Source organism: Psychrobacillus sp. NPDC096623 (assembly GCF_044762655.1).
In the GTDB taxonomy this organism is placed as follows: domain Bacteria; phylum Bacillota; class Bacilli; order Bacillales_A; family Planococcaceae; genus Psychrobacillus.
The window spans coordinates 230,687-288,357 of sequence record NZ_JBIWER010000001.1; the positions used below are offsets into that span (position 1 = coordinate 230,687).

General features: G+C 36.5%; 59 protein-coding genes (2 of these 59 running past the window's edge). 14 read left to right on the top strand and 45 right to left on the bottom strand.

Features of this window, described 5'->3' with window-relative positions:
* From ACIQX2_RS01165 to ACIQX2_RS01265, 21 genes are all read right to left on the bottom strand, one after another.
* On the bottom strand, positions 1 to 684 hold the 5' portion of the coding sequence (locus ACIQX2_RS01165) for a DUF881 domain-containing protein (RefSeq protein WP_402846090.1). 39 nt of this gene lie to the left of the window's left edge; only the first 684 of its 723 coding nucleotides appear in the window; the start codon lies at positions 682 to 684; its stop codon lies off the left edge, out of view.
* Positions 685 to 705: 21 nt separating this feature from the next.
* Positions 706 to 1,428 carry a DUF881 domain-containing protein gene (locus tag ACIQX2_RS01170; RefSeq protein ID WP_402846092.1) on the bottom strand — a complete coding sequence of 241 codons (723 nt, stop codon included), beginning with the start codon at positions 1,426 to 1,428 and terminating at the stop codon, positions 706 to 708.
* Positions 1,406 to 2,203, bottom strand: coding sequence for a cell division protein FtsQ/DivIB (locus tag ACIQX2_RS01175; protein WP_402846094.1), 798 nt, complete (start codon positions 2,201 to 2,203; stop codon positions 1,406 to 1,408). Before ACIQX2_RS01175 ends, ACIQX2_RS01170 begins: the two co-directional genes overlap by 23 nt.
* A gap of 1 nt (position 2,204) precedes the next feature.
* Positions 2,205 to 3,278: an FtsW/RodA/SpoVE family cell cycle protein gene (locus ACIQX2_RS01180; RefSeq protein ID WP_402847469.1), complete on the bottom strand. Its 1,074-nt coding sequence runs from the start codon at positions 3,276 to 3,278 to the stop codon at positions 2,205 to 2,207.
* Between the two features lie 37 nt (positions 3,279 to 3,315).
* The gene (gene murD, locus ACIQX2_RS01185; RefSeq protein WP_402846096.1) at positions 3,316 to 4,671 is read right to left on the bottom strand and encodes a UDP-N-acetylmuramoyl-L-alanine--D-glutamate ligase; all 1,356 of its coding nucleotides are present in this window, start codon (positions 4,669 to 4,671) and stop codon (positions 3,316 to 3,318) included.
* A gap of 1 nt (position 4,672) precedes the next feature.
* Positions 4,673 to 5,644, bottom strand: a complete 972-nt coding sequence (mraY, locus tag ACIQX2_RS01190) for a phospho-N-acetylmuramoyl-pentapeptide-transferase (protein ID WP_402846098.1) — start codon at positions 5,642 to 5,644, stop codon at positions 4,673 to 4,675.
* A 46-nt stretch (positions 5,645 to 5,690) separates the two neighbouring features.
* Positions 5,691 to 7,559: a penicillin-binding transpeptidase domain-containing protein gene (locus ACIQX2_RS01195; RefSeq protein ID WP_402847470.1), complete on the bottom strand. Its 1,869-nt coding sequence runs from the start codon at positions 7,557 to 7,559 to the stop codon at positions 5,691 to 5,693.
* Positions 7,560 to 7,659: 100 nt separating this feature from the next.
* Positions 7,660 to 9,864, bottom strand: coding sequence for a penicillin-binding transpeptidase domain-containing protein (locus ACIQX2_RS01200; protein WP_402846100.1), 2,205 nt, complete (start codon positions 9,862 to 9,864; stop codon positions 7,660 to 7,662).
* Positions 9,861 to 10,229: a cell division protein FtsL gene (gene ftsL / locus ACIQX2_RS01205; protein WP_402846102.1), complete on the bottom strand. Its 369-nt coding sequence runs from the start codon at positions 10,227 to 10,229 to the stop codon at positions 9,861 to 9,863. Before ftsL ends, ACIQX2_RS01200 begins: the two co-directional genes overlap by 4 nt.
* Positions 10,230 to 11,180 carry a 16S rRNA (cytosine(1402)-N(4))-methyltransferase RsmH gene (gene rsmH / locus ACIQX2_RS01210; RefSeq protein WP_402846104.1) on the bottom strand — a complete coding sequence of 317 codons (951 nt, stop codon included), beginning with the start codon at positions 11,178 to 11,180 and terminating at the stop codon, positions 10,230 to 10,232.
* Positions 11,181 to 11,326: 146 nt separating this feature from the next.
* Positions 11,327 to 11,758: a division/cell wall cluster transcriptional repressor MraZ gene (gene mraZ / locus ACIQX2_RS01215; RefSeq protein WP_402846106.1), complete on the bottom strand. Its 432-nt coding sequence runs from the start codon at positions 11,756 to 11,758 to the stop codon at positions 11,327 to 11,329.
* 622 nt (positions 11,759 to 12,380) lie between these two features.
* On the bottom strand, positions 12,381 to 13,997 hold the full coding sequence (gene bshC / locus ACIQX2_RS01220; protein WP_402846108.1) for a bacillithiol biosynthesis cysteine-adding enzyme BshC: 1,617 nt from the start codon (positions 13,995 to 13,997) through the stop codon (positions 12,381 to 12,383).
* 108 nt (positions 13,998 to 14,105) lie between these two features.
* A complete protein-coding gene (locus ACIQX2_RS01225) occupies positions 14,106 to 14,492 on the bottom strand; it encodes a DUF3397 domain-containing protein (protein WP_402846110.1) in 387 nt (128 codons plus the stop codon).
* Positions 14,476 to 15,366 (bottom strand): ketopantoate reductase family protein, encoded by an 891-nt coding sequence (locus ACIQX2_RS01230; protein WP_402846112.1) that lies wholly within the window; start codon positions 15,364 to 15,366, stop codon positions 14,476 to 14,478. Before ACIQX2_RS01230 ends, ACIQX2_RS01225 begins: the two co-directional genes overlap by 17 nt.
* Positions 15,367 to 16,049: 683 nt before the next feature.
* Positions 16,050 to 17,591 carry an acyl-CoA carboxylase subunit beta gene (locus tag ACIQX2_RS01235; RefSeq protein ID WP_402846114.1) on the bottom strand — a complete coding sequence of 514 codons (1,542 nt, stop codon included), beginning with the start codon at positions 17,589 to 17,591 and terminating at the stop codon, positions 16,050 to 16,052.
* Between the two features lie 15 nt (positions 17,592 to 17,606).
* Positions 17,607 to 17,819 (bottom strand): acetyl-CoA carboxylase biotin carboxyl carrier protein subunit, encoded by a 213-nt coding sequence (locus ACIQX2_RS01240; protein WP_093059917.1) that lies wholly within the window; start codon positions 17,817 to 17,819, stop codon positions 17,607 to 17,609.
* The gene (locus ACIQX2_RS01245; RefSeq protein WP_402846116.1) at positions 17,816 to 19,177 is read right to left on the bottom strand and encodes an acetyl-CoA carboxylase biotin carboxylase subunit; all 1,362 of its coding nucleotides are present in this window, start codon (positions 19,175 to 19,177) and stop codon (positions 17,816 to 17,818) included. Before ACIQX2_RS01245 ends, ACIQX2_RS01240 begins: the two co-directional genes overlap by 4 nt.
* Before the next feature lie 206 nt (positions 19,178 to 19,383).
* A complete protein-coding gene (locus ACIQX2_RS01250) occupies positions 19,384 to 19,782 on the bottom strand; it encodes a transcriptional regulator (RefSeq protein WP_402846117.1) in 399 nt (132 codons plus the stop codon).
* 60 nt (positions 19,783 to 19,842) lie between these two features.
* Positions 19,843 to 20,604 (bottom strand): enoyl-CoA hydratase/isomerase family protein, encoded by a 762-nt coding sequence (locus ACIQX2_RS01255; RefSeq protein ID WP_402846119.1) that lies wholly within the window; start codon positions 20,602 to 20,604, stop codon positions 19,843 to 19,845.
* A 91-nt stretch (positions 20,605 to 20,695) separates the two neighbouring features.
* Positions 20,696 to 20,869, bottom strand: a complete 174-nt coding sequence (gene rpmF / locus ACIQX2_RS01260; RefSeq protein ID WP_090562877.1) for a 50S ribosomal protein L32 — start codon at positions 20,867 to 20,869, stop codon at positions 20,696 to 20,698.
* A gap of 24 nt (positions 20,870 to 20,893) precedes the next feature.
* A complete protein-coding gene (locus ACIQX2_RS01265; RefSeq protein ID WP_402846122.1) occupies positions 20,894 to 21,433 on the bottom strand; it encodes a YceD family protein in 540 nt (179 codons plus the stop codon).
* A gap of 124 nt (positions 21,434 to 21,557) precedes the next feature.
* Here ACIQX2_RS01265 and ACIQX2_RS01270 point away from each other — a divergent pair, with 124 nt between their 5' ends.
* Positions 21,558 to 22,775 (top strand): nucleotidyltransferase, encoded by a 1,218-nt coding sequence (locus ACIQX2_RS01270; protein WP_402847471.1) that lies wholly within the window; start codon positions 21,558 to 21,560, stop codon positions 22,773 to 22,775.
* A 1-nt stretch (position 22,776) separates the two neighbouring features.
* Here the strand turns inward: ACIQX2_RS01270 and ACIQX2_RS01275 are convergent, their stop codons facing one another.
* A complete protein-coding gene (locus tag ACIQX2_RS01275) occupies positions 22,777 to 23,823 on the bottom strand; it encodes a SepM family pheromone-processing serine protease (protein WP_402846124.1) in 1,047 nt (348 codons plus the stop codon).
* A gap of 97 nt (positions 23,824 to 23,920) precedes the next feature.
* Here ACIQX2_RS01275 and ACIQX2_RS01280 point away from each other — a divergent pair, with 97 nt between their 5' ends.
* Positions 23,921 to 24,796: a hypothetical protein gene (locus ACIQX2_RS01280; protein ID WP_402846126.1), complete on the top strand. Its 876-nt coding sequence runs from the start codon at positions 23,921 to 23,923 to the stop codon at positions 24,794 to 24,796.
* A 295-nt stretch (positions 24,797 to 25,091) separates the two neighbouring features.
* On the opposite strand, the gene coaD is transcribed toward ACIQX2_RS01280, so the two are convergent.
* Genes coaD through ACIQX2_RS01295 form a run of 3 tightly spaced genes read right to left on the bottom strand, consistent with a single transcriptional unit; the run spans position 25,092 to position 27,579 of the window.
* Positions 25,092 to 25,577, bottom strand: coding sequence for a pantetheine-phosphate adenylyltransferase (gene coaD / locus ACIQX2_RS01285; protein WP_402846128.1), 486 nt, complete (start codon positions 25,575 to 25,577; stop codon positions 25,092 to 25,094).
* Position 25,578: 1 nt separating this feature from the next.
* Positions 25,579 to 26,145 carry a 16S rRNA (guanine(966)-N(2))-methyltransferase RsmD gene (gene rsmD / locus ACIQX2_RS01290; RefSeq protein ID WP_402846130.1) on the bottom strand — a complete coding sequence of 189 codons (567 nt, stop codon included), beginning with the start codon at positions 26,143 to 26,145 and terminating at the stop codon, positions 25,579 to 25,581.
* Positions 26,146 to 26,160: 15 nt separating this feature from the next.
* On the bottom strand, positions 26,161 to 27,579 hold the full coding sequence (locus tag ACIQX2_RS01295) for a hypothetical protein (protein ID WP_402846132.1): 1,419 nt from the start codon (positions 27,577 to 27,579) through the stop codon (positions 26,161 to 26,163).
* A 53-nt stretch (positions 27,580 to 27,632) separates the two neighbouring features.
* On the opposite strand from ACIQX2_RS01295, the gene ACIQX2_RS01300 reads away from it, so the two are divergent.
* Positions 27,633 to 28,019, top strand: coding sequence for a DUF7147 family protein (locus ACIQX2_RS01300; protein ID WP_093059895.1), 387 nt, complete (start codon positions 27,633 to 27,635; stop codon positions 28,017 to 28,019).
* A 6-nt stretch (positions 28,020 to 28,025) separates the two neighbouring features.
* Here ACIQX2_RS01300 and ACIQX2_RS01305 read toward each other — a convergent pair whose 3' ends face one another.
* On the bottom strand, positions 28,026 to 28,298 hold the full coding sequence (locus ACIQX2_RS01305; RefSeq protein ID WP_402846134.1) for a YlbG family protein: 273 nt from the start codon (positions 28,296 to 28,298) through the stop codon (positions 28,026 to 28,028).
* Between the two features lie 121 nt (positions 28,299 to 28,419).
* Here ACIQX2_RS01305 and ACIQX2_RS01310 point away from each other — a divergent pair, with 121 nt between their 5' ends.
* On the top strand, positions 28,420 to 29,322 hold the full coding sequence (locus tag ACIQX2_RS01310; RefSeq protein ID WP_402846136.1) for a glycerophosphodiester phosphodiesterase family protein: 903 nt from the start codon (positions 28,420 to 28,422) through the stop codon (positions 29,320 to 29,322).
* A gap of 362 nt (positions 29,323 to 29,684) precedes the next feature.
* Here ACIQX2_RS01310 and ACIQX2_RS01315 read toward each other — a convergent pair whose 3' ends face one another.
* On the bottom strand, positions 29,685 to 30,134 hold the full coding sequence (locus ACIQX2_RS01315; RefSeq protein WP_402846138.1) for a YlbF/YmcA family competence regulator: 450 nt from the start codon (positions 30,132 to 30,134) through the stop codon (positions 29,685 to 29,687).
* Positions 30,135 to 30,216: 82 nt separating this feature from the next.
* On the opposite strand from ACIQX2_RS01315, the gene ACIQX2_RS01320 reads away from it, so the two are divergent.
* On the top strand, positions 30,217 to 30,714 hold the full coding sequence (locus ACIQX2_RS01320) for a PaaI family thioesterase (RefSeq protein ID WP_402846140.1): 498 nt from the start codon (positions 30,217 to 30,219) through the stop codon (positions 30,712 to 30,714).
* Here the strand turns inward: ACIQX2_RS01320 and ACIQX2_RS01325 are convergent.
* Positions 30,663 to 32,054, bottom strand: coding sequence for a UDP-N-acetylmuramoyl-L-alanyl-D-glutamate--2,6-diaminopimelate ligase (locus ACIQX2_RS01325; RefSeq protein ID WP_402846142.1), 1,392 nt, complete (start codon positions 32,052 to 32,054; stop codon positions 30,663 to 30,665). The two genes, ACIQX2_RS01320 and ACIQX2_RS01325, sit on opposite strands and share 52 nt — an antisense overlap.
* A gap of 177 nt (positions 32,055 to 32,231) precedes the next feature.
* Between ACIQX2_RS01325 and ACIQX2_RS01330 the strand changes: the two genes are divergently transcribed.
* Positions 32,232 to 32,963, top strand: a complete 732-nt coding sequence (locus ACIQX2_RS01330; protein WP_402846144.1) for an amino acid kinase family protein — start codon at positions 32,232 to 32,234, stop codon at positions 32,961 to 32,963.
* Here the strand turns inward: ACIQX2_RS01330 and ACIQX2_RS01335 are convergent, their stop codons facing one another.
* The gene (locus ACIQX2_RS01335) at positions 32,964 to 34,052 is read right to left on the bottom strand and encodes a CAP domain-containing protein (RefSeq protein ID WP_402846146.1); all 1,089 of its coding nucleotides are present in this window, start codon (positions 34,050 to 34,052) and stop codon (positions 32,964 to 32,966) included.
* A 151-nt stretch (positions 34,053 to 34,203) separates the two neighbouring features.
* On the opposite strand from ACIQX2_RS01335, the gene ACIQX2_RS01340 reads away from it, so the two are divergent.
* Together ACIQX2_RS01340 and ytvI are read left to right on the top strand one after the other, a co-directional pair.
* Positions 34,204 to 34,569: a YugN family protein gene (locus ACIQX2_RS01340; RefSeq protein WP_402846148.1), complete on the top strand. Its 366-nt coding sequence runs from the start codon at positions 34,204 to 34,206 to the stop codon at positions 34,567 to 34,569.
* A 104-nt stretch (positions 34,570 to 34,673) separates the two neighbouring features.
* A complete protein-coding gene (gene ytvI / locus ACIQX2_RS01345; RefSeq protein ID WP_402846150.1) occupies positions 34,674 to 35,738 on the top strand; it encodes a sporulation integral membrane protein YtvI in 1,065 nt (354 codons plus the stop codon).
* 57 nt (positions 35,739 to 35,795) lie between these two features.
* On the opposite strand, the gene ACIQX2_RS01350 is transcribed toward ytvI, so the two are convergent.
* The 7 genes from ACIQX2_RS01350 to cyoE all read right to left on the bottom strand — a co-directional run bounded on the left by ACIQX2_RS01350 (position 35,796) and on the right by cyoE (position 42,837).
* Positions 35,796 to 36,257 (bottom strand): DUF420 domain-containing protein, encoded by a 462-nt coding sequence (locus ACIQX2_RS01350; RefSeq protein ID WP_093059875.1) that lies wholly within the window; start codon positions 36,255 to 36,257, stop codon positions 35,796 to 35,798.
* A gap of 31 nt (positions 36,258 to 36,288) precedes the next feature.
* Positions 36,289 to 37,200 (bottom strand): cytochrome c oxidase assembly factor CtaG, encoded by a 912-nt coding sequence (gene ctaG, locus ACIQX2_RS01355; protein ID WP_402846153.1) that lies wholly within the window; start codon positions 37,198 to 37,200, stop codon positions 36,289 to 36,291.
* 668 nt (positions 37,201 to 37,868) lie between these two features.
* Positions 37,869 to 38,204 (bottom strand): cytochrome C oxidase subunit IV family protein, encoded by a 336-nt coding sequence (locus ACIQX2_RS01360; RefSeq protein WP_402846155.1) that lies wholly within the window; start codon positions 38,202 to 38,204, stop codon positions 37,869 to 37,871.
* A 1-nt stretch (position 38,205) separates the two neighbouring features.
* The gene (locus ACIQX2_RS01365) at positions 38,206 to 38,832 is read right to left on the bottom strand and encodes a cytochrome (ubi)quinol oxidase subunit III (protein ID WP_402846157.1); all 627 of its coding nucleotides are present in this window, start codon (positions 38,830 to 38,832) and stop codon (positions 38,206 to 38,208) included.
* 2 nt (positions 38,833 to 38,834) lie between these two features.
* On the bottom strand, positions 38,835 to 40,697 hold the full coding sequence (locus ACIQX2_RS01370; protein WP_402846160.1) for a cytochrome c oxidase subunit I: 1,863 nt from the start codon (positions 40,695 to 40,697) through the stop codon (positions 38,835 to 38,837).
* Positions 40,698 to 40,731: 34 nt separating this feature from the next.
* A complete protein-coding gene (coxB, locus tag ACIQX2_RS01375; RefSeq protein ID WP_402846162.1) occupies positions 40,732 to 41,814 on the bottom strand; it encodes a cytochrome c oxidase subunit II in 1,083 nt (360 codons plus the stop codon).
* Between the two features lie 99 nt (positions 41,815 to 41,913).
* On the bottom strand, positions 41,914 to 42,837 hold the full coding sequence (gene cyoE, locus ACIQX2_RS01380; RefSeq protein ID WP_402846164.1) for a heme o synthase: 924 nt from the start codon (positions 42,835 to 42,837) through the stop codon (positions 41,914 to 41,916).
* A gap of 324 nt (positions 42,838 to 43,161) precedes the next feature.
* Between cyoE and ACIQX2_RS01385 the strand changes: the two genes are divergently transcribed.
* Entirely contained in the window at positions 43,162 to 44,073 is a 912-nt protein-coding gene (locus ACIQX2_RS01385; RefSeq protein ID WP_402846167.1) for a COX15/CtaA family protein, read from the top strand.
* 356 nt (positions 44,074 to 44,429) lie between these two features.
* Here ACIQX2_RS01385 and pyc read toward each other — a convergent pair whose 3' ends face one another.
* The 3 genes from pyc to ACIQX2_RS01400 form a co-directional block, all read right to left on the bottom strand.
* Positions 44,430 to 47,870, bottom strand: coding sequence for a pyruvate carboxylase (pyc, locus tag ACIQX2_RS01390; RefSeq protein ID WP_402846170.1), 3,441 nt, complete (start codon positions 47,868 to 47,870; stop codon positions 44,430 to 44,432).
* A gap of 12 nt (positions 47,871 to 47,882) precedes the next feature.
* Positions 47,883 to 49,046, bottom strand: coding sequence for an FtsW/RodA/SpoVE family cell cycle protein (locus ACIQX2_RS01395; protein WP_402846173.1), 1,164 nt, complete (start codon positions 49,044 to 49,046; stop codon positions 47,883 to 47,885).
* A gap of 66 nt (positions 49,047 to 49,112) precedes the next feature.
* Positions 49,113 to 49,394: an Fpa/YlaN family protein gene (locus ACIQX2_RS01400; RefSeq protein WP_093059855.1), complete on the bottom strand. Its 282-nt coding sequence runs from the start codon at positions 49,392 to 49,394 to the stop codon at positions 49,113 to 49,115.
* Positions 49,395 to 49,571: 177 nt separating this feature from the next.
* Between ACIQX2_RS01400 and ACIQX2_RS01405 the strand changes: the two genes are divergently transcribed.
* Both ACIQX2_RS01405 and ACIQX2_RS01410 read left to right on the top strand, forming a co-directional pair.
* Positions 49,572 to 50,069, top strand: a complete 498-nt coding sequence (locus ACIQX2_RS01405) for a peptidyl-prolyl cis-trans isomerase (RefSeq protein WP_402846176.1) — start codon at positions 49,572 to 49,574, stop codon at positions 50,067 to 50,069.
* Positions 50,070 to 50,080: 11 nt separating this feature from the next.
* Complete coding sequence (locus tag ACIQX2_RS01410) at positions 50,081 to 50,284, top strand: YlaI family protein (RefSeq protein ID WP_402846178.1); 204 nt, start codon at positions 50,081 to 50,083, stop codon at positions 50,282 to 50,284.
* Positions 50,285 to 50,890: 606 nt separating this feature from the next.
* Here ACIQX2_RS01410 and ACIQX2_RS01415 read toward each other — a convergent pair.
* The gene (locus ACIQX2_RS01415) at positions 50,891 to 51,217 is read right to left on the bottom strand and encodes a YlaH-like family protein (RefSeq protein WP_402846180.1); all 327 of its coding nucleotides are present in this window, start codon (positions 51,215 to 51,217) and stop codon (positions 50,891 to 50,893) included.
* A gap of 21 nt (positions 51,218 to 51,238) precedes the next feature.
* A complete protein-coding gene (gene typA, locus ACIQX2_RS01420) occupies positions 51,239 to 53,086 on the bottom strand; it encodes a translational GTPase TypA (protein ID WP_402846182.1) in 1,848 nt (615 codons plus the stop codon).
* Between the two features lie 104 nt (positions 53,087 to 53,190).
* On the opposite strand from typA, the gene ACIQX2_RS01425 reads away from it, so the two are divergent.
* Entirely contained in the window at positions 53,191 to 53,376 is a 186-nt protein-coding gene (locus tag ACIQX2_RS01425; RefSeq protein ID WP_402846184.1) for a YlaF family protein, read from the top strand.
* A gap of 31 nt (positions 53,377 to 53,407) precedes the next feature.
* Here the strand turns inward: ACIQX2_RS01425 and ACIQX2_RS01430 are convergent, their stop codons facing one another.
* Positions 53,408 to 54,199, bottom strand: coding sequence for an inositol monophosphatase family protein (locus ACIQX2_RS01430; RefSeq protein WP_402846186.1), 792 nt, complete (start codon positions 54,197 to 54,199; stop codon positions 53,408 to 53,410).
* 105 nt (positions 54,200 to 54,304) lie between these two features.
* On the bottom strand, positions 54,305 to 54,502 hold the full coding sequence (locus ACIQX2_RS01435; protein ID WP_093059843.1) for a hypothetical protein: 198 nt from the start codon (positions 54,500 to 54,502) through the stop codon (positions 54,305 to 54,307).
* A 157-nt stretch (positions 54,503 to 54,659) separates the two neighbouring features.
* Here ACIQX2_RS01435 and ACIQX2_RS01440 point away from each other — a divergent pair, with 157 nt between their 5' ends.
* Positions 54,660 to 55,289: a YktB family protein gene (locus ACIQX2_RS01440; RefSeq protein ID WP_402846189.1), complete on the top strand. Its 630-nt coding sequence runs from the start codon at positions 54,660 to 54,662 to the stop codon at positions 55,287 to 55,289.
* 44 nt (positions 55,290 to 55,333) lie between these two features.
* On the opposite strand, the gene ACIQX2_RS01445 is transcribed toward ACIQX2_RS01440, so the two are convergent.
* Together ACIQX2_RS01445 and ACIQX2_RS01450 are read right to left on the bottom strand one after the other, a co-directional pair.
* Complete coding sequence (locus ACIQX2_RS01445) at positions 55,334 to 55,603, bottom strand: UPF0223 family protein (protein WP_402846192.1); 270 nt, start codon at positions 55,601 to 55,603, stop codon at positions 55,334 to 55,336.
* A 16-nt stretch (positions 55,604 to 55,619) separates the two neighbouring features.
* Entirely contained in the window at positions 55,620 to 56,576 is a 957-nt protein-coding gene (locus tag ACIQX2_RS01450) for an NAD(P)H-dependent flavin oxidoreductase (RefSeq protein WP_402846195.1), read from the bottom strand.
* Positions 56,577 to 56,716: 140 nt separating this feature from the next.
* Here ACIQX2_RS01450 and ACIQX2_RS01455 point away from each other — a divergent pair, with 140 nt between their 5' ends.
* A protein-coding gene (locus tag ACIQX2_RS01455) for an aminotransferase class I/II-fold pyridoxal phosphate-dependent enzyme (protein WP_402846197.1) crosses the window boundary here: on the top strand, positions 56,717 to 57,671 show its 5' portion. The gene runs 515 nt beyond the window's last position; only the first 955 of its 1,470 coding nucleotides appear in the window; it begins with the start codon at positions 56,717 to 56,719; the stop codon falls past the right edge of the window.

Here is a 57,671-nt window from a genome sequence, read left to right on the forward strand (position 1 = left end):
GTTTACTGCTTGGTCATATGGTGAGATTGTGATTTTGCGCTTGGGTTCGCCAATCATAAGTTTCAAATTATCGATATAGAAGTCGTCACCTATTGTAGAAGCCTCTAATTGATTGTACATTTTTTGTGCATCTTCAAAAGTGGAGGTTCCAATGTTAATCGTAAATGGTGCATTTCTTACAGGAATATTATTCACTGTAGTTTTACCATTAACGTCTCTAATAGGCGAAGAATATATAATTCTTTTACCGTCCACCTCTAAATCCTTTGCTTTAAAACGATTGATTTCATTGATAAGCCGAATTAGTAAATCTGGTGAAATTCCTTCAACAGGTTGTCCTAATGCAATACTTTCTAGTGAAGGTTCTACATTAATAGTAAGCCCTGGACCAGTGTATTCAACAAGGCCAATATCTTTCTTTAGTTGCTCTACTGTATCCTTTAAAGCAAATTCAGCACTTTCATTTACCATGTTCCCATATTTTAGAATCGTCTGGTCTAACACATAAACCTCTGATAGTAACTCAGAGTGTGTTTCAGTTTCTTTTGAGAGCTCTTGACGAATTGCCCATATGTCTCGTGTATCTCTGGTTTCTGGATTTTGAACGGTGTTATATTGTACGGATAACATAAATCCAATTATTAGCAAAATTATGGTAAACCGAATATAGACGGTTTTTTTCATTATTCGGCCTCCTTTTAATCCTTAGCTATAGTCATCATCCCTTAGGGCAGGCATCGTTATTAAATCTTTTTCGCCAACAGTAACCACGATATTATCACTAGTAAGCTGATCTACAACTCCTCCTCCTAGATTAACGGAAGCGAGTAATACTTTTGGATCGCCCACAGCTTCAATCGTAAAAGGAGCAGGAAAAGTTTTACCATCAACGACAATTACGGGTCCTGTACATCGTATATACGAATTTGCATGAAGCCGTTGACCATTAATGGAAATTGCTTCTGCACCTGAGATTTTCAATTCATTAATCACTTTGAAAACATGACTCTCATGTACAATATAATCATTTGGGTTTTCCTGCGAAGGATCATATGCCCCATCTTCCAACGAAACAGTAATTCCCTTGCCTTGAGATGGAATATCCCCGATTAATAATCGAAGTAATTCCGCTTCTTCCACTAGATCTTCCACACTTTCTTCGCTCTCTACAAAGGATTGTTCATAATCGCGAACTTTTTGTTGCTTGACTATAATTTCTTCATTTAACTCTTTGTTTCGTTCTTTTTGTTCAACTAATTTTTCTCTATATTTTTCTAGCTCTTGGAACCCTGTGACATTTGCATTTTCATTCGTGTCATCTGAGGAGATACTATACGAATATGCAAGTATAAATCCTAACACTAAACTTACCATCGATATAGTAATAAGCCCTCTAGATGGTACTTTAAGGAGTTTCGACTTCTTCATTTTCCAGAACCTCCTCCTCTATTGGTACATTGTACACATCTACAAATGGTCGGAAAAATGTTCCAACTTCTAGATCCACAATCCCTTTTACTTCTGGGTTTAGCTGAGAAACAATAGATGGATAAAAATTCATTTTCTCGCCGAATGAGGGAATTATCGCCTTAACTTCATTGCCGTCATTCATATACACTTGGATAGAATAAGCATCATTTTCCGATGGTGTATATTTAATCTGTGAAATACCCTTTAACACTTCACTGTCTAAATTCTTTAATTCTTTAATCATTCTTAGACGGACCTTCTCCTCGTCAAATCCAGTAAATATGGGTCCGTCCTTTGGTATAACTTGTCCATCTGTTTTAATAATCTGTCCATTTTCTAAAATAATATGAAGAAAATCTCCATCCTCTAAATAGCCTATTTGTTTAAATTCGTTCACCTGTATATGAACGGATGTTAACCATTTACGTTGGACCTTTACTGACTCTACCCAAGCATTATGTGTTATTAGATTTTCAATTTTACTTTCATTGAAACTCCACATCGAATCACCAATCCTCAGGGTACTTTCCTCTATGTACAATTGTTTTGGAACTAACTTTTCACCTTCTAATGTGATTTTTTGAATTTGACTATAAGTAGATTGAAAATATAAAACTATTAATAGCGTCGTAACAAAGAGAAAAAGTAGAATGGAAAATTTTTTGTTTGTTCTACGTCTTCTGCGCTCTTTTAGTGTAGGTATACGATCTTCAATATCAATGATTTTTTCCATTCTACCGCCTCCCTTCTTTGTCAGTTTCTTTTGCTAGATTTAATATAATTCCAATAATCCCCCATGTCATCACTAATGAAGATCCCCCATAACTAATGAATGGCAATGTTACTCCCGTCACTGGCAATAATCCAGTAACTACCCCCATATTTAGAAATGTTTGTACTGCTAATAGGGAGGTAAATCCAATAATCATCAACTGACGTTCTCGTGTGTTTGCACGAGCAGCCATGGTGAAGCTAGTTGTAAAAAAAGTTACAAAGGCAAGTACAATGATAAAACCACCGATGAAACCTGACTCTTCTAACAGGATAGAAAAGATGAAATCGTTTTGAGGTTCCGGCAAATATAAAAACTTCTGACGGCTATTTCCATAACCAAAACCGAATAATCCAGCTGGTCCTATTGCAAGCAATGACTGTATAGCCTGAAACCCAGAACCAAGTGGATCATTCCAAGGATCTAAAAAAGCTTGAATTCGTACAAGTCTATACGGCGCTGAAATGATTAATAACACAAAGGCAACAATTCCACTCAAGCCTATCCAAAGGAAGAACTTAAATGGCAGACCTGCTGCGAACAATAAAAAGAATACAGCAACAACCAATACAAAGGCAGAACCAAAATCTGGTTGTACCATAATAAAGCCAATTGGCAATAATAACAGGACTGCACTTTGAATATACATTTTCATTCTAGAATTTTTTTCATTTGCTAGAGAGCTAGCTAAAACTCCTAAAACAGCTATTTTAGCTAACTCAGCTGGCTGAAAATTCATAAATCCAAGTGATATCCAACTTTGAGACCCATTTCGAACTACCCCAATACCTGGAATTAATACTCCGATTAGCATAAGGATTGCCACTATATATAAACCTCTCCAAAAACCATTCGACCGTATAAAGCTAGCTTGTTGAATAATATAAGCTCCAACAATCCCTATAACCAAGTATGCTGCTTGCTTCAAAGCAAAAGGCATTTGTCCTTTATAATGGACTTCGCTCCAATAGGAACCTGCTGAATGGACAAAAAATATACCAATAATAGATAAAAATAGGACAGCAGATAGGAAAATAAATTTTCGTGTATCTTTCGTTTAGGTCATCCTTTCATTACTCTTCTAAAGAAATAACTCTGTCGATAAATTCATCTCCACGAATCTCAAAGCTTTCGTATTGGTCCCAGCTTGCACACGCAGGTGATAGTAATACGATATCACCTTCCGAGGATAGAGCTATTGCCTGTTCAAATGCTTCACCCAATGTTTGGAAGCTAGCTACGGAGGCTATGCCTTGTGCTTCCCCAAATTTCTGTAATCGATCCGCAGTCTCCCCAAAATGGACCAACGCTTTCACACGATTTAAGTAAGGTATTAGTTCATCAAACGAATGTCCGCGGTCCACACCGCCTGCTATTAATATAACAGGCTCTATAAATCCTTCTAAAGCACTTTTAGTAGCAAGGGCATTTGTTGCTTTGGAATCATTATAAAACTTGCGCCCCTTCCAGTCCCTGATAAATTGTGTACGGTGCTTAACCCCATGGAATGTCGATAACACTTGCTTAATAGCTTCTACAGAACAATTCATCATTAATGCTGTAGCTGTTGCAGCTAATACATTTTCTAAATTATGCTTACCTCGCAAGGCAATAATCGATCGTTCAAACAATGGTTCGCCATTCCAGTAAACATATAAATCATCCGCACTAATACCATCGTTTGTTTTGCTGCTCACATAGAAAGGTATTTTAGAGGCCATACTCTGTTGGGCATAATCCTTTACAATTTGCTGCTCCCCATTAAAAACTAGCCAATCGGTAGCATCTTGGTTTTGTGTAATTTTAAATTTAGCATCTGTGTATTCTTTAAAATCCTTATGATAATCTAAATGCGCTTCATACAAGTTAAGTAGTACAGAAACTTTTGGCTTTAACATCTCTGTACCCATCAGCTGAAATGAAGATAATTCAGTTACGATAATATTGTCTGCTGTAGCTTCTTTTGCAACACTCGTTGCCACGGTCCCAATATTTCCAGCTATTTTTGGATTTTTATTTGCTGCAGCTATCATTTCAAATATTAATGTAGTCGTTGTCGTTTTGCCGTTTGATCCTGTAATTCCAATCATTGGAGCGTCGCTAATACGATAGGCTAGTTCAACTTCCGTCCAAACAGGTATCCCTCTTTTTTTTGCCTCTGAAATGACTGGATTTGTATATGGTATTCCAGGATTCTTGACGATTAGACTAAATCCTTCGTCTAAGAGGTCCTCAGGATGACTTCCACAAATAACAGTCAGTCCTTTAGATAACAAATACTGTGCATTCTCATTTTGCTCGAACGGTTTAGAATCATTTACAGTAACAAAAGCTCCTAAATCATGTAGGGTTTCTGCAGCTGCAGTTCCACTTTTAGCTAATCCTAAAACGAGTATTTTTTTATGAAATACGATCGGTAACTTTTTCATCTTATAAAACCTCCAAGCAGACTACAATCATGGCAGCTACAAAACCTATTGCCCAAAAAACCGTAACTATTTTACGCTCATTCCACCCTGATAATTCGAAATGATGGTGGATTGGGCTCATTCTAAATATGCGTTTGCCGGTTGTTTTAAAGCTAATGACCTGCAATATTACCGATAACGTTTCAATTACAAAAATAATCCCTACCAGCAGTAATAACAATTCCTGTTTAACTAGAATAGATACCATTGCAAGGGCTCCTCCTAATGCTAGAGAGCCCGTATCTCCCATAAACACCTTAGCTGGATTTTTGTTGAACAATAAAAACCCTAAAAGTGCACCAGACACACTAAATGTAAAAATAGCGATATCTGTTTGTTCATAAGCAAGTGCTAGAACTCCGAATGTCGCAAAGGCAACCGTTGCAGTTCCAGCAACTAAACCATCTAAGCCATCTGTTAAATTGACTGCATTGGAAAAACCAACTAACCAAAATATTAGAAATGCGATATACAATTGCCCCAAAGGCAAATCCAATTGTGTAAAAGGTATTTCAATATTTGTATCAAATGGACCTTGCTTTAGTAAGAAGTAAGCAAGTACAGCAATAAGAATTTGACCAATAAGTTTCTGAATGGAAGTTAAACCTAAGTTTCTTTTCATTACGACTTTTATGAAATCATCTAAAAACCCAATAACACCGAAACCTACAAGAATAACTAATAATACGATTGACTGAGTTGTTAACTGATCAAAATAAAAAGAAAGAGCAAGTGTAGAAATAATGATAGAAACAAGGAAGATTAATCCTCCCATTGTAGGAGTACCCGCCTTTTTCTGGTGTGACTCAGGTCCTTCCTCTCTTATACTTTGACCAAATTTCATTCTTCTCAAATACGGTATAACGATTGGAGCAAGAATAACTGTCAATAAAAAACTAACAATAAGTGTAATAACCGTTGTAGATAATGTCATGAAAAAATCTCCTTAAATACGATCAACTATAAATGAATGTACTATATTATTTATTTGTGTAGACATGAATCGTTCCGTTTAATGGGATGAGCCCATTTTCTTTTGGTAGCTGAGATATAATCTCGTCTCCATCACCATGCCAAACTATATTGAATGGATACATATAAGACGTGATTTCTTTTCTTTTCGTTCCCACTAAATTTGGTGTCCTTACTTGTTCTACGTCTCCCCACCTGTACTCTTTTTCCAATTGGGTTCCACTACCTTTTGTTTTCAGAGAATCCTCTAAAATTTGCCCGACAATAGGTGCAGCAATGACGCCCCCAAATTGAGTGCTATGCTTTGGGTTATCAATAGCAACATATACGATAAGCTCTGGATTGTCGGCAGGTGCAAAACCGATAAAGGAAACAATGTATTCCCCATCCATATACCTGCCGTTTTGTACTTTTTGGGCAGTACCAGTTTTACCTCCAATTCGAAGCTGGTCACGATAGGCGTTTCTTCCTGATCCTTTCGCAACGACATGCTCCAAGGCGTCTCGTACGATAGCAGAGGTTTTCTCACTAATAACTTGACGTTTCATCTCCGGCTCTGCACTAGTCAATATTTCGTTTGTTTCACCATCTATTGTGTTTTTTACAATATATGGTTTATATAGATACCCACCATTAATGGCTGCAGCTACAGCTTGCACTTGCTGTATAGGAGTTACAGAAATACCTTGGCCGAAAGAGGTTGTGGCATGTTCTACTGGTCCAAAGTTTTCTTTACTAAATAGAATACCCGTGGATTCCCCAGCCATTCCTGACCCTGTAGATTCACCAAATCCAAAGTTACGTATGTATTCTAATAACTTCTTTGAACCAACTCTATTTCCTAGCTCAATAAAACCCGGGTTACAAGAATTTTGAACAACCTCTAAAAAAGTTTGATTTCCATGTCCAGCTCGTTTCCAACAACGGAGTCTAGAACCCTCTACCATGGTATACCCTATATCATGAAAATGATCCTTCTCTAAGTCTACTACATTCTCTTCTAATGCAGCACTTAAAGTAATAATCTTAAAGGTTGATCCAGGCTCAAAAGTCATCCAAACTGGTAGGTTCCGGTTATAAACTGTTGAATCCACCTCCTGGTATGAAGATGGTTCGAAATTGGGAGCTGAAGCAAGGGCTAATATTTCACCGTTTTTGGGATTCATCACAATGGCAATTGCTTGGGTTGCCTCATACTTTTGCATAGCCTGAGAAAGCTCTCGTTCAACTACTTTTTGAATATCTAAATCTACAGTAAGTTGAACATGATTACCTTTTACTCCATTTTTCCAGCCATCGTCCACATGTGGAAGTGGTACTCCCTTTGCATCCGTAAACATTCGAACAGCTGAGGATTTACCCTTTAAAATAGAATCATATTGATATTCAATTCCAGCAAGCCCTTGTGCATCATAACCTGTGAAACCTACTAATCTAGATAACATATTACCATAAGGATAGTCTCTTATATAATCGACTCCTGCATATAATCCTTTAATATTTTTATCCTGTATTTCCATTGCCAGTTCACTTGATATATTTTTTCCTTTTGGCGCAATTTTTATCAAATAATCACGTTTGTTTATTTGCTCCAAGAGATCCTTGTCTTCCATACCAATTAAAGATCCAATTTCTCTTGCTACCTGTTCAGGATCATCATTTTGCGAGGGCATATAAAATAAAGTCGGTGCCAGCTTATTTCCAACGATAATTTCGCCATTACGATCCAAAATATTACCACGTAGAGATGCGTATGGCAATTCCCTATCCCAGCTTTCCTTTGCTTTAGTCGTAAGCTCATCAAACTGAAAAAATTGTAGCTGAACTAATTTGAAAAGTACTAAAAAAAATAAAAAAATAACCATAATCCATATCATTCGTAGCCGTAAAATTTGTTTTGTTTTAGAAATTGCCAATTCCCCTTTAGTCCGTTTTAGATAACTTATGAGAAACTGGCTCTAACTATTCTCTTCCTCTTTAGTCCTGCGGCAGATCCGTTGTTATTATTTCCTCTTCAGTTTCCATATTGGTAACTTCATCTGGAGTAGAGAGTTTTACGACTATTGGCGTATCAGCTGTTACAATCGAGTCTCCTGTCAAGCTTTGTTCTGTTACAAATCCTTCCCCAACAATTTCAATCGGTAAATTGGATAATGATTTATAAATCATCACATTTCTCTTGGACCATCCCTTAAAGTTAGGTAATTGTATATCTCCCTGCCCCTTTATGAAGACGGTGCTATTGGAAATAGCTGATGAACTAGCCTCTGGGTATTGTTCATTAACGTTACCGGAATTACCAATAACGATTGTTTTTAACCCTAGAGCTTCCAGTTTACTTTGACTTTCTATTAAATTTCCACCGATTACTTTAGGCATTTCAATCGGATTCGCAAGCTCCAGATTCTCTGGCTCGATATTTAAATATTTTAAACTTCTTTCTGTGACCGTATTGAAAATGTCTGATGTGGTATCAGAACCAAATTCTGTTAACTCCAACTTAGGTCGGTGTACCATGATATACACGATTAACTGCGGATCCTCAACTGGAGCCATTCCTATGAAAGAATATAAGAAATCATTTTTGCCCCAATAGTAACCTCCACCTGGTTTTGGTATTTGGGCAGTACCTGTTTTACCTGCTGATGTATAACCATTTAACTTAAATTTCTGGGCAGTACCTTTTTCTGACGTTACGGTGCTTGCCAGTATTTCTTTTACCCGTTGTGCGGTTTCTGCAGAAATAGGAGATTTTTTTTCAATCGGTTTATGATTCTGTACTACTTCATTTGTATTTGGATTGACAATTTTATCAATAATGTAAGGCTGCATCATTTTACCTTCGTTAGCTATAGCAGTCATACCTTGCACCATTTGTATCGGTGTAACAGTTGTACCCTGTCCGTAGGTTGTAGTAATACGTTCAACTGGACCAGAATCTGCGATAATTCCTGTTGCTTCATGTGGAAGGTCTATGCCCGTCTTCTGACCAAATCCAAATAGTTTGATATACTCATTGAATGTTTTCTCTCCAATTTGATGGAGTAAGTATGCCATTGAGACGTTGGACGATCGTTGAAAGCCTTCTAAGTACGAGATATTACCCCACCCTACTACATTATGATCACGAATAGTTGTATCATAAACCGTATAGGAACCAGATTTAAATGTAGCATTAGGTGCCCATACCCCCTCTTCTATAGCAGAAGCTAGTGTGAATATTTTAAAGGTAGATCCCGGCTCAATTGTCTGCTCTGTCACTTCATTTAACCAGTTAGTGGAAAGACCCTCTCTCGTATTCGGTTCAAAGGTTGGGCGCTGGGACATTGCTAAGATTTCACCAGTTTTAGGATCTGCCACTACAGCAGTTAACTTTTCTGGTTCGTATTTTTCTTGCACTTGATTCAAAGCATCCTCAAGAAAGTTTTGGATGGTTTTATCTAGGGTAAGCTGGATATTCAAGCCATCCTGTGCCTCTGTCACCATTTTTTCAGCATTCGGTAGTAGAAAGCCTTTTGTGTCACTTTGGAATTCTACTTTTCCTGGAGTACCCGTTAACTCCTCATCATAAATATATTCAAGTCCCATTTTCCCTACTGCCTTAAATGTCCCATCTTCTTTTTCTTCTTTTAGTGCAAAGCCTATTAAATGCGAAGCAAATTGACCATTTGGATATAATCTTTTCAGATCCTCAATGAATATAATTCCAGGTAGCTTGTTACTTTTAATATCTTCCATAAGTTGGTTACTAATATCCCTACCTGCTTTTCCAAATTCTACTTGGTATTTCTTCGCTTCAACATTTTTATCTAGTAAAATTTTAATCTCTTCTTCAGACATATTAATATAATTGGATAATACTTTAGCGGTCATTGCTGTATCACTTACATGTCGTTGTATGCCGCTATTTCTTGAAGCCTTTGGGCTAATGACAGCTATCATTTTGTAACTAAGCGTATCCTGCGCAATAACTTCACCATTACGATCGACTATTTTGCCTCTACTCGCTTGAAGAATCTGTTCTCTACTATACTTGTTCTCTGCCTTCGTTGTTAATTCCTGGCCTTCTGCTGTGCCTGTGTACTGTATAAACACAAAACGACTAAGTAATAAGAAAAAGAGCCCTCCATATAGTAAAAACATTAGAAAGGCTCCCCATTGAAAACGAAATTTCTTATTCATTGTCCTGGCACTACCTTTACGTTTTGCTCATTCAGTTTCAAACCGAGCTCTTCCGCCTTTTTCCAAATGCGTTCATAGGTAGATAATTCACTTACTTGTACAGACAAGTCGTTATTCTTTTTTACTGCAGAGTCAATTTCCTTTTCCATCAGAGAAATATCGGTAGAAGTAGCTCGCACAGCAGTTTCTGATTGAATAATCATTAAAGACAGAACAGTGACTACTAATAACAATCCCATTAATAGAATTTTCTCTCCTCGAGAAATTAGATTATTACGTTGTTTTGCCGACTTCTTTACATGTGGTTGTTCCGTGTAAGAAGGGCGTGTTATGTATGTTTGTGACTGTTGTTTACGTAAAGCCATTTAGACACTTCCCTTTTCGATTAATTTTTCCACAATACGTAACTTAGCTGAACGGGAACGATTATTTACCGCTAATTCTTCCTCCGACGGGACAATCGGTTTCCTTGTAATCAGTTTTAACATTGGCTCCATACCTGCAGGAATCATTGGTATATTTGGTGGTAAATCTGGTAAAGTGGATGCTTCTTTAAAAATCGTTTTCGTTAGTCTATCTTCTAGAGAATGGAAGGTAATAACACTCACCCTTCCCCCTACTTTTATAAGCTTAATTGCATCTTCAAGTGAGTCCTCTGCTGCTCCTAACTCATCGTTCACAGCAATACGTATTGCCTGAAAAATACGTTTAGCAGGATGTCCACCAGTTCTTCTAGCGGCTGCTGGAATTCCCTCTTTTATAAGTTCTACAAGCTGGAAAGTAGTAGATATTGGTTCTATTTCTCTAGCTTTTTCAATTTTACGGGCAATTTGTTTGGAAAACTTCTCTTCCCCGTATCGGAAAAATATTTTGAGTAGCTTTTCATACGACCATTCATTGACAACATGGTAAGCAGTCAACTCACTAGTTTGATCCATCCGCATATCTAAAGGAGCATCATAGTTATAGCTAAACCCACGCTCTGGCGTATCCAATTGTGGCGATGACACACCTAAGTCATACAAAATTCCATCCACTTTTTCAATACCGATTTGGTAAAGCTCATCTTTTAAATAACGAAAATTAGCATGTACAAAGGTTACTTTATCTAAATATGGTGCTAGTTTTAGCTTGGCATTTTCAATAGCAGTCATATCTTGATCAAAGCAAATAAGTCTACCTTTTTCATTTAATTGTTTTACTAAATATTCACTGTGGCCCGCGCCTCCTAGTGTGCAATCCACATAGACACCATCTGGACGAATAGCTAGTCCATCTACTGTTTCTTTTAATAGTACGGTTGTGTGATGAAACAAGCCTTTCCCTCCTCTAATCTAATTTGCCTCGACATATTGGTGTCTAGATCTTTATCGAGCTCGCTCGATACATTCCTTTAAAAAATCTGTGACATCCGCCTAAGGCATTAACATAATTCAGTATGGTTTGCTCTAGCTGAATTAAGTCAAATATCAAAACCAATCATATTTTCTGCAATATCATTGAAAGAATCCTCTGATTCCTCATAATAATTATCCCAAGCATCTTTTGCCCAAATTTCTAGACGATTCGATACTCCAAGTACGATACATTCCTTATCCATTTTTGCGTAGCTACGGAGGTTATTTGGAATGTTGATACGACCTTGTTTGTCTATTTCTACTTCGGTTGCACCGGAGAAGAAAAAACGAGTAAATGCACGAGCGTCTTTCTTTGTTACGGGAAGTTCTTTAAGTTTTTCCTCGAGTTTTCGCCATTCATCCATAGGATAACCAAATAAGCAATTATCAAGACCACGTGTCAGAACAAAACTGTCCTCTAAGTGCTCTCGGAATTTGGAAGGAATAATTAAACGTCCCTTCGCATCAACATTATGTTGATATTCGCCCATGAACATGCTACTCACCCCACTTTATGTCATTAACATACCACATCGCCCCACTTTCCTCCACCGTTTTTTTAAAAAACGGCCAATATTTCTTTAAAATGTGTAAATAGTACTTGTTGAGACAGTTTTTCTATCAATTTCAACAAAGTAATCATAGAACTTTTAGACTTGATTGAATGGTATTTGATAGGGTTGGTCAAAAAGTGGGGGGCAGCTGCCACGTTTTTGGGGTTATCTGAAATATTTTTGGGGGGTGTTTGGAATTTCGCAGGCGTTAGTTGGAATTCCGGGAGTGCTAGTTGGAATAATTGAGGTTCAAGTTGGAAAAGGATTTTTTCCCAGACCCCTTTTAAAATTCTATTTTGCATATTTCCATAAGAAATACCGGGCAATAAAACGCCCAGTCTTTTAAGAACTAATACAAGATATGCAGTTGATTGCCGCTCCGGTCGGACGTTTTCCGTGGGTTAGCGAGGTGACAGCTCATCCCTAACCTGCAAAACGCGTCCACCTGTAACGGAAATCAGATGTTTATTTTTTTCATTCTAACAAGTCCTTCAACTAAATGTTCAGAGGACATTTTTACATGTTCCCATAAAAAAATCCCCACTATGAAAGTGGGGACGTTGAATTATAAGAAAATCACATGATGTTTACCGTTAAATTCATATGGAACCTCTAATAATTTTTCAATTAGAGAGGGACCATATTCGTTTAACAATTGTATCGGAGTAAAAGTTCGTTCCTGCAGACCGCCATTTGGTACCAGACTCCTACTTATATAATCGTAACGATTAATTGTCGCATCTAATTTACTTAAGAACGTATCCTCAATGGCATTATCGATAAATTTCAACTGTTTTTCATGATTGGTTAAATTCTTTTGCAGTAAAGGAGAAAGCTTCAACCCATCGTCCAATAATAATTTCTCCAGCTGGTCATACTTCTCTATAAGATCTTTTTTGATTTCTTTGATCAAATAAGGAATTTCTTCATTACGATTATTATTAATATAATCTAACTTAGCAGCTTGAAGAGTTCCATCCCATACGTCGTCAATTGTAAAGGACAGCTTTTCAAGTAATGATTGTGTTTTTGCATTGACTATCGAAATACTAATACGTGGCATTAGTACTGGCATCTTCATATCAAAAAGCTCAAATGCTGTTTTTAATGTACCCCAATAAGCAATTTCTCCAGGTCCTGCGATGAAGCTTAATACTGGAAAGACCATTTCTTGCATAATCGGCCTAGTCACAACATTATTACTTAACTTTTCAGGGTTTTCTCGAGCAATCTCCATCAGCTCATCTAATGTAAACGATAGTCCCTTTGCCTCATTGATGAATAAATTATTCACTCTTTCCAATAGGAAACGCTCACCCTCTACGATGTAAAACAAATGAGCAGCAGATTCCTTCGCTTGTATTGGCGTTCCAAATCCTTGCTGATCCATTTTCCCTTCATGTTCAAATACAGCGTTAGCTATTTCTGAAGCATGAAGTATTTGCAATTGAAAATAATCACTTTCCAATTTCCTTAATGGCTTATAGGCAGCGTCGATTAATAGTAACCCTTCCTCTTGAAAAAGTTCGTTCATCATGGCAGTAAAAAAGCTTGTATACGTTAAGTTATTTTCTAAAAGCCCCATCACTTTTGATTGAAGTTTTTTGGTATATAAGGTTTCCGGTAGGCTTTTGAATATTTCATTTAAATAGCCATCCATTAACTGCTGATCAAAAGAAGATTCGGAAGCAATTTTCTTCGTTCTAGATTTTTCGGGATAAACTAGCTTTTGAAGTGTTCTGCTTCTTTCTATGTATACATGATTAATCTCATCAATATCATGATCCTCTCCTGCAATCCAAAAAACAGGGATAACGGGTACTCCAAGTATCTCTCTTTGTTGTTTTGCCAATGCAATAACGGAAATTGCTTTATGAATCGAATACAATGGACCTGAAAGAATCCCTGCTTGCTGTCCACCTATAACTACAACCCCATTATTTCTAAGTTCATCTATATGTTGGCTACTCTTTACTGAAATACCATATTTACTCATAAACGAAGTAATCACTTCAGCGAGTTCAGTTCTTTTATGTTTGCTAAAATCAGCTTCTTGGAGCCTTTTGTTAAGTGCCGTTTGATTCCATTCATAATGAAAGAAAGAAGATAAGTTGGCTGTATCTTCCAAATATTTCTTATAAAATGAGGAAGCGAATGGTTGTGTGTACTGCTCTAATCGCACGTTTTTTCCACCTCTGTTATTATCAAATTCATTTGGTGAAAATTCACCAAAGCTATCATTTTTAAATACTTTAAGAGTATATCATTTACTATTTAAGTGTGAAAATTATTAGCTTATATAACTAAAAACATATCTGATAACTCCGAATAACCATAAAACAGCATATACGAAGCATAATAGCAGAAATAATAATCTCCAAATTTTCCTTAACAGTGGGATTACTTCAATCTCTTTTTTAGAGCGCCATTCTAAAATAGTCATAATTGTCGCTAAAACAATGGAGCAAATAACGAGATACCAACCAATCTGTTTTAAGAAAATGAAAGTAAACAAATTAGCAATAGAAAAATATAAAAAGAAAGTGGTTATATCGGATGCTATTCCAATGGACTTTTTTCTTTTATGTAGAACAGATTTACTAAAAAGAAATACTGCTAAGAAAACGACTATTGGATATATAATGAGAACCGAAAGAACATTATCGATTATAATCACCTGCTTTATTTAATTCGTTTAATAATAAATAAAAGGCATGTAAAATAGGCAACTTATGCTTTCTTTGAGCTGCCATTTCTAATATAGCGCCAACTATCGTATCTAACTCCATTATTCGACCATTCTCATAGTCCTTAAGCATAGAAGATCGATTTAATCGAGTATTCTCACATAGGGCTACAACTTCTTCCCATGCAAGTCTATCTTTCCATTCTTCAAATGCTTCCATCATTTCGTCGTATATATCTCTCAATATAACTTTATATGAATCATTTTCAACAAGCTCACCATTTGTTACTCGTGCAATAGTGGACAATGGGTTGATCAAGCAATTTAACATTGCTTTTTTTACAAGCATTTGTTCAATATTTGGCGTTAAAATTAACGGAAACTGTTCGGTACTCTTATCCACCAAATCATGAATCTTAATCCATTCTCCCTTAAATAATCCAATGTAGGTTGGACCTAACCCTAGGTGTTGAACGGTGGAATTATTATTTTTCGTAGCACCATGTAGTACAGAACCAATCATAATAGTTTCTTGTTTTAATTGCTCTATAAGTGCTAAATGTGATAAACCATTTTGTATAAATAGAAGAGGAATATGCAGTGGTAAAGATTTCAATTGGTCTTCTATTTGCGACAGGTGATGGTATTTCACAGCAAGTATAATAAAATCCATTTGCTTTAATTCAGCCATATTTGAAACAATATCACATGTAATTTGTTGTGGTTTTTCATTGATTTTTTCTATGTAGAATTTCTTATCTATACTAGTTTCTCGAACTAAGAAAGTAATTCGATGGCCTGATTCCGATAAATAAGCGCCAAATAATAACCCTATTGCGCCTGCACCAACAATCCCTATATTCATAAATTTCACCTCTGAGTTCTAAGAAAAACTGGGCAAAAGACGCCCGGTCCTTTAATAACAAAACGTAGAAATGCCATTGATTTCCGCTCCGAGCGGAAGCTTTCCGTGGGCACGGCTTCAGCCGCTTCCCTCGCTTACGCTCAGTCCAGGGTCTTCAGCTCGCGCTGTTCCACAGGAGTCGCCGCTCTGCGCTCCAATCAACAAAGTCCACTTTATATAAGCGTATAATTGGGTATTAAACCCCCTAAATATACGTGTTTTATCTTCAAATAATTAAGGATGAAAGGGTCTCTAATCAAAGAAAATCCACTTTCTTCTGTCCAAATAAATTAGTATTCCTAACTAAGCAGACGATTTTATCCCTACATTAAGTTTGACTACTCTTAACATCTAAGCGAGAAGCTATGCTAAATCTTATAGTGCAGTACTACACACATAGTTGATTGTAGTGAAAGGTGGCGACTCCTGTGGGATGAGTGAGACAGATGAGATATCACATCGACGCGCTAGCGACGGTGATAGCTCATCGCTCACCCCACGGAAAGCGTCCACCTGAAACGAAAATCATAGAATTACTTATTCTCACTAGTCTCCTAAACCCAGTGTTCACAAGACATTTTTATATACTTTCTTATCTTTTAAAAAAGGTCTACCTCAGAGGTAGACCTTAGCTTTAAACACTATTATACAGGAAGCACCGGATGTTTTCGAGGTGCATTTACTATTTGTTTATCTTCATAAAATCGCAAACGATTTGCAAGCTCTGATCGTAAACTGCTTGGTGCTACAATCTCATCAATAATCATTTCAGATGCAAGTTTATATATATTAATTTCCTCTTTATATTCTGCATGCTTTTCTTGAACGAATTTCAATCGTTCCTTTGGATCTTCGATTGCCTCAATTTTGTTTGAATACACTGCATTTACTGCCGCTTCAGGTCCCATCACAGCAATTTGAGCTGTAGGTAAAGCAATGCACACATCCGGCTCAAAAGCTGGACCAGCCATCGCATATAAACCTGCTCCATATGCCTTACGTACTATTACAGATATTTTAGGAACTGTTGCAGAGCTCATCGCAGCAATTAGCTTCGCACCATGTCTAATAATTCCTGCACGTTCTACTTTCGTTCCTATCATAAATCCAGGAACGTCAGCTAGGAATAATAATGGAATTGAAAATGCATCGCAAAGTGAGATGAATTTTGTGGCTTTATCAGCTGAATCAACAAAGAGCACCCCGCCTTTAGCTTTCGGTTGATTGGCAATAATACCTACTGCTCTTCCATCAATTCGTGCTAAGCCCGTAATTAATTCAGGAGCGAATAGCTTCTTCACATCGAAGAAGCTTCCTTCATCGATAATCGCTTCAATCGCTTCATACATATCAAATGGTGCGTTTTGGTTTTCAGGTATGATTTCTTCAAGTGTTCTTCCAGCTTTTATTGCCTTTGGTTTTACTTGTTTTGGTTTCTCTGTGTAATTAGCCGGGAAGAAGTCTAAATAGCGTTTAGCTTCAGATATTGCCTCTTCTTCTGTCGAAACAAGTACATCACCTACACCACTGACTGTACAGTGCATACGTGCTCCACCCATTTCTTCCAATGTTACCTTTTCACCAATTACCTTTTCTGCCATTCGGGGTGAACCTAAATACATGGAAGCATTTCCTTCGACCATAAAGACAACATCACAAAATGCAGGGATATACGCTCCTCCTGCAGCAGATGGTCCAAATAGCAGGCAAATTTGTGGTATAAAGCCTGAAAGCCTTACTTGGTTATGAAATATTCTTCCTGCTCCACGACGGTTTGGAAACATGTCTAGCTGATCTGTAATTCGCGCACCAGCCGAGTCTACTAAATACAACATTGGCACTCTATTTTTTTCAGCTATTTCTTGAATACGAATTATTTTTTCGACGGTACGTGATCCCCATGAGCCAGCTTTTACCGTAGAATCATTTGCCATTACACAAACAGTTTGCCCATTTACTTTACCAGTAGCAGTCACAACCCCATCTGCTGGCAAATCCCCTGCCTCTACATTCGCAAAGCGACCATCTTCAATATATTCCCCATTATCGAAAAGTAACGCCAAACGGTCACGGACAAATAATTTATTTTGCTCTTTCATTTTTTCATGATATTTAGCGTGTCCTCCAGCATAAACGGAGGCTAGCTTTTCTTCTAATCTATCATTATACCCTTTTGTTTCTCCCACGTTGTAAAGCCCCCTTTATTCAAACGTTACTAAAACATCGCCTTCGTTTACAAAATCGCCTTCATGGGCGTTAATCGTTGCAATCTTTCCTGCTGTTTCCGCTTCGATTGGAATCTCCATTTTCATTGATTCCAATACCATTACTACTTGTCCAGCTGATACTTCTTCTCCAACTGCTACATTTACTGTAAATACGGTTCCTGCCATTGACGATTCTAAATTTTTCATTTTGAAACTTCCTCCCTTTGTCTCTGCATCCATTCCCCTAAGACGGATGTTGAATACTCCCCACTTGTAAAGCTCTCATCTTTCAAGAACTGTTGGAATAGTGGAATATTTGTTTTCACACCTTCTATTTTAGCAGAAGAAAACACTTTTTGTGCAGACTCAATCGCTAATTTTCTATTTTCCGCATGGATTATAACTTTAGAAATCATCGGATCATAGAACGGCGTGACTTTATCGCCTTCTTCATAACCTGAGTCAATTCGGATATCTTCTTCTGTTTCCCAGCTTTGTGAAGCGATTGTTCCTGGAGACGGAAAGAATGTTTTTGGGTCCTCCGCATATATTCTAAATTCAATAGCATGTCCATGGGACTTTATCGAAGATTGGTCTTTCACTGGCAGCTCTTCTCCTGCGGCAACCTTTAACTGCCATTCTACTAAATCGAATCCAGTAATTGCTTCCGTAATCGGATGCTCTACTTGTAACCTCGTATTCATCTCTAAAAAATAAAATTGATGATTATGATCTACGATAAATTCAACCGTACCAGCATTTATATAGTCTACAGCTTTCGCTGCATTCACAGCAGCCTCCCATAGTTTTTCCCTAGCTTCCTGCGGAAAATTAGGAGAAGGTGCCTCTTCCATAACTTTTTGGTTTCTACGCTGTACTGAACAATTTCGTTCAAATAAATGAACGATATTGCCATGCTTGTCCCCAAAGATTTGTACTTCGATATGTCTCGAAGAATCTATGAATTTTTCAAGAAAAACGACATCGCTACCAAAATAGGATTTTGCTCGCGTCTTAATCGATTCAAAGTGTTTTACAAGGGTAGTTTCATCATCACAGCGAATCATTCCAATTCCACCGCCGCCGGCACTAGCTTTAAGCATGATTGGATATCCAATCGAACCAGCAGCTAGTATTGCATCCTCTACAGTTGCCAGTCCTTCTTCCGTTCCCGGAACAACCGGAACGTTTGCATTAATCATCGTGATTCGAGATCCGATTTTATCTCCCATTTTTTCCATTGTCTCAGGCTTTGGACCAATAAAAATAATACCTTCCGCCTCGGCTTTACGAGCAAATTCAGCATTTTCCGATAAAAATCCGTAGCCTGGGTGAATCGCATCGACCTTTTCCCTTTTTGCAAGCGCAATAATATCATCTGCTTTTAAGTAGGATTGTTGAACTTGGCTAGGTCCTATTAAAAATGCATAATCAGCTTCTTTTACATAAGGCAGATCTTTGTCTGCCTCCGAATAGATTGCTACTGTTTCGATATTTAATCTTTTACATGTTTTTATAATACGTCTAGCTATTTCTCCCCGATTTGCTATTAAAACTTTCTTCAAATTACATCCCCCTCTATTCGAACAATTTCCCCATCTATATTAGTCTATACGAATTATGAAAGCGATTTCAACTAATTTCTTAAGAAATGACTTTTAAAGAACAAAAGCGCTGGCGTCTGGACGAAGATTACTTTTTAGTAAATTATCTATATGCCAAAGATAAATTTTCTAATGCACAAGAAAAGAAGCCCTAAAAAAGGCCTCTCTTACTTGCGTTCAATATGTGTAATACCTTGTTTGACCCAGTTTAATAGTTGTTCATAATCGTTTTTCAACAAATTATAGGCACTTGAAATTTCGTCATAGGAATTTTTCATTTCATCATAGCTTTCCATTGCCAGTTGCAAATGGTTTTGTAGAGAGGATGAATCTGCTAATTCTTTAGTAGAGTAAGCAGTCGGTTTTTGTTCTTTTTTAATAATTTGAGGGCGTAGGTTTTTATTCCATCGGAATGCACATGCCTGCTTTGACCTTCCAAGTAAGACACTCGCTTCCTGAAAACCAGAAATTTGTGTGTGACCTTCATTAATTTTGTTTAAAATTATTTCTTTTAGAAGATTATCTTCTTCCTCAGTCCAACTATCTTTTCTCAATTTGACATTCATCTGGATCACCCTTTGCTTTTTTATTAATATATGCAAAGTGGGTACAAATAGACTCTTATATTATTTCTTTTTAGATAAAAATGCATCGACCGCTTGATGATGTGCTTCCTGCGCCCAAAGCACAGAACATGTTCGAACCTCTTCCATAATTCGTTCAAATAAATTAGACTGCTCCCACTTTCTAACTAATTGCATTTTGTATGCTTGTAGCACAGTCTCATGAGGCACAATCATTTTATCGATAAATAATTCTAACGCATTATATTTATTTCCTTCAAAAACTTCCGTTGCCCAGCCAATAGCCTGAAGTTTGTCAGATGGATAAGGAGTCGCCTCGGTTAACATTTGGAGCGTATAGTCTTGTCGCATTCCCTTTTCCCACAAATAGGTTCCACCACCCCAGCCAGAAGTAATTGCTAATTGACCTTGAATGAATCCACATTTTGCTTCTTTTTTAACTAAACGATAATCACATAAAGTTGCAATCTCGCACCCTCCACCTATGGCTGTTCCATTTACTAACGCTAAAGTAGGAATGGTCATTGTAGCAACATCATATAAAATAGCAGCAGTTTCACTTAACATTTCATATGATTCATGCTCTGTTTTTAATTTATGTAGAACAGATAAATCACCACCGGAGCAAAAAGTTTTTTCACCTGCTCCAGTAATAACTGCTAACTTAATAGAACTATCATTTTTTACTTTATGTACTAACTCTTTAAACCCCTCTAAAACCTCCATATTTACCGCATTATGAATATTAGGTCTGTTTATTTCTAATATGATTACTTCTTTTCTCTTTGTTAACGTATAAGCCATTATCAAACACCCCTTTTTAAAAATATATAGAGAAAAAGACTACCTAAGAGCCATGGTCTCTTTGGTAGTCTTTTAAGGAACAAATACTGAATTATTTGCTCAATACTTCTTTCCCTTTGTATTGACCGCAAGATTTACAAATACGGTGAGCCAATTTCATTTCACCACAATTTGAACAAGCAACCATACCAGGTACGGATAATTTAAAATGTGTACGACGCTTTCTTTTTACAGTTTTAGAAGTTCTTCTAGCTGGTACTGCCATAGGTGGCACCTCCTTACAGATCTATTATTCGTCTGTTTGATCAAAATACTTTGCTAAATCAGCAAGTCTTGGATCTAATTTTGGTTGTTCATCTTCCTGCATTTCATTGAGCTCTTCGTCTGTTGTGTAACTCCAACCATTTCCACCCTCATGTTTAAATTGGTCTGCACCTTCTTTATACACTTGCATTGGAATTTCTAGAAGAATCAATTCTTCTAAAACTGGGTCTACATTAATAACATCACCTTCAACAACATGAAAATTATCATATGCTCTTGCAGAAGCTAATGCTGTCTCAGACCAGCTGAAAATTTCATCAGATTGAATCTCAAATGGAAATTCTACATCCTCCCACGTGCGTGCACATGGTAAAATGAGAGTTCCTGAAAGCTGAAAGTGACAAGTCATTTGCGCTGCACCAAATGTACAGTGCCCTTTTACGTGAACGGGTGAAATACTTCGAACGTCCTGGTTCCGCTTCTTCACGTTTTCGAGTTCCACGAATTCATCTAAAGTTAGTCCGTTCTCACGATATTTAGATAGCTGATGAATTGCCCATTTCATACGATTATCACCTCAAGACAACAAAGTTGATTATATAATGTCTGAATTTAGATGTCAAGATAATTTCTTGTCACTCCATTATTTTAACACTATACTTGGATTAAGGAAAGGATTTGATTTGAAGATGAAAGCGACTGGAATTGTTGTAGAATATAACCCATTTCATAACGGTCATTTGCATCATTTACAGCAAACCCGTATAAAAACAAATAGCGATATTGTTATTGCCGTAATGTCTGGTAATTTTCTACAGCGTGGAGAACCAGCACTTGTAGATAAATGGACTCGCTCCAAAATGGCTATTGCTGCGGGTGTTGATTTAGTAATTGAGCTTCCTTATGCATTTGCTACAGCACAAGCAAGTGATTTTGCAAAAGGGGCTATATTTTTATTAGATGCTTTAAAATGCCATTCCTTTTGCTTCGGAAGTGAAGAGGGTTCTTTAGAGGCATTTCAACAAACGTACAATCTATTATTAACCAATAATGAAGAATATAATACAGCCATAGCAGGTTACATGAAAAAAGGGCTGAGCTATCCGAAAGCATTAAATGAAGCCTATCATGAGATTTCTAAAAACACTAATGTCCGGTTAGTTGATCTTTCCAAACCAAATAATATATTGGGATACCATTATATTCAGGCTGCAAATCTGTTAAATAGTAAAATTCAACCCGAAACGATTCAGCGTGTAGTCGCTAATTATCATGATGATGCAAGCAATTCCGAAACGATTGCAAGCGCAACGGGTATTCGTAAACTACTTTTCGAGGGTCAGAAGCTTTCAGCAGTAGATGCTTACATGCCTAACAAAAGTTTAGAAGGGCTAATCGAATGGGAAAGTTTCCACGGTTCTTTTGCAAGCTGGGAAAAGTTTTATCCGACATTACGATTACTTATACTTCGCTCGTCTCCGGAGAAGTTGGCTCAAATCGCCGAAATCACGGAGGGAATGGAAAATGCCATTTGGAAAGCAGCAAGGACCCATACTAGCTTTCAATCGTTTATGAAGCAAATAAAATCGAAGCGCTTTACATGGACACGGATCCAGCGAATGCTAACACACATTTACACCGACTTTACGTGGAGTCAATTACGCGAAATAGATGCCCCCACTTATATTAGACCTTTAGCAATGAATAAGAAGGGACAGGCATATTTACAGAGTATTAAAAAAGACTTGCAGCTTCCTCTTATAAGCAGGGTAGCCGCAAGTAAAAAGGATAAACAATTGCAACTAGACATCAAAGCAGCTGACTTATATTACTTGGGATTACAAACTTCATCTAGTCAACATATGGTTGGCAGTGATTTTCGAATTGCTCCCATAATTTTTGAATAGATTATTTAGGCTCTAATTGGTCTAAATAAGCAAGTGCATCATCAATAGTTTTCACAGGTACGATTTTCATTTTCGTGCCTATTTTTCTTGCAGATTTTAAGGCTTCTTCATAATTAGATGTTAGTTCTGGATTATTAGCCAAAATGGTAGGATCAATTTCATCGTCAGGAGCAAACATAATTTCCATACCCTTTTTGTCCGCAGCAATTACTTTTAAATCAATCCCACCAATTCTACCAACAGTTCCATCCTCTCTCATTTCACCAGTTCCTGCTATTTTATAACCCTTAGTAATATCTTCTGGCAATAACTGATTTAGGATTTCTAAAGTGAACATTAGTCCAGCAGATGGTCCTCCAATATCTTCGGAGTTTATATGTACAGCAGGTGTCGTTTCAACTTTTTTGTCTGCCGTGTAGCTAATACCGATTGCTGGCGTATCAAGTACACCTGGTATAGTTTTAAGGGATACTTCTTTATCCAACTGGCTACCATCACGTTCGACCTTTAAACGAATAACATCACCCTCTGCTTTATTAGCTAGATAGGCTCTTATAGACTCTTCCGTTAAATTATCAATATCATCAATCTTTAAAATTTTGTCTCCAGCCTCTAATATTCCATCAGCTGCACTTTCATCAACCACATTAAAAATAAATATTCCGTTATTTGATACAGTGTAAGGCTTATTTGCTCGATCAAATGCAACTGAAATAGCATTAAATTGAGAATTAGACATAAGCTTTAATTGACGAACATTATATTCTTTCTCATCTTCATCTTTTTGACGGATTTCATTTGCTTTGTAAATTTTTTGACTGTCCGTCACTTGGGCATAGGCATATGTGAGCGGAGTAGCTTTTGCAAGGGCAATAGTAAGGAGACTCAATGTACCTTTGTCATCCTGATCACCTCCATCTACTTTTACAAATGGATCCAGTTCGTATGCACCACCTGGTTTAGAAATATAAAACTCCATTGGATAAAAACCTAATGCTAACACAATTATTACTATGAAAAGAAGGATTATAGGATTTCTCTTCTTCATCAAAAATATCCCTCTCTTTCTACAACTCATTTGAATATTAGTTTATCACTTCCATTTTTTTCTGACAAAATTTATGTGAACAAAGGATGAATTTTACATGCATAGACTAATAACGATTGGCAGCTGGGCTCTAATTATCCTTTTGTTTTTACAGCCTGGAGTTGCACACAAAGGTGCAGTCGAAGGAATGAGGATTTTCACAACCGCCCTACTGCCTTATTTATTACCTTATTTAGTAATAACTCAGCTATTTATTCGTTCTCAAAATTCTTTTTTAAATACGACGAATAAGTTTAAACTGTACGTTAATATTTACTTATTAAGTGCAATAGGCGGGTTTCCTAGTGGCGCTGCGATAATAGCCTCTTTAAAGGATCTTGGTACACTGAATAAAAGTAATGCAGGGTGGTTGCTTGCCATATGTCATGCCCCTAGTCCAATGTTTGTTATAGGGTTTGTAGGAATAGAAATCTTCCATGCAGAAATTGCGGGAATTAAACTTTTACTAATAATCCATGCTGTAAATTTATTGTTTTTAATAGTATTTATCATTTTATCTCCTGCTATCCATGAAAATAGACATGTTCAAAAGACTTCTGATTCACCATTTCAGGAAAGTATAAAAGAGACCTATCAGATATTGTTGCTTATTGGTACGACTGTTATTTTTTTTACTACAGTAAGTTTTATCGTGTTTGAATCCGTCAAAGAAATTGTCCCTAATATTTCACCTGTCCTATTAGTTTTTGTAGCATCTCTCTTTGAAATGACTGGTGGGATTAGCTTAGCTGGAGAAATGTTGACAGGCTCCACGTTTTTACCTTTTATAGTTGCTCTTATTATAGCTTTTAGTGGAGTAAGTATTCATATGCAAATAATAGTACTTGCTCAAAAAGCAAAGATACCTATTAGAAAATATATTCTATTCCGCTTTCTTCACATGCTCATCATTCCTATCTTATTTTTCTTATAAGATAGCTGGACTTAGAGTTACGCTGTGATCAATCTTTTAGTCGACTACTACACATTATTTTGATTAGAGTGCAAGGTGGCGACTCCAAATGAATAAGTGAGACAGTTGAGACATCAAAGCGAGGCATTAGCGTCGGTGATGACGCATCGCTCACCCCAGGAGGTTAACAGGATGTTGGTCACGAAGGCGTTGCGATCGCGTTGTGGTGCTCTTACCCTTTGTACCCCACCTGAAACGGAAATCAGCGTTGTTGGAAGAAAAAAAACCTCGATTGGATGTCGAGGTTCTCGTTTGATTAATTTTTATTGTATTTTTCATTAAGTGCTCTTTCAACATGAGGCGGAACAAGTTCCTCTATATTACCGCCATACCTAGCAACTTCTTTAACGATACTCGAACTCAGGAAAGAATATTGGTTTTTAGTCATGATAAAAAATGTTTCAATTTTATCATTTAGCACCCGATTCATAGACGTAATTTGCATTTCATACTCAAAATCAGAAACAGCGCGTAAGCCTCGAATGATTGCACTTGCACTCACACTTTCAGCATAATCTATCAGTAGACCAGAAAAAGTTTGCACTTTGACATTTGGTAAATGAGAAGTGGCTTCTTCGATCAAATGAATCCTTTCTTCGACAGAGAATAGTGGGTTTTTAGAGGAGTTATTCAAAACAACAACATAAACCTCTCCAAAAATAGAGGCTCCTCGTTTAATAATATCTAAATGTCCATTAGTAATGGGATCGAAACTTCCTGGTACTACAGCTATTTTTCCCAATTTAATTCTCCTCTTCTTTCAGGCAACGATAAATAGAGATCACCGTACCTCCATATATCTCTTTTTTCACTAATTCAAAGTCACCATAGGATTTTTCAAGTGTGACATTTTTCTCGTGCTCACAAACTATAATCGCATTATCACTCATACAGCCTCTATCTATTAATGTCTGAACTAAATCATAATACATTATTTTGTTATAGGGAGGATCCACAAATAACAGATCAATTTTAAGCTCTCTTTTCTCAAAAGCTTTCACTGCTCTTGTCGCATCAGCTTTAAAAATTTCTCCTGAATCCTCCAAACGACTCTTCATCAAATTATCTTTAATAGTTTGTACTGCTTTTGGATCCTTTTCGATAAAGATACATGTTTCAATACCTCTACTCAACGATTCTATCCCTAAATTACCACTTCCTGCAAACAGGTCAACGGCAATTCCCCCATCGAAGTAAGGTCCAATCATATTGAAAATGGACTCTTTTACTTTATCAGTAGTTGGTCTTGTATTCATCCCTGGAACTGCTTTTAAAGGCAGTCCTTTTTTCGAACCTGCTATAACTCTCATTTTTTAACTCCAATCCTAAAATTGTGCGGATTGTATAATGTTTATACGTTTGTCTTGTTTTTCGATATTCAACAAAAACAAACGTATCATCCACGCTTCTTCAATATATAGTTGTGATCCAATAATTTCGAAAGGTTCTGATAAGGCATCATACCTTTTTTTATTCAATACATAAAAAGGTTCTTGAATCGGAAAACGAAATGCTCTCGTTTCATTCTGTACATATAAACCCTTGTCTGTATCGTTAAGAGTATACCCTAAAGAAGTTAATAATGGTTCAGCTGCATATAAAATCTTTCCATCCTTGAATAGAATTTTCATGTGTTCCTGCTTTAACTCCTGTATGTAAACAGGTCGAGAATCCTCAAATAATAATGGGAAGTTTACGGCTCCTGATTGTACATTCGATACAAAAAAGGAAGTTTTTAAATCGATGATAGCTGTTAATAACTCATCCAATTTTGCTGCTGTTAATTGCTTATTGTTTCGTAAAGCAATTTGAAATTCTACACGTTGATCGATTGTAAAATAATTATTTATCGTTTCATACATCCAAATTGACTTCGCTGATCCGACAGGTATTTCCATCAAAAAGCTACTCAGAACTTCAGCAATGAGCTGGTCGTCCGGCGATAAATCATACTCTGATTGTATATGGTTGATGATAAGCTGATTTTGTATAGAAGCAATATCCCCTTGTTGGATAAAAGTAATCCGGGAAACATTAATGTTATTCTTATCTTCTACAAAAAGTACTGCTAAATGTTCGTTATTAGTAAAATTTAAATCCTCAAGTAAGTTAGTGACTTCATCGGACAATGTACTAGAAGCATATATAGTAAAGTTCTCATCCTCATATTGAATTGGCAATACCTCTTGCTGCCAATATAATTCTTGAACATCACCAGCACCAAATGAAAGTGTATAGTCGATTAAATCAAGAGAAGTCTTACCAATTACAGGTAATCCAGATACCCACATCCCCCCTCTTTTCACTTCATCTGTTATATGAAGTGAAGTGAGAGAGACTCCTCCTGTGTCAAGTTTTACAAGGAAGTCTTGAATTAATTGACCATCAATTAAACCATCAACTAATGGGATTTCAAAAGAAACACTCTGGGTAGAATCTTCTCCTGCTTTAAACTTCGTCAAGTCCTCCGTTAGACGGCTACAGCTATCACTAGTTTCTAAATCGCAGCTGCGATTTTGACTGTTAATTGGCCATAAAATAGTAATTTCTTCATTTAGCATATTGTTAAAGTGTTGTTTAATAACAAGCTTATCCTTCTTAACTGTCATATCCACTTCTTGCTCGTAGTAGAAAGCTTGTCCATTCTCTTCCAAACCAGAAGAGTAGGCATCATATTGAAACAAAAGAAGAACACTATTAGTAACAATTAGGAGTAGGCATAAAAAACTTAAAACAAATTTCATAGAATTGTCCTCCAACAAAGTGGTAAGATATATGAGAAAGGAAGTGTTTTCAAATGATTCAACGTTTTATAGAACTAGGCGAAGGTTATGGTGATATTTACGAACTTTGTGAACTAGCAAAGGTAAACAAGGACCGTATACATCAAGCATTTATTTTTTCTTCCACTAAAGACAATATTAACTATTTTTCCATAGCAATTGCACTGAAACCAGTAAATACTGCAAATTTTTTTCCCATATACATATGTCGTGAAGGAATAGTTGAAACTCAACAAGAGTCAAAAAGGCTTACTATCTTTAAGGAAGCTTTAAATGAGTTAGAAATCCAACCCATTAAAGTCGACATAAAGCATTCTTCCATCTATGTGGATGTAAATTTATATTATCAGTATATAATTGGTGTTTTACGTTTAAATCATTTAATACCACCGCTACAATAGGCTTAGTTATAATCCAATTTTATAATCGTATTCTTTTGCTTTATCGGGCTTGCTATTTTCAAATTCAGTTTTCAAAAATGGTCTATAGGATTCTAAAATTTCCTTGACATAAGGCAATTTGTTCATCTTTTGCTTGGCAATTTCAATCTGATCCTGATCACAATATAATACGACATATTTTTGTCTTTTAGAAATATAATGGACGTGACCAAACTTACGCAAAGATTTAGCTTGTTTTAAATGATGCACATAGACAATTAGTCCTTGTCTTTCTGTCATACTTTTCCCCTCATTTCTTCCTCTCAAGAATAACATATGGAGGAATTTGATAGCAACAACAACTAGCTGACAGTTTTGTGTAGTTTCGATATAATAATACTCTAAAAGGAGGAATTGATGGATGGGTAAAAAATCAAACGTTGCTTTCGCATTGGCTGCCGCAGCAGGTGCAGCGTGGGCTAGTACTAAAGTACTTTCCAAACCACAAAGTCGAACGCCTAAAAAAGCCTTGAAATATGAGCACCCAATTGTACTAGCTCATCGGGGCGGATCAGCACTGGCACCAGAATGCTCTCCTTCTGCATTCGACCAAGCTGCTAAATTAGGAGTTCATGGTTTTGAAATCGATATAAGACTAACAAAAGATGAAGAGATTATTGTATTTCATGATGAAGAACTTAGCAGAGTTACTAACTATACAGGTAAAGTATCCGATTATACATTAGCAGAATTAAAAGAAGCTGACCTTGGATATCATTTTTTGGATATAGAGGGTGCTCCTTCTTATAGAAATTGCGGAGAACAGATTATAACTTTAGGTGAATTACTCAATGCCTATCCGCAAATGCTTATTAACATGGATATAAAAGATGCACCTCATACATATGAGGGGAGCTTAATGCCTTCTAAATTATGGAGACTATTAGAAGAACATCAAGCATTTGATCGCGTTGTGGTTGCTAGTTTTTACGATGACCAGCTAGATCGTTTTAACTTATACGCACAAAATTCAGTTGCACTCGGTGCAAGTGAAAAGGAAGTAAGAAAAGCATACACGGCATACACTAGCCAATTTAAGCATTTATATCACCCAAAGGCGGACGTGTTTCAAATTCCAGTGCGAGCAAATGTATTCCCTCTGGATAATCCAGGATTCATAAAATTTTTAAATTCTTTAAATATCCCTGTTCACTATTGGACAATTGATGATCCGGAAATGATGAAAAAGCTTATTAATAACGGAGCAAAAGGAATAATTACAGACCGACCTGATTTGGCGATGGAAGTTTTAAAGTTAGATTAGTAACAATTCAGCCGCTATTGATTTTCTTTACAGGTGGACGCGTACCGCGAGGTGAGCGATGAGCCATCACCGTCACTAACGCGTCGATGCGATGTCTCATCTTTCTCACAGCACGAGTTGAAAGCCCCGCAGGAAAGACGCTGGCCGAACTTTGTTTGGCCAATGTCTTTGCGACGAGTAACCGCAGGAGCATATGTTTTCGCAGTGATGAGGAGATTGAAGCCGTACCCACGGAAAGCGTCCGCCTGGAGCGTAAATCAACTTTGTTCCAATGTTACTACTAATTAATGAAATTGACTTTTTATCTTTTGTAAAAAAAAGATGTGTGCAGTTTATGCACACATCCAATCATTTAAAAAACTTTAAGCAGAACAAGAACAAGATCCGCCTGTACCGCATCCACTTCCACAGCTAGAGCTAGCAGAAGCAAAAAATGGATTGCTAACCGGAACTTTGACACCTTCTGAAACAGATTTACCAATTAACAAACTCACTTCGTCCAGTAAGTCCTGCAAGTCGTTCTCAGCAACCTTCAAGTGCGCTACTGCATCTACCATATCCAGTTTTCGTTTAGTAACTCGAATGTCTTTCATAACCTTCGAATAATCTGGATGATATTTCCCGAATCGCTGAACCTCTTCGTATTGCTCCTTCAGCCTAGTGAAGCTATTAACCTCACTTACTAAAGTTGAATCTGTATATACAGCACGATGTGCATCTAAGTATTGGTAAAATTGTTCAGAGGAAAGAATCATAGTACATAATATATCTGATTGGTCCATTATATCGACCCATTCGTTTGTCATAATCATTTGATTAACCTCCAATCCTGTTAATCATACCAGAAAACTAAAAACAAATGCCATACTATTAACTTATTGTTAGGAGAAAATAATGAACAAACTACAAGATTTATTTGAAACAGTGACAAAACAGGCAACAGAACAAGAGCTAAACCTAGTAAATGATTTTCTAAACGCTATTCAACAGAAGCAACAAAACGATGCACCTACATACTTAAATGCGGTATTTCAAATGGACACTCAGTACGAACAAGATCAATGTACTGTCACTATGCCAATAACTCCCATCTCGCACAATAGTTTTAAAATGCCACATGGCGGTATTATCGCAACACTCGCGGACAATGCGATGGGATTTTTAGTAAATAAAGATTTACGCTCAGAAGGAAAAGGCGCTGTTACAACGAATATGACAGTCCATTATGTTAAATCCTCCACAGAAAAAAACTTGATCGCAACTGCTACATATTTACATAAAGGTCGTCAAACAATCGTCATGGAATGTACTGTAACTCAACCAGACGGGAAAAAAATTGCTTATGCTACTGGATCATTCTTTGTTATTAATCCTCCTACTTCTTCAAAGTAGTCATTGACTACATCACGGTCAGAAAAAGGGACAACAAGGTCTTGTAAAATTTGCTCTTGTTCATGTCCCTTACCTGCTATTAACACTGTATCCCCTGCTTTTGCCATCTTTAGTGCATAAATAATAGCCTGTTTTCGATCGGGTTCTATTCTAAATTTCTTCTTATCTAATCCACTTACAATATCTTTTATAATATCTGTTGGTTTCTCATTTCGCGGGTTATCCGAGGTAATGATAGCTTGTGTTGCAAAAGTTGTAGCTACCTTTCCCATCTCATTTCTTTTTTTCTTGTCTCTATTACCCCCACAGCCAAATACAACGTAAATATTATTTTTGGCAAAGGCTTTAATGGTCGAAAGACATGCTTCTAAAGCATCTGGTGTGTGTGCGTAGTCAATTAAAACATTAATCCCATTATTGTTATCCACATGCTGAAATCTTCCGTTTGGTAGTGTGAGTGGTTCTATTTTTTGAATTGGTATGTTCAAAGCACATAAAGAAGCAAGTGCCGCAGCGAGATTCATCCCGTTATAAAATCCACTATTTCTCATTTTCACTTCTACTTCTTCTTTTTTCACTTTAAATTTATAGGTTATCTCTTCCTCTTTGTCGTTTTCCTGTTGAAAAACAACCGTGTTACGTCCATCCAAGCCAAAACTTATAATAGGTAAAAAAGAATTTTGAGCGACTGTTCTACACCATTCATCATCTGCATTTACTACTAGTTTAGTACATAGAGGTACGAGTAATTCTTTAGATTTTTTGTATGGGACCATTCCCCCATGAAACTCAAGATGATCCTTACCAATATTCAAAAACACTCCAATATCGATTGGATAGTTACCTAAGCGATTGTCCAATAACCCCTGCGAAGATGCCTCTAATATGATGAACTCAATGGAATGCTCGTAACAATAATGTACAATTTGTATAAAATCATAAAATGGTAACGTCGTATTATTGCGAAAATTTTGTTCCAACTTTTTCCCGTTGATAAATACTCCTAATGTCCCTATAACACAGACAGACTTCCCTTGCTGTCTGAGTAATTGACCTATAAAAAAAGATACAGTTGTTTTACCATTTGTGCCCGTTATCGCTACTGTTCTTACTTTCCTTCCATACAACTCATAGGTTTTTTTACCGATTCTTTCCTTTAATCGTTCCATATCGGAAGGAATAATAATCTGTGGCACACTACAATCAGCTATGAAAGTATCTGATATCACTGCACTTGCCCCTAAATGTATTGCTTCGTCTATGATGCGCCGATCTTTTCTTTCAGCGATAAATAGATCGCCTTCTTTGATCTGCTTTGAAAAATTTACGATTTTGCTCATCCGACATATTGAAAATTCGCCAATAACTTTATATGTTAAGCCTTTTAAAAGTTCATTTAACGGATAAATAGTAACACACTCCCTACACCATTCTAGTAAAATCGCATACAGTAAAATGAATTCCCTGTATCGTATGAACGGAGTGTTTGAAATGTCACGAATAGAGTGGTTGAGATTATGATTGTTCAAAAATTTGGCGGTATCGCCATGCAAAATCATCAGAACAGACAATTAGTAATGCAACGAATACAACAAGCGATAAATATCCATCAAAAGGTGCTTGTCGTTGTATCCGCAATGGGCAGAAGAGGAAAGCCATATGCAACGGATACATTATTGGATTTGCTTCCATCCACCGAAAATAGCATTGAAACCGATTTGCTCTCTGCTTGTGGAGAGTTGATCTCGAGTTCGGTTCTATCATCAGAACTAAAAGCTAATGGAGTATCTTCTACGCTTTTATACGGAAGAAACGCTGGTATCATTACAAACGATTCTTATGGCAATGCTCTTATCAAAAAAGTAGATCTAAGTTCTATACATTTAGCATTTGAAGATTTCCAATGTATCATCGTACCAGGATTCCAAGGTGTCTCCGAAAGTACAAACAACTTTACTACATTAGGCAGAGGCGGAAGTGATCTTACTGCAGTTGTTTATGGTCATTATTTAAAAGCTGATATGGTTGAATTTTACAAAGACGTACCTGGTATTATGACTTCCAATCCTTTAACTAACAAGGACGCTCAGCTCATACCTTTTATGAACTACGAACAACTTCACGAGAAAATTGATGAGCCGGTCGAAATCATACAAAAAAGAGCAGCCACGTTCGCTGCCCTTCATCAAGTTCCTTTGCATATTCGTTCGTTGTATCAAGATAGTAAGGGTACTTTTGTTTCCATCTAATTATGGAAGAATATCTTTTGTAGTATTTACGGGTATTCGTTCAATAAAGTTTTGCGTATAATAGCTACCGTAGACACCAACTCCAGTATGTGTATAATCCTTTCCTAATAAGATTTCTCGGTGATCTTTAGAACTCAACCAACCATTTACTGCTTCTCCAGCATCAAAATAGAAAGCTGCTGTATTTCCAGCCGCACTAGAAAACTCAATGGATGACTCTTTTAACTGATCACTAAACTTAGATACTTCGAATTTTTCATTAACGACAATATTGTTTCTTGCCATTTCTTCACTATTATCCATCGCAATATGTTGCAATTCATTGTCAGACACTAGTAATCGAAGATTGTTTCGGTAACGAACTACATTTGTTAGTTCAAATATCTGTCTTTCATTTGCACGATCTATTGCAGCTTGGAATAGGGAATCTGGTGTTTTTGTTTCCACCATTATTCCGTGATAGAGAATATCATAAGGTTTATGCAGAAGAATAGTCTTAGGATCCGTAAACCTAACTGCTTGAAGTTGCCGGCTTTCTGAATCTATATAAAGCATAGCAAATAAATTATCGAATTGAACTAATATTCTATTTTCTATGTCATCTTCTGAAAGTGTAAAGGTATACGTATTTGAATCTATCGAAAATGTAATTTCAGATTGAACTATCGTAAATCGATAAATTTCATCTAAGTTCTGTCCAATTTTATAAGGGGCAGTCTCTAAGTTAGCACCCGCAGCAAAGGCTTGTGTTACTTTATCACCTTCCACTCCGAGTAACAAATAAGTGGTAAGGGATTGATTGTATACCCACCACTCATATCCAAATGCTGATGGTTCGGTTCGGTTAGGTTTACCCAACATTTCAATAGCATCTTGGGTCGAACCTCCAATTAATGTGGAGATTCCACTTTTTGGGCGTGTAAATACCGTTTCTATCTCCACTACTTCAGGAGAAGTATCTGGTATCACCTGTCCTCTATTGTTTGACCCCGTAATTAGTTCATTTTCCTGTACAGGATTATCGAAATATATAAATATTACTAGTACGATAGCTATAGCAATTACAATTCTAATTAAATTATTCATCATAACTATTTCTCCTTACCCCTCCACCATTACTTTTAGTATACCAAGGTTAACTAGAAAGACACAATGTTACCATTGCAACATTATCAAATTTGAATTAATATTAATAGGAACAGATTCTATTTGGAATATGAACGTGAAGGAGGACAATTCAATGTATTTCGAAAACACTGGTATAGAAAACACTGTCATAGATCTTAATATATTAGATGATCTTATGAAAAAGCAAGGTTTAATCCGTGCAGGTCAATGGGATTATGAACGCGTAACTTATGATAAAAAGTATGTGATAAAAGAAGGTACATTTTATCTTCGAGTATTTGGTTTTACAAAAGATGGTGATGTAGGTGCACATGATGCAAATATTACACTATTAAAACCTGTTATAGGGAAACACTATTATCCACATGGTGTAGAATATGGCGAAAATGAAGTATTCCCAAAACATCTGTTGAAATCATGTGAACAAACATTAACTGCTTTAAAAGCGGATCTAGCTGCTTTTGAAGTCCACGCTTAATAGATATATACCTAAACGCAAGAGTTTCATTCTCTTGCGTTTTTTCTGTTCAAAAATTGCCAACTTGTCTATACTGATTGTAAGGGTCAAGAAAGGAGAGTACAATGGTCTTAAATTTTTTAAAAAAGGAATACATAAAATATATTGTTCTAGCTGTTATGCTCTTATTATTAGCTATATTCATACTTCCTGTATCTATTCCCATTATACTCGCTTTAATAACAGCTATCATTATGGAACCTGTCGTAAAATTCACTCAGAAAACGTTTAAATGGAAACGTAAACCTGCAGTAATAACTAATTTTGTTCTTTTTATTAGTGTCATTTCTGGTCTATTGTATTTAGTTATTACAAAACTTTTTAGTCAACTCATTTATGCCTCACAGACCATTCCTTCTAATATTAATAACTGGACTGGGTTATGGATTGATATGCAAAACAGTTTATTTAAATATACGGAAGGGCTACCAAAAGAAGTAGTCGAATCCATTCAAAATAAATTTGATGCGACATTAGAAAGTATGAGAGACGCCCTTTTAGATATACTTAGCTACAGTAATATTTCTGCGTTGTTAACGAATATACCGAATTTTTTAGTTAGTTTTATAGTATTTATAATTGCTCTTTTTTTATTTATGTTAGATTTACAAAATTTACAAGTTAAATTTTTTCATTATCTATCGGATAATACAGCAAGTAAAGTGCGATTTATTTTCGCTAGTGTAAAAAAAGTGGCTATCGGTTTTATGAAAGCGCAAATTATTGCAAGTTTCATCATTTTAGGAGCTGCATTCATCGGACTTTTATTTATTCTTACACCAAAATATGCTCTCATTATGGCACTAGTTATATGGATTATCGATATTATTCCTATACTGGGTTCTATTGCAGTTTTAGCACCGTGGGCGATTTATCATTATTTAACCGGTGATATGGTATTAGGTACGAAGTTAACTATATTAGCAGTTATTTTGTTAATAATTCGAAGAGCTGTAGAGCCTAAGTTGATGGGCTCGCAAATGGGGATATCTCCTCTAGCAATCTTAATAGCCATGTTTATCGGTGCAAAGCTTTTCGGGTTCATCGGGTTTATGTTAGGTCCACTTGTAGTTATTATTTTTATAACTGCTAAAGAATCCGGAATGCTAAAACTTAATTTTAAAATTTAAAGATACATAAAAGCCAACACTCATCGGAATAAGCTCCGCATGAGTATTGGCTTTTCTTTAACCACCTATTATTGCCTTAATAACAGAGGTGGTTTCTCCCCCAGTATACAATACATAGAGTAATAAGTAGACAGCAACACCGGTTATTGCGACAAAAAACCATATAACACTTGTAATGGGTCCAATTTTACGATGCTTTTGAATATTATTTTTGTAGCCTAAATATAGCGTTACTAGACCAAAAACTGCACCAGTCGTTGCCAAAGTAATATGGAATATTAAAAAGATTGTATAGTAAATTTTTATGTCATCAGGTCCACCGAACGCTGTATTCCCAATGAAAATAGTACGCGATGCATAGATGATGAAAAATATTAAGGCCGAAATGGCGGCTGCAGTCATCATTTTTTTGTGAGCTTCAATTTTCTTTTGTTTTATGAGTGCCCATCCAATTGCAACAAGCACAGCACTTAATACGATAAAAAATGTACTTATGGTTGGTAAAACAGGTAAATTCATCAATCATTCTCCTCGAAAAACTTTATTGAGTTTATAGATTAGCTTGTACTTTTAAATCATCAAGAGCTTTTTGTGTAATTTCATCTGCATTGTCCTGTTCATTTTTGTACCATTTGAAGAAAATAGACATTAAAAATACCGCATAAATTATTTCCTGTACAATTTTCATCAGTATTCCACCTAATTGTTGATCTGCTAGAGGTGTCATATTAGAAAATAATTCAGGTCCACTTAAGGATAGTCCCGCTAAAGTACTTGATGGTACACATAGTTCCATCGCTTTTAGCCATACATCTGAATTTGTGTACGTTTCATACAGAGGCGTTCCAGTGAAGATTATCAGTGCACATGCTGGAGTTATTAAAACCGCACTGCCAATTATAAAGCCAATCTTTTTTAATCCGTGTAAACGTCCAGAAACTCCATCTATTTCTACGATAGACCACCACATGAAAATCGCCGATAAGAATAAAATAAACGTGTACGTACCATGTAATCCTTCATCCAATTTGATAAAATCGAAAAGCAATGGAATATGATAAATGGAAAACAATCCTGAAAAGACAATTAATGAAAGTAATGGTTTTGTTACTATAGGAAAAACCTTACGAACTGCTGGCAACTCTATTATAACTTTCCACACCCACCAAGGTATCCCTTTCATAAGTAAAGGAGGAACTAATAGTAGTAACAATGCCATCTGTACCATATGGAATGAAAACATAATATGCGCCATTAAATCGACAGGGGAACCTTTGACAATATATAAAAGAACAATACCCAATAGAAAATAAGCAACCTCGCTCTTCTTCAGTGGCTCTGATACTTTAAAGTCATTTCTCCATTTGACTGTTATTAAAAAATATAAAATTGTTAAAAATACTAAAACTCCAATCATTACTGGGCTCCATAAAGCTTGGAATCCAAATATACTGATAGGCATAAGTATCACCGCTCCTTTTAGGTAACTTATTCTATTATATAGGTCAATCCCCGTAACTTCAATGAACGAACTATGACATTTGAGAATTTACCAAACTAAAGAAAAGCCAGATAAAAAAGCGCCCTGTCCTTGAACCAAAACTTAGATATGCCGTTGATTGTAGCGCAGGTTGGACGCTTTCCGAGGGGACGGCTCGAGGCTGTATTCTCTCCCACGTGCTGTCCCACTAGAGTCGCCGACCTGCGCTACAATTAACAATAATAGCTTTATAAATGAAAGTTGCATAAATAAGCTGTTTTTCTCTATCCTCATTGTATAAATAAAATTTTGCTTTCTTCTATTAACATTGGATAGCACTTCGATTAGCTATATCAAATTTTTTAGTGTAGTACTACACATTAATTGATTAGGGTCGAAGGTGGCGACTTTGGTGTCGGCCACCAGAATGTGAGTTATGCAATCATTGCACAGCACGAACCGTCCTTAAATTACCTTTCCTAAGAGAGGACGCGCTTTCAGCCTTTGTTCCCCACTTGTAATGAAAATGAGTATTTTTTATACTTTTTTTAGTCCCATGAACCCGGTGTTCTCAGGACTTTTTTATATACTGTCTGATTCCTTTAAAAAAGCCGAGACAAAGTGTTTACTTTGTCTCGGCTCTAAGTTATTTATCCCCACCAAACAATTGTAAGGAAAGTTAAAACGAAAGTGAAGGCTAGCATAGTAGCGCTGTACAAGAAAAATGCAGCGACCTGATGATTCTCTTCACTCATATGCATGAAATAGTAAAGCTGTAATACTACTTGAATTGCAGCAAGTAATAAAATTACTGGAACGATTAAATATACAGAAAATCCAGCAGCTACAGATGTAAATGCGATTAAAGTTAAGAAAATCATAATCGCAAAAGATGTAACTTGATTACGCATATCTTTTTTACGTTTTTGCTTAATATATTCAAATTCTGTTTGCGATCTCACATAAACTTGAGCGTCGTGTGACATATTAACCAACAACTCCCATCAAGTATACTACTGTAAAGATGAATACCCATACAACATCAATGAAATGCCAGTATAGAGAAGCAGTATAGTATTTTGGTGCATTATACAAACTAAAGCCACGTTTTGCATTGCGGAGTATTAATAGAATAATCCATACTAAACCAACTACAACGTGCAGCCCATGAGTACCTACAAGTGTAAAGAACGAAGATGAGAATGCACTTTGTCCGTAAGTAAAGCCTAAATGTACGTAATGATTGAACTCATAAATTTCTAAACCTAGGAAAGCAAGACCTAAAAGAACTGTGATAGCTAACCAAGTTTGCATGCCTCTGAAATTATGGTTTTTCATATGATACATTGCGTACACACTTGTTAGAGATGAAGTTAAAAGTATCATCGTCATAACAAATACTAAAGGCAATTCAAAAAGAGTATTAGTGGAGAATTCCATACCGCTTGGCCCTTTGTTTTTAAGTGCTAAATACGTTGCAAACAAACTTGCAAACAATACTGTTTCTCCACCTAGGAATAACCAAAAACCTAAAAATTTGTTTTTACCTTCTAAAGTAACTTGCTCAGGATGATCTGGCCAAGTTTGTGGGGTGTACTTTTTATTAAAGTCCATAATTATTTACCCCCTTCATCATTCATTAAATCTTCTTTGTGAATGTGGAATCCATGGTCGTCTTTAATAGAACGAACAGCCATAGCACCAAATGTAATTGCTAAACCTAATACTAATACTGGGATTGCCCAATCTTTTTCACCATTATAAAGTGCTCCAAAGGCACCGATAAACAAACCAATTGTCATAACGATTGGAATAATAGAACCGTTTGGCATATGAATATCAGAAAGTGGTTCTGCATATGTCATACCTTCTTTGTTACCTTCCATTTTTTCAATCCAGAAAGTATCTAACCCACGAACTAGTGGAGTTTGTTTAAAATTATAAAACGGAACTGGTTGTGGAATAGCCCACTCTAATGTACGTCCATCTTCCCACGGGTCATTACCAACTGGTACGTTTTTAACAACTGTAATGATGATGTTAACTACAAGAATGATAACACCTACTGCCATGAAAGCAGCTCCAATAGAACTGATTAAGTTGAATAAATCCCAGCCTTGATTTGCTCCAAAAGTAAATACGCGACGAGGCATTCCCATTAATCCTAAGAAATGTTGAATAAAGAAAGTTAAATGGAAACCGATAAAGAAGAACCAGAAAGTCCATTTACCAAGTTTTTCGCTTAACATTTGATTGAACATTAAAGGCCAATATAAATGTACCCCGGCTAAAATTGCAAGCACTACCCCTCCAACGATTACGTAGTGGAAATGGGCAACGATAAAGTATGAATCATGTAATTGGTAGTCAAGCGGTGCTGCTGCTTGCATAATACCAGTAACCCCACCTGCTACGAAGGAAGGAATGAAAGCTAACGCATACAGCATTGGAGTCGTAACTTTAATGCTACCTCCCCAAATTGTAAGCAGCCAGTTAAAAATTTTCATACCTGTTGGAACAGCGATTGCCATAGTAGCAACTGCGAAAATTGCATTTGCTGTAGGGCCTAAACCAACTGTGAACATATGGTGAGCCCATACCATGAATCCTAAGAAACCGATTAATACAGTAGCAAATACCATAGATGAGTAACCAAATAAACGCTTACGTGCAAATAAAGCAAATATTTCTGAGAATATACCAAAAGCAGGTAATATTAAAATATATACTTCAGGATGCCCGAAAATCCAGAATAAATGCTCCCAAATAATTGTATTACCACCCATCGTATGATCAAAGAAATTAGCCCCGAACATACGGTCTAGGATTAAGAAGAAGAGCCCAACAGTAAGTGGTGGGAATGCAAATAAAATCAATGCACTAGCTACAAATGTAGTCCAAGTGAATAATGGCATACGCATGTATGTCATCCCTGGAGCGCGCATGTTAATAATTGTTACAAGGAAGTTAATACCTCCGATGTAAGTACCTGCACCGGCTATTTGAAGTCCTAGTGCATAAAAGTCAATTCCATGACCAGGCGAAGCTAACGATAATGATGCATAAGAAGTCCATCCAGCGTCAGGTGCTCCACCCATAAACCAAGATAGGTTAAGGAAAATTCCACCAAATAAAAATAACCAGAAACCAAGCGAATTTAAGAATGGGAACGCTACGTCACGTGCACCAATTTGAAGTGGCATAACGGCATTCATAAATCCAAATAATATCGGCATGGCCGCAAGGAAAATCATCGTTGTTCCGTGCATTGTAATAATTTCATTGAAAAGACCAGCACTAACAAAATCGTTATCGGGCTTTGCTAGTTGTATACGAATAAGCATTGCCTCTATACCGCCGATTACGAAAAACAAACCACCGGCAGCGAGGTACATGACTGCGATTTTTTTATGGTCTACTGTTGTTAAATAGTCCCATAAAGTGGAGCCGAAGCCTTTTTTCTTTGCGATAGAACTCACAACTTTAACCTCCCTCATATTTTATCTGTGAAACTTATTTTTCTACAGATAGTCCCATTAGATATGCTGCAAGAGCATCTAATTGTTCTTCACTAAATTCTTTGCCTTTATTAATTGTTTTTGGCTGAGGCATTAAATTGCCTGGTTTGTATGCTTGAGGATTACTAATCCATTTTTTTAAGCTTTCTTCATCATGTGACATAAATCCAGCAACACGATTACGGTCTCCAAATGATGCTAAGTTTGGTCCGACTCCGCCAGCAGTACCTGCTCCAGAAATTGCGTGACAAGTTATACAGCTAGTGTTGAAGATTTCTTCTCCTTGAGTTGCAAGTTCACCATCTGCTACATGCTCAGTAGTTTTCATTGATTCAACCCAAGTATTAAAGTCTTCTCTTTCTAATGTTTTAACTTTGAAATCCATTAGTGCATGTGACGGACCACATAATTCCGCACATTTACCATAGAACACACCTTGTTCTAAACCAGCAGAAGTATCATCAAATTCTAAATAGAATTGGTTAACGTTTTCTACGTTTGTATCCATTTTACCGCCGGCTGTAGGTATCCAGAATGAGTGTTTTACATCAGCAGCTTTTAAGTTAAAAAATACTTTTTCATCAGTAGGTACTACTAATTCTTGAGCAGTTACAACTCCAAGATCTGGGTACTCAAATTCCCACCAATAAAGTTTTGCTGTAACATTAACTGTTACATTTGTTTTGTTTCCATCTTCATCGACTTGATCCATCGCTGCTACATCAGCATGTTTATAAGTATAGTAAACAGTTGGAATAGCAAGAATGATTAACAGTAATATTGGAATAACTGTCCATATTATCTCAAGCGTATGACTTCCTTCTACTTGTTTAGGAATAACATCTTCCCCAACTTTTTTGCGACGGAATTTCACTAAAGCAATAACATAAATAATTACTACTACAATAATAACTAAAGCCATAATAGCAGAAGATAGTAATAACAAATTAAATTGATCTCTTCCGACTTGTCCTGCAGGTGTAAGCGTTGATAAATATTCTTCGCCACAACCCGATAAGAAAATCGTTAGAGCTGCTAACAGTGAAAAAAGTCGCCATTTTTTAAGCCCTCTCATCATAGCTAAATCAAACCCCTCTTTCATAGTTGTTTTCATGTTTCTTTGGACTGTGGTTCTTTTTATATGAATTCTTGTTGACTAAAGAAAGAATTCCAGCAATTAGGTGAAAATAGAAAAAACAATAATAGCAACGAACAATATCGTCATATAGTTTAAGGAATAGATAAACATACCTGTTGCCCATTTGATATCATCTTTCACACGGAAACCCTTAATGGAAAAGTATAACCACCCAAGATTTAGTGCAGTTGCCAATACAACAAATATTACTCCTAACTCCATTAATAAAAATGGTAACGGGAATAATAATAGAATCCATAAAAGTATAGACACTTTTGTACGTTTAAAACCTTTTACTACAGGTAGCATTGGAATATTTGCTGCACGGTATTCTTCCGTACGTTTCATCGCGAGCGCATAGAAATGAGGAGGTTGCCATGCAAACATAATTAAGAATAAAGCTAGTGCTCCAAATCCTAAACTAGGTTCAACAGCTGCCCAACCAATCACTGGCGGGATTGCACCGGAGATACTACCAACTATAGTATTACTCACATGTTTTCGTTTAGACCACATCGAGTATAACACAACGTAACTAACGATTCCCGCTAGTCCCCATACTCCTGCTGATGTAGAAGCCATAAATAATAATATTTCGCCTACAATCAATAGTGTAAAAGAAGTTATTAGCACGGCTGATGGACTAAACCGTCCTGTAACTGTAGGTCTTCCTTTCTTGCTCTTCATGACAGGATCTATATCACGATCGATAAAGTTATTCATAGCAGCAGAACCCGCGATTATCATTCCGGATCCGATTAGCGTAAAAAAGAGAATATCTAACTCTCGAAGAAAGTTTCGATCTGTAAATTGAAATGCTAGCCACATACCAGTAAATGTTGTAAATAAGTTAGAGTTAACTATACCTATCTTAATGAGCGAAAGAAAATCCTGAAAAAATGAAGTGTTTACACGTTCATCTTCAGACTCATTAGTAGCGGTTATTAAATGACCATTTGACATGCTGCCCCTCCTTTCAAAGTTGTAAGCATATTCCGCTATCTTTTACTATAACGAAAATCTCTCGTAAATTCTACAGTTAAAGATAATTTTCGCATAAATTAAAATCAAGATACACTTTTATAAGCTTAGAACATATCAATAATAATGCATTTTCGTGTCCTGTTTGTGAATGTTCGGGTACGAATTTATGAACAATTTGTGAAAAATTATAACCACTCATATTAGTTTTGAGGTTATACATTGTATTTTTCTTCATGATTCGATATCATCAAAAAGCAGATACCGTCTTTTAAGACGAGCAAGATACATAAAGTAGGTGGCGTATTGCACATTCATAAAAATTTAAAATGGTTAGCTGTTGCATCTACAGTTGGTATGCTGCTCATTCTTTTAGGAGGAGCATTAGTTACTAAAACCGATAGTGGTATGGGCTGCGGTAGACACTGGCCTGGCTGTAACGGACAACTTATTCCCGATGTAATAACACCTGAAGTATTAATCGAATTCTCTCATCGATTAGTTACAGGGTCTGTTGGTATATTAATCGTTGCGTTAGCTGTTTGGGCATGGAAAGCACTTGGACATGTTCGAGAAACAAAATTCTTATCGGCTATGGCGGTATTTTTCTTAGTAGCTCAAGCATTAATAGGAGCAGCTCAGGTAAAATGGGGACAGGGCGATTTTATATTGGCTCTTCATTTTGGAATCTCATTAATTTCATTTGCTTCCGTTTTATTACTAACCTTATTAGTTTTCGAGATTGATCGAAAATTCGATACAGATAAAATCAGAATCGGAAAAAAGTTAAAGTTTCATACAATTGGTGTAACACTATATTCTTATATCGTTATTTACACCGGCGCATTAGTTAGACATACAGAATCTAGTCTTATATGTAACGACTGGCCGTTATGTAATAATGAACAGTTTGCTCTTCCTTCCAATCTATATGAGTGGGTACAAATGGGACACCGGACTGCCGCAGGCTTAATATTTATATGGATTTTAATAATAGCAATTCATGTAATACGGAATTATAAAAATCAACGGGCAATTTACTGGGGATGGATAATTTCTTTAATATTGGTTTCCTGCCAAGTAATTACCGGGATGTTAGTCGTGCTGACGAAACTTAACCTTTACTTAGCCTTACTTCATTCATTATTTATTTCCTTATTATTCGGTCTGTTATGCTATATGATTCTACTATTATCAAGAAGTAAAATGAATAACTGAACGTGAGAAAAATCGAGCAAAAAGATACCAGATACTTTATTGACAAAACCTGTTTCTATCGTTTTGCTAAAATAATTACCGAGTAAATTTTTAGGGATGCTGGTTGGTTGTGACATCCGTCACAACCAACCAGCATCCCTTTTTTTCAGTAATCTTATGGCATTAGTCCCGCAGATGACTGCCTGTTAATGCCCGAATGGTTCAATCAACAATTAGTGGGTAAGAAACCCCACTGATTGAAGTTTCACTTTATCTATTCGTCCCACTCGCACAACTCTTAGAAACAGGTAAGGACATTATTAACTCATCAAAAAAGGCTGTCAGACAGGAAAGTCTAACAGCCTTGTGCTTATTGGTTATTCTTTTTCCATCTCGATTAATAAATCACCAGTTGCTATTGCCTCACCTGCGACAACGTGAATCTCTTTTACAACTCCATTAAATGGTGCTTGGACTGTAGTTTCCATTTTCATCGCTTCTGTAATGAGTAGATGCTGACCTCTTTTTACTTTGCTACCTGTTGAAATGGCTACTTTTAAAACAGTACCTGGCATAGTTGCTCCAATATGACCCTCATTCGTCAAATCTGCCTTCGGTTTTGATAAATGACTAACTTCCACATTCATATCCTGAATAGAAATTTCACGTGGTTGACCATTTAATTCGAAGTAAATGATACGGTTTCCGTCATTGGTCGGCTCGCTAATGGACACAAGCTTGATGATTAACGTTTTTCCTACCTCGATTTCAACTTCGATTTCTTCCCCTAATCTCAATCCGTATAGGAATGTAGGTGTATCTAAAACCGAAACATCTCCAAAGTTTTTATCCATTTCACTATACTCTTCAAAAACCTTTGGATATAGCGTATACGCTAGAATCTCTTGACTTGTAACAGGACGTTCTAATTTGTGAAACAGCAATTCTTTAACTTCCTCGAAGTTCACGGGCTCCAGCAATTCCCCTGGACGCACTGTTATAGCTTCACGATCCTTTAGTATTACTTTTTGTAATTCCTTAGGAAAACCTCCATAAGGCTGTCCAATATACCCTTCGAAAAACTCTATAACAGAATCAGGGAAATCGATTGTCTTCCCTCTCGTAATGACTGAAACCTCATCTAAATTATTTTGTACCATGAATAGCGCCATATCCCCCACTACTTTAGAAGAAGGGGTAACTTTCACCACATCACCAAATAATAGATTTACGCGAGAATACATTTCTTTTACTTCTTCCCATCGTTCTCCAAGTCCTACAGCTTTTGCTTGTTGCTGAAGGTTACTATATTGTCCGCCTGGCATCTCATGAACATATATCTCCGTATGTGGACTCATCATACCACTTTCGAAATCTTGGTAATATTTCCGTACATCCTCCCAGTAATAAGAGATTTTTTCAAAAGCATCGATATTTCCTATTACCTCTCTATTAGAACCATTCAGTGCATAGCTTAAGCTACTCGCACTCGGTTGGGAAGTTAGACCGGCCATCGCACCTAAAGCAGTATCCACAATATCTACTCCGGCTTCTATTGCTTTTGCATATGTGAATACTCCGTTACCACTCGTATCATGCGTATGAAGATGGATAGGGATATCAACGGTGCTCTTTAATTCACTTACTAGACGATAGGCTGCCTCTGGTTTTAATAATCCAGCCATGTCTTTAATCGCTAAAATATGCGCCCCTGCTTTTTCTAACTCTTTCGCCATCTCTTTGTAGTATTGAACTGTATATTTGTCTCTACTGTCGTCTAAAATGTCCCCAGTGTAACATAATGCGGCTTCAGCGATTTTACCAGACTGTCTAGTTGCATCTATTGCAACTTCCATCCCTTTTATCCAGTTTAGACTATCAAAGATTCGGAAAACGTCTATACCCGCTTCTGCAGACTTTTGTATAAACTCTTTAATAACATTATCAGGATAATTTTTGTATCCTACTGCGTTGGCACCACGGAATAACATTTGGAATAATACATTCGGAATCATTTGTCTCATTTTTATCAATCGATCCCAAGGATTCTCTTTCAAGAATCGGTAAGCAACGTCAAAAGTTGCTCCTCCCCACATCTCATAAGAAAACAAATCATGCATTCCCTGTGCAGATTCCTTTGCGATACCGAACATGTCATGAGATCGGACCCGTGTTGCTAATAGAGATTGATGAGCATCTCGGAAAGTAGTGTCGGTTAACAACACACCCTGTTGCTCCTTCACCCATTTGATCACGCCATCTGCACCTTGTTGTTCTAAAATTTGCTTTGTCCCACTTGGAGGCGCTATGCTCAAATCAAAACTCGGTTTTCTAGTAGTACCAAAAATAGGTTTAGATTTTTTCTCGATACCTGGGAAACCATTGACCGTGACATTCCCTATATAATTCAATAATTTAGTACCACGGTCCTTGCGATTGGGGAACAAAAATAATTCAGGTGTAGAATCGATAAAACTCGTATTAAATTGGCCAGAAATAAAGCTTGGATGTTTTACAACATTTTCTAAAAACGGTATATTCGTTTTGATTCCTCTAATTCGGAACTCCTGCAAATTTCTGTCCATTTTGGCTGCTGCCTCTTTAAAGGACATACCCCATGTAGAAACTTTCACTAACAAAGAGTCATAGTAAGGAGTGATGATAGCCCCTTGGAAACCGTTCCCTGCGTCTAAGCGTACACCAAATCCACCACCCGAGCGGTACACCATTAATTTTCCAGTGTCAGGCATGAAATTATTTAATGGATCCTCCGTTGTTACACGTGATTGAATTGCGAATCCAAATAATGGCATGTTTTCCTGACTTGGAATTCCCATTTCTTCACTATTAAGAGCTAAACCATCTGCAATTTTAATCTGTGCATGAACAATATCTACACCTGTAATCATTTCTGTAATCGTATGCTCTACTTGAATGCGTGGATTTACTTCGATAAAAAAGAATTCATCCTCTGTTACTAAAAATTCTACTGTTCCTGCATTTATGTAAGAAACATTTTTCATTAATTGTACAGCCGCATCGCATATTTTGTCGCGCAATTCTGATTTTAATGAATTTGAAGGTGCTATTTCAACAACCTTTTGGTGTCTTCTTTGAATAGAACAATCCCGTTCATACAGATGGATTAAATTTCCTTGACTATCTCCAAGAATTTGTACTTCAATATGCTTAGGCTCGAAAATACAGCGTTCTACATACACTTCATCTGAACCAAAAGCAGCTTTCGCTTCTGATTTAGCACGTTCATAAGCACTTGCTAGCTCATCCTCCGATTGAACAACACGCATTCCACGACCGCCTCCACCTAATGCGGCTTTAATCATTAACGGATAGCCGTGAGCTTTCGCGAATTCACGTACTTCTTCCACCGTATCTAAAGGACCATCGCTTCCCGGGATAACTGGAATACCTGCTAGTACTGCTTGTTCACGAGCCTTCACTTTATCGCCAAACATATCTAAATGCTTAGAAGTAGGACCGATGAAAATAATCCCTTCCTCTTCACATCTTTTTGCAAAGTCTACATTTTCTGAAAGAAAGCCATATCCGGGGTGGATTGCATCCGCATTACTTTCTTTTGCGATTCGAATGATATCTTCAATATCTAAATAAGCATCAATTGGCTTCTTACCTTCTCCAACTAAATAGGATTCATCTGATTTAAACCGGTGAAATGAGCCACTGTCCTCTCTAGAATAGATGGCAACTGTACGAAGGTTTAACTCCGTACAAGCTCGAAAAATACGTATTGCAATTTCTCCTCTATTTGCAACTACAATCTTTTTAATCTTTTTCATCCAATTCGCCCCTTATTGTCTATTTTTTTCATGCTTCACGAACATCGATACATTCATCAATATCCCAAGTGCTGCTGATAAAATAATAATAGAAGTACCCCCATAGCTAATAAATGGGAGTGGTACCCCAGTCAGCGGGATAATTCCAAGCATACCTCCTAAATTGATAAAGGTTTGAAACCCTATAATACTGCCAATCCCCGCAGCAATCATTCGTGCTTGAGGATCTCTTGTCGCTAAAGCAATACTAATCGCTTTAAATACGATAAAGAACAATCCACATAAAACGATTAATACCCCAATAAGTCCAAGTTCTTCTGCTATGATAGCCATTATAAAATCAGTATGTGGCTCGGGCAAATATCCATACTTTTGGTTGGAATTCCCTAAACCTAAGCCTGTCAAACCACCTGATCCAATGGCAATATAACCATTTACAATTTGGTATCCATACCCTTGCTCGTAATCAAAAGGATTAAAAAATGCTTCCAATCTTCCTCTACGATGGGGAGTCAATAATACATCTTTCATCATATAGATGGCGAACAGACCCGCTACTATAACTATACCAATTAATCCGATTATTTTGGAAAATGATTTAAATTTAATTCCGCTAGCCGCAATTACCGAAATAGCTACGAAACTAATAATCATTGTATTACCAACATCTGTCTCCATCATAATAGACACAAAGACAAAAAATAGTACAAGTAATGGGGGGCCAACGGATTCATTTAATTTATCTAATGTACCGTTTTCAGATTTTTTTGCAAATATCCCTGCAAAATATAAAACAATTACTAGCTTTGCAATTTCGGATGGTTGGATGTTAAAACCTAAGTCAATCCAACTTTGCGAACCACTCTCTCCTCCTACACCTATAAAATGAACCGAAAATAAAAGTGTAAACATAACGAGGAGCATAAGTTTCATCATTGCTTTGTTTTTATAATGTTTATATGGAAAAAAGGCAGCCAGAAAGAATACTGGAATACAAAGCAATAAATTTGTTTTTTGCTTGTTAAAAAAATGATCAGGTTCCCAACCGTAATTCATCACTGCCCACCCCATACTTGCGCTATAAATCATGACCAAGCCAAAAAAGCATAAGGCTAAGTAAATAAACATTAATGGGTAATCGAAATTTCTTGCGTATCGTTTTAAATATGAAATCATGTATTATACCTCTATTTCTTAAGATAGAAAAAAAACTCAAACAGTGAGTTTGTTTGAGTTTTATAGTTATTTTTCTGTATGAATCTCATGCAAAACAGATAGTTCTTTTTCAAGAGAAGCGACAATCTCTTTTCCATCACTTTTCTCTAAAAGTCCAAGCTTTACCGCAAAATCTATTTCACGTGATAATCCAAACATTTGCGTGTCTAAAACCTCTTCATACAGAGGGCATTGAGGCATCGTTAAGTTATCCATTTGCACTTTTATAAGCTGTGCAATCTTTTCTGCATCTTTTTTCAAAAGCTCTAAAGCTTTTTCTTGATACGAAATTTGTATATTAGTATCCATGAGGACGCCCCCATTTTTATTATTTCTAATTATATATCTCCCTAAAGTGTATCTTTTGCACAGAAAAATTGCAAGTGTTCTATCATTTAACTTATGGAAATAGTTAAATATTCTTTAGAACTTTTCAATTTAAAGGTATACTAAGTAGGATTAGATAGTTTAGAGGAGGCAATTTTGTTGGAACTTATCATACCAGTTAAAGGTGCAGTTAAATTTAATATTACTTTAGACCCTACCGTTTGGATTTTCGATGATCGTAAAATCGATTTGGATGAGTTTTTTTCTGGTGAGTATGAGTACAAAGATGAGCTAGAGGAATATACAAAAGTCACATCGGCTCATTGGTCACGTGAAATTATCGAAGGATCTACAAACCCACCAACCTTACAAACAGAAAAAAAATATGAACGAAAAAAAGCACTAACAAGTACTTTCGGAATTGATATGAAACCATTTATCCTAAATGCTGAGCCATTGCCTAAAGCTACAAAGGTTGTAGTAGAAACAACAGAGGGCGAACATACAATTTCATTAGAAGAATTAGATAATCTATTATTAAAATTTAGTCATAAAGGTAAACCTCTTCGTGAGGATGGTCCTGTGCATATATTAAAAAAAGATGGCTCTAATATTAATGCTCCGATAAAATTTGTCACAGCATTCCGTGTAGAATAGGAGATGTATAGATGAAAGTACAATGCGCTATTTGCGATCGAATAGATGAGCTACCAGATGATTTACCGCTGGCTAAGAAGCTACGAAATCGCCCCATTCACACATATATGTGTCCAGAATGTCATGACCGTATTGAAGAAAGAACAAACCGACGTCTTGCAACTGGAAAGTTCATTTTCTATAAGAGTTCACGACTGATTGAAAATGAATTTTAAAGAGTTAATATATAAAAAACAGGTTTGAAAAGGACAAGTCCTTTTCAGACCTGTTTTTATCGTTTCGCAGGTCTTTTGACAGATGTTTTGCTAAATGATTACCGAGTGACGTCCGTCACAACCAACTAGCATCCCTTTTTCGGTAAGCTTATGACATTTGTCTATCGGTCGCCCTTTTACTACTCTTAAAGACAAGTAAGTGCGTTTTAGGATAACTATAGAAAAGAAGCTTTTTATTTATAAAGGAAGCTCTCGAAGATTATTCAATAGAGATTATAACAGGTTTTATTCACTAAAGATTCTTTGCCTAATCACATCATCTAAACAATATGCTGTGCTCTATCTAGTTAAGGAGTACGACTCACTTTATTGATTGGAGTGATAGGTTACAACTCCTTCGGTATGAGTGAGATAGATGTGACACCACATCGACGCGTAAACGACGGTGATGGTTCAAGCTCACCCCGCGGTGGTCACAAATGCCTTGCCACACGATGTGGAGCTCCTAGTCTTTGTTACCCCACCTGTAACGCAAATCAATAGAGTTATTTATTCATTCTTTCATGCATGAGAAAACCTGTTCAAAAAGAAAAAGCTCGGCTACATTTAAGTAGTCGAGCTTTGTCTTTTCTCAAGTCGTAAACGTATTTTATAAATGATTAGGATCAATGCTGCCACGATTAATCCTTCCACAACTGGGAGGAAAAATGCGAGGAAAGTCAACATCAAACAACCTACTAACAAGAATACATAAATAACGACATTTTGACTAAAACGCAATTTCTTTGCAAATCCAAGCTTGTACACAAGCACAGAAAGCAAGAAAATTAAAACAAATAGCACATAACCAGCTATATCGAAATTTGGCATAACCTCATAAATATATCTCGCTATACTAGACATTCTACCAAATACGAATTGCTTTTCCTCCAAGGTTATTCACCCTTTCAGTTTCTATTCAAGTTCTGCATTTTTCATTTTCTTCGTTACACGCTCACGCTCGCTCTTTTCAAGAATTTTTTTGCGTAAACGAATAGAAATAGGAGTTACTTCTAAATACTCATCGTCCCCTAAGAACTCAATTGCTTCTTCAAGTGTTAATATACGAGGTCTTTTAATTACGTTCGTTTGGTCTTTATTAGCTGAACGAATATTTGTTTTTTGTTTTGCTTTTGTAATATTTACAGTGATATCAGCATCACGATTATTTTCTCCGACGATCATACCTTCATAAATATCAGTACCTGGTTCAACGAATAAAGTACCACGGTCTTCAATACCCATCATACCGTAAGTTGTTGATTTACCAGTTTCCATAGAAACAAGCACACCTTGATGACGTCCACCAACACGACCAGAAACTACTGGTTGGTAGCTATCAAATGTATGGTTGATGATACCATAACCTTTAGTAATTGACATGAATTCAGTTGTATAACCAATTAGCCCACGAGCAGGAACCATAAAGATTAATCGAACTTGTCCACTACCATTGTTGACCATATCAATCATTTCACCTTTACGTGTACCCATAGATTCAATAATTGAACCTACACTATCTTCTGGTACATCGATTTGTACACGTTCGATTGGTTCACACTTTTTCCCATCAATTTCACGAATAATTACTTGAGGTTTTGATACTTGTAATTCAAAACCTTCACGACGCATATTTTCGATTAGAATCGACAAGTGAAGTTCTCCGCGACCTGAAACTGTCCATGCATCTGGAGAATCTGTATCTTCAACACGTAGAGATACGTCTGTTTCTAATTGAGAACGAAGACGCTCTTCAATTTTACTTGAAGTAATCCATTTTCCTTCACGACCAACGAAAGGTGAGTTGTTTGTCAAGAAAGTCATTTGTAATGTTGGCTCATCAATACGCAATGGAACTAAAGCTTCTTGATGCGTTGTAGGACAAACTGTTTCCCCTACGTTTATATCTTCCATACCAGAAACAGCGATTAAATCCCCAGCTTTTGCTGATTGAATTTCTTCACGTTTTAAACCAAAGAAACCAAATAATTTTGTTACACGGTAATTTTTCACAGTGCCATCAAGTTTCATCAATGAAATTTGTTGACCAACTGTAATTGTACCGCGGAATACGCGACCAATCCCAATACGACCTACATAGTCATTATAATCAAGTAATGCTACTTGGAATTGTAATGGCTCCTCTGAGTTGTCAATTGGTGCTGGAATTGCTGAAATAATCATTTCAAAAAGAGAAACCATGTTTTCTTCTTGTTTAGCAGGATCTTCATCTAAAGAAGCAGTACCATTTACCCCTGAAGCATAAACAACTGGGAATTCTAACTGGTCTTCATCTGCACCTAATTCTATGAATAATTCTAGAACTTCATCCACCACTTCTAGTGGACGAGCAGAATCTTTATCTACTTTGTTTACTACTACGATTGGCGTTAACTTCTGTTCTAATGCTTTTTTCAATACGAAACGCGTTTGAGGCATACAACCTTCATATGCATCGACAACTAGTAAAACACCATCAACCATTTTCAAGATACGTTCTACTTCACCACCGAAATCGGCATGTCCAGGTGTATCAAGAATATTAATACGTGTTCCATTGTAATCAACAGCTGTGTTCTTTGCTAATATTGTAATACCGCGTTCACGTTCTATATCACCAGAGTCCATTGCTCTTTCGTCTACATGTTCGTTTGAACGAAAAGTACCTGATTGTTTTAATAATTGGTCAACTAATGTCGTTTTCCCATGGTCAACGTGTGCTATAATTGCAATATTTCTTAAATCTTGACGTGTATTTGTCATATTTCCACTCCATATTCTTTTTTCGAGTCCATAACTGTGTTATTATATCACATGTAAAACTAAAGTAATATTATTTTTTATCATTTATTTTGGAGGTAATCATTTTGGGTAATATTAAATGGATTTTCGTCCTATATTCCATAGGTGCTATTTTATCTATGGCACTAATCGGAATTGCTGTTGCACTACGGAATATACCACTTATTTTTATATTCCTTATTTTATTGTTCATCATAATGGGTTTTGGTTTCAAGACAAAGAAAAAAATGCGCGACTCAGGTTTATTATAAATATCATCCAGCAGGCTTATCTTGCTGGATTTTATTTTAATTTTATATATTCTTTTAATAATTGTTCATGTAAGCCTGGTTTAGAAACGATAAAGCTATCAGCATCTAGTAAATCTAGATGTTCAAATGCTAAATTCGTTACAACTGCTCCTACCTCGTTTGCTAGTACCATTCCTCCAGCAACATCCCAAGGTGATAATCGCATAGACATATAGGCATCTAATCGCCCTGTCACTACATAAGAAATTTCAATTGCAGCCGACCCAAGTGATCTAGTACCTCTTACAGTTTTTAGTAAATTCACCATCCCTTCATGATGCACAGACTTATTTGGCACTACCCATCTTGCGTTTATCCCAATGACTGCCTCTTGAACAGTTGTCGGATGGAGCATTGGCAAGCGTTGGTCATTCAAATAGGCACCCCCATTTAAACTACCACTCAACAGAGTATCCTCCATCACATTATATATATACCCTAAAATTCCTATCCCATCTTTATATATACCTAGCGATATAGCAAAATTTTGTTTTTGATGAATGAAATTCGTTGTTCCATCTATTGGATCTAATAACCATACATAACCTGCTAAATCCTTTATATCATCGCCAAATCCTTCTTCTCCAAATATTCGATGCTCTGGAAAATCAGCTTTAATATGCTTAATAAAAAATTGTTCTGTCTCTTTATCAATATTAGTAACTAAATCATTTGCTTCAGACTTCGATTCAATGATGAGTTCGGAAGTCAAGGAGGCTTTAATATTATGTGCTGCTTCTTTTATTAACGACTTGGTGTATTTATCTATTTTGTATATATCCAATTTTTCCCACCCCTTCTTATTGCCTATTCTCTTAGTATAAAGAAAAAAACACCAGCTGTCTTTTCATTAGCAGGTGTTTTTCAAGGTACTCCTATAATTGGAACATTAATCGAGAGCATTGAGTTCCTCCAAAAGCTGGTGAATCTCAGCTAGTCGAGTTTTGGAAGCAGTTATTTCTTTATCATTGTTGCTCGTCATCGCATCATATAAAGTTGCTAGCTCATAGTCTAATTCCATTTTTAATGTGTGGATTTTTTCTTTCTCCATGTCTTCTTTTCGAATAATATGCACTACCTGTCTCATCACTACCACCCCTTCTGATTTTATATCGTAATATTCAGAACATTCTTTATAATAAAATATGCTACCATAAGAATAATGTCTACTGAAAAATACTACTTACAAGATTTTTACCCAAATTTCCTATAAAATAAACATAGAAGTTGAAAGGAGTTTACATATGAGCAAAACATTTTGGAAAGAAGAAGATTTTAATGTTTTTCAAATAGATGGACTTGAAAACAGAATGGATGCATTAATCGAAAAGGTTAGACCTAAATTTGAGGAATTAGGCAATCATTATAGCCATTATTTTTCTACATTACTTGGATCCGAATATTATCCACATGTAGCAAAACATGCAAGACGTTCTGTGAATCCCCCGAAAGATAGCTGGGTCGCATTTGCACCTTATAAAAGAGGATATAAAGCTTTACCACATTTCCAAATAGGATTATGGGGCAGCCATGCTTTCATCATATTGGCGGTAATCTATGAAGCACCAGATAAAGTAGCCATTGCGGAACGATTATTAAAGAAAAAAAGGTTATTTAACAAATTGCCTGCAGATTTTATTGTTTCCGGTGATCATATGAAACCAGAAGCATCCTTATTAAAAAAGGAAAAGAAAGAAGGTCTCGAGCAATTATTAGTGCGCTTAAAAGAAGTAAAAAAGGCGGAATTTTTAGTGGGTCGTCATATTAGTAAGGAAGAAGCAGTACTACTTTCCGAGGATGAGTTTTTAAAAATGGCGGAAGAAACATTTGATCATTTAATACCAATTTATAAAACGATGATTAAGATGAAATAAATTTTATCCTCCTATACCTATTCGGGGGGTATAGGAGGGTTTTCTTATCCCTTGATGATAGCACCGTCCGGTTGCTCTTTCATCTTTTTAATAATAGGGAAACTAACATAACCACTTTCTTTTTCAAATTCACGAAAATATGTTTTTTCTTCTGCAATAGAAGGCACTATTTCTTTAAATCTTCGGTATCTTTTCATTAGATCCTCACGTTTGATGCCATTTTCATATGCTTTTTCTATGGCTTCAAAAAATTGAACGACATCAACAATTTCTTCTGTTGACCAGTCTAATGAAAAAGGGTATGTGTATTCCATCTGTTACCACCTCCTATTATTTCCACTTATTTCGTATGTCCAAAGCTTGTTTTTCCATCCGATTGAACAGTTGTTGTACGGAAGGGATATCTTCGATTAAACCGACAGATTGGCCTGCCCATCCAAATCCATTTTGTTCATCACCTTCATAAATGAATTGCTTATTTGCCTCACCGCTAATGTAGTCCTTAAGAGCATCATATGTTGGATTCTCTTTTTCAATACTTAAAATTGTTTCTGTCCAACTATTTTTAATAGCTCTTGCTGGAGCTCCAATAGATTTCTTAATAACTACTGTGTCCATTTCTCCACTATTTATAAGTGAATTTTGATAGGCAACCGATGCATGCACACACTCTTTTGTAGCAATGAACCTTGTCCCCATTTCAATTCCTTCTGCTCCAAGTGCATGAGCAGCCATCCATCCACGACCATCAGCAATCCCACCAGAAGCGATAACCGGAATGGACACAGCATCGACCACTTGAGGGATAAGTACGATAGAACCTACATCATCTCTACCAAGATGTCCTCCACCTTCTTGTCCAACGACCATAACTGCATCTGCTCCCAGCTGTTCCGCCTTTTGAGCCTGTCGTTTAGCTGCAACTAACACTAGTTTTTTAGTCGATGTATTTGCTAGTTTGTCTAAGATTGGAGCTGGGTTCCCTCCAGTCATCGAAATTACTGGAACTTCTTCCTCGATTGCAATTTGTAGCATATGTTCATAAGGTCTACCTGTTTGACCAATTGCAAAATTCACTCCGAAAGGTTTATCCGTTAACTTCCGTACTTTATGTATTTCCTCTCTTAGCTGGTCTGGTGTTTTCAAGCTCATTGCTGTAACTTGCCCAAGTCCCCCAGCATTTGAGACTGCCGCACATAAATCAGAGTATGCTAAATAAGCTAGACCGCCTTGAATAATTGGAAGCTTTGTACCTAATAATTCTGTTACCCTAGTTCTAAAAGTCATTTTTTACTCCCTCCCTTATACCACTAGTGTAATAAAATTATACGATTGATACAAATTGCAATTATTTTAATAGTATTAATGAACATGAGATGCTATAATTTCTTTTGTTTTAAAAATTTTAACTAAAGGTGGTATGAACGTTGTCACAATTAGAAACTCCATTATTCGATGCATTACTTAAGCATCGTAATCGTCATCCAATCCAGTTTCATATTCCTGGGCATAAAAAAGGAAAAGGAATGGATCCTGCGTTTCGAGAGTTCGTTGGAGATAATGTACTTTCAATAGATTTGATCAATATCGCACCTTTAGACGATCTACATTCTCCTAAAGGGGTTATTAAACAAGCACAACAATTGGCAGCAGAAGCATTTGGAGCCGATGAAACATTTTTCTCTGTTCAAGGGACAAGCGGTGCTATTATGACTATGATACTTACAATCTGTGGACCTGGAGATAAGATTCTTGTTCCACGAAATGTTCATAAATCGATTATGTCTGCTATTGTCTTTGCAGGCGCAATACCAGTTTTTATCCATCCAGAGGTAGATAAAGAATTAGGAATCTCTCATGGTATTTCCGTAGAGTCAGTGGAAAAAGCTCTAGAGACTCATCCAGATGCAAAAGGATTATTAGTGATTAATCCTACTTATTTTGGTTTAGCTGCTGATCTTAAAAGAATTGTAGAGCTTTCACATGCAAAAGGAATTCCTGTTGTAGTAGATGAAGCACATGGCGTTCATATTCATTTTCATGATTCGCTTCCTATTTCTGCAATGCAAGCTGGTGCAGATATGGCTGCGACCTCTGTCCACAAATTAGGAGGATCGATGACACAAAGCTCTATACTTAATGTCAAAGAGGGTTTAGTTTCGACTAAACGTGTTCAGTCAATCTTGTCCATGCTAACGACAACTTCTACGTCTTATCCGTTGCTTGCATCATTGGATACTGCACGTCGTCAGTTAGCTATTCACGGAGAGGATTTAATCGGAGATGCTATTCGACTTGCAAAAGATACTCGCAAACGTATTAACGCAATTCCACATATTCGCTGTGTTGGGGAAGAAATATTACAAACGTCCGCTACGTTTG

Bases quoted from the DNA above. Each gene is read 5' to 3' on its own strand.
- ACIQX2_RS01335 (WP_402846146.1), bottom strand. From the start codon at position 34,052: ATGATGAATAATTTAATTAGAATTGTAATTGCTATAGCTATCGTACTA.
- ACIQX2_RS01195 (WP_402847470.1), bottom strand. From the start codon at position 7,559: ATGATATGGATTATGGTTATTTTTTTATTTTTTTTAGTACTTTTCAAA.
- ACIQX2_RS01295 (WP_402846132.1), bottom strand. From the start codon at position 27,579: ATGAAATTTGTTTTAAGTTTTTTATGCCTACTCCTAATTGTTACTAAT.
- ACIQX2_RS01320 (WP_402846140.1), top strand. From the start codon at position 30,217: ATGAACAAACTACAAGATTTATTTGAAACAGTGACAAAACAGGCAACA.
- ACIQX2_RS01395 (WP_402846173.1), bottom strand. From the start codon at position 49,046: ATGATTTCATATTTAAAACGATACGCAAGAAATTTCGATTACCCATTA.
- ACIQX2_RS01435 (WP_093059843.1), bottom strand. From the start codon at position 54,502: ATGAGACAGGTAGTGCATATTATTCGAAAAGAAGACATGGAGAAAGAA.
- murD (WP_402846096.1), bottom strand. From the start codon at position 4,671: ATGAAAAAGTTACCGATCGTATTTCATAAAAAAATACTCGTTTTAGGA.
- rsmD (WP_402846130.1), bottom strand. From the start codon at position 26,145: ATGAGAGTTATAGCAGGTTCGAAAAAAGGACTGCCTTTAAAAGCAGTT.
- ytvI (WP_402846150.1), top strand. From the start codon at position 34,674: ATGGTCTTAAATTTTTTAAAAAAGGAATACATAAAATATATTGTTCTA.
- rpmF (WP_090562877.1), bottom strand. From the start codon at position 20,869: ATGGCAGTACCAGCTAGAAGAACTTCTAAAACTGTAAAAAGAAAGCGT.
- ACIQX2_RS01340 (WP_402846148.1), top strand. From the start codon at position 34,204: ATGTATTTCGAAAACACTGGTATAGAAAACACTGTCATAGATCTTAAT.
- ACIQX2_RS01310 (WP_402846136.1), top strand. From the start codon at position 28,420: ATGGGTAAAAAATCAAACGTTGCTTTCGCATTGGCTGCCGCAGCAGGT.
- typA (WP_402846182.1), bottom strand. From the start codon at position 53,086: ATGACAAATACACGTCAAGATTTAAGAAATATTGCAATTATAGCACAC.
- ACIQX2_RS01170 (WP_402846092.1), bottom strand. From the start codon at position 1,428: ATGAAGAAGTCGAAACTCCTTAAAGTACCATCTAGAGGGCTTATTACT.
- ACIQX2_RS01445 (WP_402846192.1), bottom strand. From the start codon at position 55,603: ATGGAATACACATACCCTTTTTCATTAGACTGGTCAACAGAAGAAATT.
- mraZ (WP_402846106.1), bottom strand. From the start codon at position 11,758: ATGTTCATGGGCGAATATCAACATAATGTTGATGCGAAGGGACGTTTA.
- ACIQX2_RS01280 (WP_402846126.1), top strand. From the start codon at position 23,921: ATGCATAGACTAATAACGATTGGCAGCTGGGCTCTAATTATCCTTTTG.
- ACIQX2_RS01365 (WP_402846157.1), bottom strand. From the start codon at position 38,832: ATGGACTTTAATAAAAAGTACACCCCACAAACTTGGCCAGATCATCCT.
- ACIQX2_RS01410 (WP_402846178.1), top strand. From the start codon at position 50,081: ATGAAAGTACAATGCGCTATTTGCGATCGAATAGATGAGCTACCAGAT.
- ACIQX2_RS01275 (WP_402846124.1), bottom strand. From the start codon at position 23,823: ATGAAGAAGAGAAATCCTATAATCCTTCTTTTCATAGTAATAATTGTG.
- ACIQX2_RS01200 (WP_402846100.1), bottom strand. From the start codon at position 9,864: ATGAATAAGAAATTTCGTTTTCAATGGGGAGCCTTTCTAATGTTTTTA.
- ACIQX2_RS01175 (WP_402846094.1), bottom strand. From the start codon at position 2,203: ATGGAAAAAATCATTGATATTGAAGATCGTATACCTACACTAAAAGAG.
- mraY (WP_402846098.1), bottom strand. From the start codon at position 5,644: ATGACATTATCTACAACGGTTATTACACTTATTGTTAGTTTTTTATTG.
- ACIQX2_RS01450 (WP_402846195.1), bottom strand. From the start codon at position 56,576: ATGACTTTTAGAACTAGGGTAACAGAATTATTAGGTACAAAGCTTCCA.
- ACIQX2_RS01440 (WP_402846189.1), top strand. From the start codon at position 54,660: ATGAGCAAAACATTTTGGAAAGAAGAAGATTTTAATGTTTTTCAAATA.
- ACIQX2_RS01305 (WP_402846134.1), bottom strand. From the start codon at position 28,298: ATGACAGAAAGACAAGGACTAATTGTCTATGTGCATCATTTAAAACAA.
- ftsL (WP_402846102.1), bottom strand. From the start codon at position 10,229: ATGGCTTTACGTAAACAACAGTCACAAACATACATAACACGCCCTTCT.
- ACIQX2_RS01330 (WP_402846144.1), top strand. From the start codon at position 32,232: ATGATTGTTCAAAAATTTGGCGGTATCGCCATGCAAAATCATCAGAAC.
- pyc (WP_402846170.1), bottom strand. From the start codon at position 47,870: ATGAAAAAGATTAAAAAGATTGTAGTTGCAAATAGAGGAGAAATTGCA.
- ACIQX2_RS01315 (WP_402846138.1), bottom strand. From the start codon at position 30,134: ATGATTATGACAAACGAATGGGTCGATATAATGGACCAATCAGATATA.
- ACIQX2_RS01240 (WP_093059917.1), bottom strand. From the start codon at position 17,819: ATGAAAAATTTAGAATCGTCAATGGCAGGAACCGTATTTACAGTAAAT.
- ctaG (WP_402846153.1), bottom strand. From the start codon at position 37,200: ATGCCTATCAGTATATTTGGATTCCAAGCTTTATGGAGCCCAGTAATG.
- ACIQX2_RS01255 (WP_402846119.1), bottom strand. From the start codon at position 20,604: ATGGCTTATACGTTAACAAAGAGAAAAGAAGTAATCATATTAGAAATA.
- ACIQX2_RS01270 (WP_402847471.1), top strand. From the start codon at position 21,558: ATGAAAGCGACTGGAATTGTTGTAGAATATAACCCATTTCATAACGGT.
- cyoE (WP_402846164.1), bottom strand. From the start codon at position 42,837: ATGTCAAATGGTCATTTAATAACCGCTACTAATGAGTCTGAAGATGAA.
- ACIQX2_RS01360 (WP_402846155.1), bottom strand. From the start codon at position 38,204: ATGTCACACGACGCTCAAGTTTATGTGAGATCGCAAACAGAATTTGAA.
- coxB (WP_402846162.1), bottom strand. From the start codon at position 41,814: ATGATGAGAGGGCTTAAAAAATGGCGACTTTTTTCACTGTTAGCAGCT.
- ACIQX2_RS01250 (WP_402846117.1), bottom strand. From the start codon at position 19,782: ATGAATGTCAAATTGAGAAAAGATAGTTGGACTGAGGAAGAAGATAAT.
- ACIQX2_RS01300 (WP_093059895.1), top strand. From the start codon at position 27,633: ATGATTCAACGTTTTATAGAACTAGGCGAAGGTTATGGTGATATTTAC.
- ACIQX2_RS01265 (WP_402846122.1), bottom strand. From the start codon at position 21,433: ATGAAATGGGCAATTCATCAGCTATCTAAATATCGTGAGAACGGACTA.
- ACIQX2_RS01400 (WP_093059855.1), bottom strand. From the start codon at position 49,394: ATGGATACTAATATACAAATTTCGTATCAAGAAAAAGCTTTAGAGCTT.
- ACIQX2_RS01350 (WP_093059875.1), bottom strand. From the start codon at position 36,257: ATGAATTTACCTGTTTTACCAACCATAAGTACATTTTTTATCGTATTA.
- ACIQX2_RS01230 (WP_402846112.1), bottom strand. From the start codon at position 15,366: ATGAATATAGGGATTGTTGGTGCAGGCGCAATAGGGTTATTATTTGGC.
- ACIQX2_RS01325 (WP_402846142.1), bottom strand. From the start codon at position 32,054: ATGAGCAAAATCGTAAATTTTTCAAAGCAGATCAAAGAAGGCGATCTA.